51 protein-coding genes (2 of these 51 running past the window's edge) are annotated in these 57,157 nt (G+C 64.7%); 21 read left to right on the top strand and 30 right to left on the bottom strand.

Annotated features, from left to right (window positions below):
• Nucleotides 1-1,125, bottom strand: the 5' portion of a protein-coding gene (locus tag JWS13_RS19785) for an acyl-CoA dehydrogenase family protein (RefSeq protein WP_206007130.1). 33 nt of this gene lie to the left of the window's left edge; only the first 1,125 of its 1,158 coding nucleotides appear in the window; it begins with the start codon at nt 1,123-1,125; its stop codon lies beyond the left edge, outside the window.
• Nucleotides 1,126-1,177: 52 nt separating this feature from the next.
• Nucleotides 1,178-1,594, bottom strand: a complete 417-nt coding sequence (locus JWS13_RS19780) for an SRPBCC family protein (RefSeq protein WP_206007129.1) — start codon at nt 1,592-1,594, stop codon at nt 1,178-1,180.
• 225 nt (nt 1,595-1,819) lie between these two features.
• Between JWS13_RS19780 and JWS13_RS19775 the strand changes: the two genes are divergently transcribed.
• The 4 genes from JWS13_RS19775 to JWS13_RS19760 all read left to right on the top strand — a co-directional run bounded on the left by JWS13_RS19775 (nt 1,820) and on the right by JWS13_RS19760 (nt 5,947).
• Complete coding sequence (locus JWS13_RS19775) at nt 1,820-2,569, top strand: SDR family NAD(P)-dependent oxidoreductase (protein ID WP_206007128.1); 750 nt, start codon at nt 1,820-1,822, stop codon at nt 2,567-2,569.
• 11 nt (nt 2,570-2,580) lie between these two features.
• Nucleotides 2,581-3,369: an amidohydrolase family protein gene (locus tag JWS13_RS19770; RefSeq protein ID WP_206007127.1), complete on the top strand. Its 789-nt coding sequence runs from the start codon at nt 2,581-2,583 to the stop codon at nt 3,367-3,369.
• 303 nt (nt 3,370-3,672) lie between these two features.
• Nucleotides 3,673-4,869 carry a cytochrome P450 gene (locus JWS13_RS19765; protein WP_160100651.1) on the top strand — a complete coding sequence of 399 codons (1,197 nt, stop codon included), beginning with the start codon at nt 3,673-3,675 and terminating at the stop codon, nt 4,867-4,869.
• A 46-nt stretch (nt 4,870-4,915) separates the two neighbouring features.
• A complete protein-coding gene (locus JWS13_RS19760; protein WP_206007126.1) occupies nt 4,916-5,947 on the top strand; it encodes an NAD(P)-dependent alcohol dehydrogenase in 1,032 nt (343 codons plus the stop codon).
• A 171-nt stretch (nt 5,948-6,118) separates the two neighbouring features.
• On the opposite strand, the gene JWS13_RS19755 is transcribed toward JWS13_RS19760, so the two are convergent.
• The 5 genes from JWS13_RS19755 to JWS13_RS19735 form a co-directional block, all read right to left on the bottom strand.
• Nucleotides 6,119-6,475 (bottom strand): Rieske (2Fe-2S) protein, encoded by a 357-nt coding sequence (locus JWS13_RS19755; RefSeq protein ID WP_206007125.1) that lies wholly within the window; start codon nt 6,473-6,475, stop codon nt 6,119-6,121.
• 61 nt (nt 6,476-6,536) lie between these two features.
• On the bottom strand, nt 6,537-7,709 hold the full coding sequence (locus tag JWS13_RS19750) for a thiolase family protein (protein WP_206007124.1): 1,173 nt from the start codon (nt 7,707-7,709) through the stop codon (nt 6,537-6,539).
• Nucleotides 7,706-8,884, bottom strand: coding sequence for an acyl-CoA dehydrogenase family protein (locus JWS13_RS19745; protein ID WP_206007123.1), 1,179 nt, complete (start codon nt 8,882-8,884; stop codon nt 7,706-7,708). Before JWS13_RS19745 ends, JWS13_RS19750 begins: the two co-directional genes overlap by 4 nt.
• Before the next feature lie 79 nt (nt 8,885-8,963).
• Nucleotides 8,964-9,968 (bottom strand): PDR/VanB family oxidoreductase, encoded by a 1,005-nt coding sequence (locus JWS13_RS19740; RefSeq protein ID WP_241032249.1) that lies wholly within the window; start codon nt 9,966-9,968, stop codon nt 8,964-8,966.
• The gene (locus tag JWS13_RS19735) at nt 9,952-11,085 is read right to left on the bottom strand and encodes an amidohydrolase family protein (protein ID WP_206007122.1); all 1,134 of its coding nucleotides are present in this window, start codon (nt 11,083-11,085) and stop codon (nt 9,952-9,954) included. The genes JWS13_RS19740 and JWS13_RS19735 overlap by 17 nt, the downstream gene beginning before the upstream one ends.
• Nucleotides 11,086-11,299: 214 nt before the next feature.
• Here JWS13_RS19735 and JWS13_RS19730 point away from each other — a divergent pair, with 214 nt between their 5' ends.
• Nucleotides 11,300-12,787 (top strand): aldehyde dehydrogenase family protein, encoded by a 1,488-nt coding sequence (locus tag JWS13_RS19730; RefSeq protein WP_206007121.1) that lies wholly within the window; start codon nt 11,300-11,302, stop codon nt 12,785-12,787.
• A gap of 78 nt (nt 12,788-12,865) precedes the next feature.
• Here JWS13_RS19730 and JWS13_RS19725 read toward each other — a convergent pair whose 3' ends face one another.
• The 3 genes from JWS13_RS19725 to JWS13_RS19715 form a co-directional block, all read right to left on the bottom strand.
• Complete coding sequence (locus tag JWS13_RS19725) at nt 12,866-13,657, bottom strand: FadR/GntR family transcriptional regulator (protein ID WP_206007120.1); 792 nt, start codon at nt 13,655-13,657, stop codon at nt 12,866-12,868.
• A 61-nt stretch (nt 13,658-13,718) separates the two neighbouring features.
• Complete coding sequence (locus JWS13_RS19720; protein ID WP_206007119.1) at nt 13,719-14,504, bottom strand: crotonase/enoyl-CoA hydratase family protein; 786 nt, start codon at nt 14,502-14,504, stop codon at nt 13,719-13,721.
• Entirely contained in the window at nt 14,501-15,265 is a 765-nt protein-coding gene (locus JWS13_RS19715) for an SDR family NAD(P)-dependent oxidoreductase (RefSeq protein WP_206007118.1), read from the bottom strand. Before JWS13_RS19715 ends, JWS13_RS19720 begins: the two co-directional genes overlap by 4 nt.
• A 263-nt stretch (nt 15,266-15,528) precedes the next feature.
• Between JWS13_RS19715 and JWS13_RS19710 the strand changes: the two genes are divergently transcribed.
• From JWS13_RS19710 to JWS13_RS19685, 6 genes are all read left to right on the top strand, one after another.
• Nucleotides 15,529-16,392 carry a hypothetical protein gene (locus JWS13_RS19710; protein WP_206007117.1) on the top strand — a complete coding sequence of 288 codons (864 nt, stop codon included), beginning with the start codon at nt 15,529-15,531 and terminating at the stop codon, nt 16,390-16,392.
• Nucleotides 16,392-16,817 (top strand): Zn-ribbon domain-containing OB-fold protein, encoded by a 426-nt coding sequence (locus JWS13_RS19705; RefSeq protein ID WP_206007116.1) that lies wholly within the window; start codon nt 16,392-16,394, stop codon nt 16,815-16,817. Before JWS13_RS19710 ends, JWS13_RS19705 begins: the two co-directional genes overlap by 1 nt.
• Nucleotides 16,814-18,355 carry a class I adenylate-forming enzyme family protein gene (locus tag JWS13_RS19700; RefSeq protein ID WP_206007115.1) on the top strand — a complete coding sequence of 514 codons (1,542 nt, stop codon included), beginning with the start codon at nt 16,814-16,816 and terminating at the stop codon, nt 18,353-18,355. Before JWS13_RS19705 ends, JWS13_RS19700 begins: the two co-directional genes overlap by 4 nt.
• Complete coding sequence (locus JWS13_RS19695) at nt 18,352-19,527, top strand: thiolase family protein (protein WP_206007114.1); 1,176 nt, start codon at nt 18,352-18,354, stop codon at nt 19,525-19,527. Before JWS13_RS19700 ends, JWS13_RS19695 begins: the two co-directional genes overlap by 4 nt.
• Nucleotides 19,528-19,571: 44 nt before the next feature.
• Nucleotides 19,572-20,354, top strand: coding sequence for an enoyl-CoA hydratase/isomerase family protein (locus JWS13_RS19690; protein WP_206007113.1), 783 nt, complete (start codon nt 19,572-19,574; stop codon nt 20,352-20,354).
• Between the two features lie 65 nt (nt 20,355-20,419).
• Nucleotides 20,420-21,730: an MFS transporter gene (locus JWS13_RS19685; protein WP_259375229.1), complete on the top strand. Its 1,311-nt coding sequence runs from the start codon at nt 20,420-20,422 to the stop codon at nt 21,728-21,730.
• A 454-nt stretch (nt 21,731-22,184) separates the two neighbouring features.
• Here the strand turns inward: JWS13_RS19685 and JWS13_RS19680 are convergent, their stop codons facing one another.
• Nucleotides 22,185-24,422, bottom strand: a complete 2,238-nt coding sequence (locus JWS13_RS19680) for an ATP-binding protein (protein WP_241032248.1) — start codon at nt 24,420-24,422, stop codon at nt 22,185-22,187.
• Nucleotides 24,423-25,025: 603 nt separating this feature from the next.
• Between JWS13_RS19680 and JWS13_RS19675 the strand changes: the two genes are divergently transcribed.
• The 4 genes from JWS13_RS19675 to JWS13_RS19660 all read left to right on the top strand — a co-directional run bounded on the left by JWS13_RS19675 (nt 25,026) and on the right by JWS13_RS19660 (nt 30,147).
• Nucleotides 25,026-25,442 carry a PEP-utilizing enzyme gene (locus JWS13_RS19675; protein ID WP_206007110.1) on the top strand — a complete coding sequence of 139 codons (417 nt, stop codon included), beginning with the start codon at nt 25,026-25,028 and terminating at the stop codon, nt 25,440-25,442.
• A gap of 43 nt (nt 25,443-25,485) precedes the next feature.
• Entirely contained in the window at nt 25,486-26,922 is a 1,437-nt protein-coding gene (locus tag JWS13_RS19670) for a hypothetical protein (RefSeq protein ID WP_206007109.1), read from the top strand.
• An 82-nt stretch (nt 26,923-27,004) separates the two neighbouring features.
• Nucleotides 27,005-27,625: a hypothetical protein gene (locus JWS13_RS19665; protein WP_206007108.1), complete on the top strand. Its 621-nt coding sequence runs from the start codon at nt 27,005-27,007 to the stop codon at nt 27,623-27,625.
• Between the two features lie 14 nt (nt 27,626-27,639).
• Nucleotides 27,640-30,147 carry a pyruvate, phosphate dikinase gene (locus JWS13_RS19660; protein WP_206007107.1) on the top strand — a complete coding sequence of 836 codons (2,508 nt, stop codon included), beginning with the start codon at nt 27,640-27,642 and terminating at the stop codon, nt 30,145-30,147.
• A gap of 111 nt (nt 30,148-30,258) precedes the next feature.
• Here JWS13_RS19660 and JWS13_RS19655 read toward each other — a convergent pair whose 3' ends face one another.
• The 8 genes from JWS13_RS19655 to JWS13_RS19620 all read right to left on the bottom strand — a co-directional run bounded on the left by JWS13_RS19655 (nt 30,259) and on the right by JWS13_RS19620 (nt 38,461).
• Nucleotides 30,259-32,484 (bottom strand): helix-turn-helix domain-containing protein, encoded by a 2,226-nt coding sequence (locus JWS13_RS19655; RefSeq protein WP_206007106.1) that lies wholly within the window; start codon nt 32,482-32,484, stop codon nt 30,259-30,261.
• A gap of 27 nt (nt 32,485-32,511) precedes the next feature.
• Nucleotides 32,512-33,549 carry an alcohol dehydrogenase catalytic domain-containing protein gene (locus tag JWS13_RS19650; RefSeq protein ID WP_206007105.1) on the bottom strand — a complete coding sequence of 346 codons (1,038 nt, stop codon included), beginning with the start codon at nt 33,547-33,549 and terminating at the stop codon, nt 32,512-32,514.
• Nucleotides 33,546-34,886 carry a malate dehydrogenase gene (locus tag JWS13_RS19645; protein WP_206007104.1) on the bottom strand — a complete coding sequence of 447 codons (1,341 nt, stop codon included), beginning with the start codon at nt 34,884-34,886 and terminating at the stop codon, nt 33,546-33,548. Before JWS13_RS19645 ends, JWS13_RS19650 begins: the two co-directional genes overlap by 4 nt.
• Complete coding sequence (locus tag JWS13_RS19640; protein ID WP_206007103.1) at nt 34,883-35,518, bottom strand: hypothetical protein; 636 nt, start codon at nt 35,516-35,518, stop codon at nt 34,883-34,885. Before JWS13_RS19640 ends, JWS13_RS19645 begins: the two co-directional genes overlap by 4 nt.
• Nucleotides 35,515-36,324 carry an ethanolamine utilization protein EutJ gene (gene eutJ, locus JWS13_RS19635; protein WP_206007102.1) on the bottom strand — a complete coding sequence of 270 codons (810 nt, stop codon included), beginning with the start codon at nt 36,322-36,324 and terminating at the stop codon, nt 35,515-35,517. The genes JWS13_RS19640 and eutJ overlap by 4 nt, the downstream gene beginning before the upstream one ends.
• A complete protein-coding gene (locus tag JWS13_RS19630; protein WP_206007101.1) occupies nt 36,324-37,700 on the bottom strand; it encodes an aldehyde dehydrogenase family protein in 1,377 nt (458 codons plus the stop codon). The genes eutJ and JWS13_RS19630 overlap by 1 nt, the downstream gene beginning before the upstream one ends.
• Nucleotides 37,701-37,775: 75 nt before the next feature.
• The gene (locus JWS13_RS19625; protein ID WP_052032891.1) at nt 37,776-38,099 is read right to left on the bottom strand and encodes a BMC domain-containing protein; all 324 of its coding nucleotides are present in this window, start codon (nt 38,097-38,099) and stop codon (nt 37,776-37,778) included.
• A gap of 71 nt (nt 38,100-38,170) precedes the next feature.
• On the bottom strand, nt 38,171-38,461 hold the full coding sequence (locus JWS13_RS19620) for a EutN/CcmL family microcompartment protein (protein ID WP_206007100.1): 291 nt from the start codon (nt 38,459-38,461) through the stop codon (nt 38,171-38,173).
• 258 nt (nt 38,462-38,719) lie between these two features.
• On the opposite strand from JWS13_RS19620, the gene JWS13_RS19615 reads away from it, so the two are divergent.
• From JWS13_RS19615 to JWS13_RS19600, 4 genes are read left to right on the top strand one after another with little or no spacing between them, the layout of a single operon-like run.
• Nucleotides 38,720-39,715, top strand: coding sequence for a DUF7064 domain-containing protein (locus tag JWS13_RS19615; RefSeq protein ID WP_206007099.1), 996 nt, complete (start codon nt 38,720-38,722; stop codon nt 39,713-39,715).
• Nucleotides 39,716-39,744: 29 nt separating this feature from the next.
• On the top strand, nt 39,745-40,674 hold the full coding sequence (locus JWS13_RS19610) for an HAD family hydrolase (protein WP_206007098.1): 930 nt from the start codon (nt 39,745-39,747) through the stop codon (nt 40,672-40,674).
• Entirely contained in the window at nt 40,671-41,480 is an 810-nt protein-coding gene (gene surE, locus JWS13_RS19605; protein WP_206007097.1) for a 5'/3'-nucleotidase SurE, read from the top strand. Before JWS13_RS19610 ends, surE begins: the two co-directional genes overlap by 4 nt.
• Before the next feature lie 50 nt (nt 41,481-41,530).
• A complete protein-coding gene (locus tag JWS13_RS19600) occupies nt 41,531-41,818 on the top strand; it encodes a BMC domain-containing protein (RefSeq protein ID WP_206007096.1) in 288 nt (95 codons plus the stop codon).
• An 18-nt stretch (nt 41,819-41,836) separates the two neighbouring features.
• On the opposite strand, the gene JWS13_RS19595 is transcribed toward JWS13_RS19600, so the two are convergent.
• The 6 genes from JWS13_RS19595 to JWS13_RS19570 all read right to left on the bottom strand — a co-directional run bounded on the left by JWS13_RS19595 (nt 41,837) and on the right by JWS13_RS19570 (nt 48,172).
• Nucleotides 41,837-42,808: an NADPH:quinone oxidoreductase family protein gene (locus JWS13_RS19595; RefSeq protein WP_206007095.1), complete on the bottom strand. Its 972-nt coding sequence runs from the start codon at nt 42,806-42,808 to the stop codon at nt 41,837-41,839.
• Between the two features lie 40 nt (nt 42,809-42,848).
• Nucleotides 42,849-43,319: a MaoC family dehydratase gene (locus JWS13_RS19590; protein WP_206007094.1), complete on the bottom strand. Its 471-nt coding sequence runs from the start codon at nt 43,317-43,319 to the stop codon at nt 42,849-42,851.
• 64 nt (nt 43,320-43,383) lie between these two features.
• Nucleotides 43,384-44,634, bottom strand: coding sequence for an acyl-CoA dehydrogenase family protein (locus JWS13_RS19585; protein ID WP_206007093.1), 1,251 nt, complete (start codon nt 44,632-44,634; stop codon nt 43,384-43,386).
• A 43-nt stretch (nt 44,635-44,677) separates the two neighbouring features.
• A complete protein-coding gene (locus JWS13_RS19580) occupies nt 44,678-45,772 on the bottom strand; it encodes a phosphotransferase family protein (protein ID WP_206007092.1) in 1,095 nt (364 codons plus the stop codon).
• On the bottom strand, nt 45,769-46,440 hold the full coding sequence (locus JWS13_RS19575; protein ID WP_241032246.1) for a TetR/AcrR family transcriptional regulator: 672 nt from the start codon (nt 46,438-46,440) through the stop codon (nt 45,769-45,771). The genes JWS13_RS19580 and JWS13_RS19575 overlap by 4 nt, the downstream gene beginning before the upstream one ends.
• A gap of 67 nt (nt 46,441-46,507) precedes the next feature.
• Complete coding sequence (locus JWS13_RS19570) at nt 46,508-48,172, bottom strand: class I adenylate-forming enzyme family protein (protein WP_206007091.1); 1,665 nt, start codon at nt 48,170-48,172, stop codon at nt 46,508-46,510.
• A 257-nt stretch (nt 48,173-48,429) separates the two neighbouring features.
• Between JWS13_RS19570 and JWS13_RS19565 the strand changes: the two genes are divergently transcribed.
• Nucleotides 48,430-49,737: an MFS transporter gene (locus JWS13_RS19565; RefSeq protein WP_206007090.1), complete on the top strand. Its 1,308-nt coding sequence runs from the start codon at nt 48,430-48,432 to the stop codon at nt 49,735-49,737.
• 75 nt (nt 49,738-49,812) lie between these two features.
• Here JWS13_RS19565 and JWS13_RS19560 read toward each other — a convergent pair whose 3' ends face one another.
• Entirely contained in the window at nt 49,813-50,829 is a 1,017-nt protein-coding gene (locus tag JWS13_RS19560) for a PDR/VanB family oxidoreductase (RefSeq protein ID WP_206007089.1), read from the bottom strand.
• 75 nt (nt 50,830-50,904) lie between these two features.
• The gene (locus JWS13_RS19555; protein ID WP_259375228.1) at nt 50,905-51,735 is read right to left on the bottom strand and encodes an SDR family oxidoreductase; all 831 of its coding nucleotides are present in this window, start codon (nt 51,733-51,735) and stop codon (nt 50,905-50,907) included.
• A gap of 319 nt (nt 51,736-52,054) precedes the next feature.
• Between JWS13_RS19555 and JWS13_RS19550 the strand changes: the two genes are divergently transcribed.
• On the top strand, nt 52,055-53,308 hold the full coding sequence (locus JWS13_RS19550; protein ID WP_206007087.1) for a PucR family transcriptional regulator: 1,254 nt from the start codon (nt 52,055-52,057) through the stop codon (nt 53,306-53,308).
• A gap of 11 nt (nt 53,309-53,319) precedes the next feature.
• On the opposite strand, the gene JWS13_RS19545 is transcribed toward JWS13_RS19550, so the two are convergent.
• The 3 genes in view from JWS13_RS19545 to JWS13_RS19535 are tightly spaced (at most 60 nt apart) and all read right to left on the bottom strand, a layout consistent with a single transcriptional unit that may run on beyond the window.
• Nucleotides 53,320-54,816, bottom strand: coding sequence for an aldehyde dehydrogenase family protein (locus tag JWS13_RS19545; protein ID WP_206007086.1), 1,497 nt, complete (start codon nt 54,814-54,816; stop codon nt 53,320-53,322).
• 48 nt (nt 54,817-54,864) lie between these two features.
• A complete protein-coding gene (locus tag JWS13_RS19540) occupies nt 54,865-55,680 on the bottom strand; it encodes an alpha/beta fold hydrolase (RefSeq protein ID WP_206007085.1) in 816 nt (271 codons plus the stop codon).
• 60 nt (nt 55,681-55,740) lie between these two features.
• On the bottom strand, nt 55,741-57,157 hold the 3' portion of the coding sequence (locus tag JWS13_RS19535; protein ID WP_206007084.1) for an acetoacetate--CoA ligase. The gene runs 590 nt beyond the window's last position; the window shows 1,417 of its 2,007 coding nt (coding positions 591-2,007); its start codon lies off the right edge, out of view; the stop codon is at nt 55,741-55,743.

Raw genomic sequence — 57,157 nt, 5'->3', positions numbered from 1 at the left:
CTCGAGGATTTCATTGGTGCCGCCCCGCAGGGTGAAGCCGGGTCGTTGGACGATCGCTTGGTCGACGAGGCCGGTGAAGAGGTCGGCGTCGAGGCCGCGGGCGTCGCGATTCATGAGGACATCCGCGTAGTCGGCGATGTCGCCTTCGGTGGCGGTGCCCAGCAGTTTGACGGCGGCGGCCGCGCTGTCTGCGGGCTCGCCGCGGTGCAGGGCGCCCGCGACGGCGGAGGACATCTGGTGCAGTCCTGCAATTCGGGCAGTGAGGCGACCCAGGTCGCCGTCGCCCCGAATTCGTTCGGTGCGGACCTGTTCCACCGTTTCGGCGAGTAGGGCGAAGGTCGACAGAAAGCGTTCCGGACCGCTGCGCTCGTAGGCGAGTTCGGACGTCACTTGCCGCCAGCCGTCACCGATCCGGCCGAGTACCATCTCGTCGGGAACGAAAACATCCTCGAGTATCACCTCGTTGAAGTGATGGCTTCCCCCCATCGAGATGATCGGCCTGATGTCGACTCCCGGTGACCTCAGCTCGATGATGAGTTGGCTGAGGCCGGCGTGCCGGGCGTCCGGGTCCTTCGGTGATGTCCGGACGAGAGCGATGAACGCGTCCGCGCGGTGAGCGCCGGACGTCCACACCTTGGTTCCGGTGACTCTCCAGCCGCCCTCGACACGAACGGCTTTCGTGCGAACGCTCGCCAGATCCGATCCGGAGTCGGGTTCACTCATGCCGATGCCGAAGAAGCACTCGCCCCTCGTGATGGCAGGGAGGAACCGGTGCTTCTGCTGTTCGGTGCCGAATTTCAACAGTGATGGAGCGATCTGCCGGTCCGCGATCCAGTGGGCCGCGACCGGGGCGCCTGCGGCCAGAAGTTCCTCGGTCACGGCGAATCGCTCCAGGTGCGACCGTCCGTGTCCCCCGTATTCGGTGGGAATGGCCATGCCGATCCATCCGCGTTCGGCCAGCAAGCGCGTGAACGCGGGGTTCCACCCGGTGAGCCAGGTGTCGACTCCCGGTGTGAATACTGCGTCGTCGAGACACTCGCGGAGGAAGCCACGCACCTCGGCGCGAAGCGCATCGTATTCGCTCGGATCGTCGACGGCGGGCGGGATCAGTCGAGTCTTGCTCACCGGGAGCTCCTTCCAGAACAGGCGCGACGCACACGGCGCCGGACCGGCGACGTCACGACGGACTCGCTGCCACCAGCGCGGCGAGACTGGTCAAGCCTGCCTGGTACATGCCGCTCACTGCTTGGGCCAGCTCGGCACCTTGCGCGTCGTCGACGGCTGCGAACTGCGCGGACCACACGATCCTCGATCCGCCGTCGGCCGTGGAGTGCACCGCGAACCGTGAGGACATCGCATCGAGTACGAGCGGGCCGTCCACGTAGTCGTAGGTGTAGTAGCGTTCCGCGTCATCGTGCTCGGTGATTCGTTCCCGCGCCTGTCCGGCTCCGGTGAGTTCGACGTGGCGCACATCGCCGTCCATCCATGACTTCCCTACGGCGGGAGACCACTCGGCGATCGAGGCGGGGGCGCCACACAGCTTCCAGATGTCCCCGGCGGGCGCAGGGGAAAGGGTGGTCTCCTCGACAGTCATCGGGACACTCATAGGTTCCTTGCCTTTCGTGAGGTGTGGTGGGTGTCATCGGCCGCCGAATCGTGGCGCCTCTCGCCGGGTCGAAGTGGGTCTGGCGCCGGCACCGCTTGACGTTTAATATGGCAAATATAATTATAATTTCGTTGCCTGGCAAGGGCACGGCGACGGTGCTTCCCGTACATGTGGTTGCGCCGAGGCACTTCAGCACCGAAAGGGATGGGATCAATGGACCTCCAGCTTCGCGGAAAGGTCGCGATCGTGACGGGCGCAAGCCGTGGACTAGGTTGGGCGGCGGCCGAAGCCCTGATACAGGAAGGCGCGTCCGTCCTGTTGGTTGCACGTACGCGGGAGGCGCTGGAAGACCTGCACGGTCGTTACCCTGACCGCACCGCGGTGCAGACCTGCGACATGCGCGACATGGATGCGGTGGCGGCTCTCGCCGACACTGCGGTCGAGGTGTTCGGTCGCCTCGACATCGTCGTCAACAACGCCGGTATCGCCCCGGCCGGGCGTTTCGACGAGCAGCCTCAGAAGCTGTGGGACGAGGTCTTCGACGTCAACGTGCGCGCGCCCGCAGTGTTGACCCGTGCGGCGGCACAGCACCTGCTCCCGCAGGGGTCCGGCAAGATCATCAACATCGCGAGCACGTCCGGGCTCAAGGGAAAGCCGACGTTGGTGGCGTACTCGTCGTCCAAGGGCGCGCTCGTGCAATTCACCAAAGCGCTCGCAGGCGAGTGGGCAAAGAAAGGCATCCAGGTCAACGCCATCGCCCCCGGTGCTTTCACCACGGACGCGCAGAGTGCTGTCACCGACTCGCCGGACGTGCTCGCGAAGCGACTGAGGAAGATCCCTGCCGGCCGTATGGGCGACCCCGCGGAGTTCGGTCCGCTGGTGGCATACCTGGCGTCCCCATTGTCCGATTTCGTTACCGGTTCGGTCGCCGTCATCGACGGCGGCGAGGTCAGCCGGCTCTGAGAGGTTTCCCCATGATCATCGACGCACATACGCACATGTGGCCGGACGCGGTCGCCAAACGCGCCCTCGCCGGATCGGTACCGGATCTCGAACGTCGCGGTGACGGCACCGCGAGCGGCCTCAAGGAATCCATGGCCGCAGCCGGGATCGACCGCTCGGTCTGCTTGGCCGTCGCGAACGACGGCGCGGCCGTGGACAAAGCCAACAAGTTCTCCGGATCACTCGATCCCGACTACTTCATCGGAGTCGGGTCCGTTCATCCCGAGCTGTCGGCGGAAGAGAACGTCGAGAGCCTTCGCCGGCACGGTCTGAAGGGAGTGAAAATCCACCCCTTCTTCCAGAAGTACGCTCTCGACGACCCGCGCATGGACCGACTGTTCGACGCCATGCAAGGGGAGTTCGCAGTCATCATTCACATCGGTTCCATCTCCACTGCCAGTTCGGAAGGTGTCTGTAGCCCATCGATGCTGGCAGAACTGATCCGCAAATTCCCCAGGCTCGACGTCATCGCCTGCCACTTCGGCGGCTACCGTCAGTTCCAGGCGGCGGTCGACACGGTCGTCGGACTGCCGGTCTACCTGGACACCTCGTGGCCGCCGAGCCTTGCCGAGCTCAACCCCGCCGACGTACGGAAGGCGATCGAGGCGCATGGTCCCGAGCGGATCATCTTCGCCTCGGACTGGCCGATGGCGGATCAGGGGCGGGAGATCCAGGCCGTGCGTGAGCTGGGTCTACCCGACAGCGACGTCGACAACATCCTCGGGCTCAATTTGGCGCGGTTGTTGAAAATTTCATCCTGATCGGCACCAAGGCCGAATCGCGATCTTCGGTCCGGGACACGACTCGTGTCTCGGACCGAAGCCGTCTGGCAGAGCGGCAAATCGACTTCCAGTCGGTTCCTTAGGAGTGGTGCTGTCCAGCCGCGGGGTGCGAAAGCACGTTCCCCGCTGAGGATTCCAATATTTGTTTCCTTCGAAATGCGCTCCGACCTTGCGCAGATAACATGATTATGGTTACGTTATTTCAGTACGTGTTGTGCGTCACAGAACGAACCGTCCGAGCACGACTCACAAGAGTCTGCCGGTCCTGATTTGGAGGTTATGGTGACAACCGCCACCGGTTTCGATCCGCTCGACTACCTGGTTCAGCAGAACCCTTACCCCTTCTACAAGGAACTTCGCCAGAACGCGCCGGTGCAGTATCTCGAGTCGGTCGGCGCGTGGGGAATCTTCCGGTACGCCGATGTGGAGAGCACCTTCAAGCATCCGGAAACATTCTCCGCCAAGGATTTCACCACGAGCGCATTCGGTGAGTTCGATCCCGTCCCCGAGGTGAAGTCCATCATCGCCACGGACCCGCCGGAGCATTCACGCATCCGCCGCCTGGCCAACGCCGGCTTCCGGCCGGGTGCCATCAAGTCCATGGAGCCGAAGGTCGATGCCGTGGTCAACAGGTTGCTCGACAACCTGGAGAACAAGCGTTCGGAATTCGATCTGGTGTCGGATTTCGCCGCCTACGTCCCGGTCAACGTCACCGCGGACCTGCTCGGCGTCGAGGACCCGGACGTGCGGGAGGACTTCAAGCGCTGGACGATGGATCTGTTGAAGTCGCCCAGCCGCGGAGTTCTTCCCCAGGACGAGCTCGACCAGATCAGCAAGAGCGTCGCCGAACTCCGTGCCTACTTCACCGAGCAGATCGAATACCGTCGAACCCATCCAGGGACCGATCTGGTCTCGGATCTTGTTCGCGCCGAGGAAGAAAGCCAGACCCTCACCGCCACCGAAATCTTGAGTCTGGTCGCGTTGATGCAGTTCGGCGGCTCCGAGACGCCGTCCCACCTGATCAGCTCGACGATCTACAACCTGTTCACGCACCCGGACATCCTGGCCGAGGTGCGGCGCGATCCGACCCGGGCTCTGGCAGCCGTCCAGGAGACGCTGCGTCAGAACTCGCCCGTGCAGATGGTCTTCCAGACCTCCACGCGCGACGTCGAGGTCGCCGGCGTCACGATCCCGGCGGAATCCATGGTGTTCGCGTACCTCGCGTCGGCCAACCACGACGACACGGTGTTCGACGAGCCGGAGCGGTTCATCCTCGACCGGCCCAACCTCAACAAGCATCTGTCCTTCGCCACCGGCGCGCACCACTGCATCGGTGCACCGCTCGGCCGCATGATGTGCGCGAAGGCCGTCAGCGGACTGCTGACACGCTTCCCCGATCTGCAGCCGCTGGAGTCGGATCCCGAGTGGATGCCGTCCTACTGGGTGCGGGGTCTGGCCCGGTACCGGTTCACTGCCTGAATGTCGACGGTTGCCGCAACAAACACCATACGAAGGAAGGATTCCCATGCGCGCTGCTCGACTGCCGTCCACCGGCTCTGATCTCGTCGTCGAGGAGATCCCGGACCCCACGCCGGGGCCGGGGCAGGTCGTGGTGAAAATCGCGGCGTCCGGTGTGTGCCACTCGGACGTCACTATCCAGAACGCCGGACCCGGAATGCCCTCCGTGCCGTATTTTCCATGGACACTCGGGCACGAAAATACCGGATACGTGCATGCGCTCGGCGACGGCGTGACCGACTTCGAGGTGGGGGATGCCGTAGCGGTATGGCCGGGGTGGGGTGATGGCACCTGCCGCGTGTGCAGGGCCGGTCATGAGCACATCTGCCCGAACGTCAGCTATGTCGGCGTGACCCAGCCGGGAGGGTGGGCGGACTACCTACTCGTTCCTGCCGCCCGGCACCTCGTTCCGCTCGGAGACCTGGACCCCGTGGAGGCGGCGCCGTTGACCGACGCCGGACTGACCGCCTACGGGGCGGTCTCCAAGGTCCTGGACAGACTGATCGAATCCGATCGAAGCGTGGCCGTGATCGGGGCCGGGGGACTGGGTCAGTTCGCGATCAAATACTTGTCGGCTCTCACGTCGGCACGGATTGTCGCTGTGGACATCGACGCAGGCAAACGCGAACACGCTCTCACGATCGGGGCTTCCATGGCGGTGGATTCCACATCCGACGATGCTGTCGGCCAGCTGTTGAACGTGTCCGGTGACGGCCTCGGTGTCGACGCGGTCATCGACTTCGTCGGAGTGGACAGCACGCTCGCCCTCGCTGCCGGCGTCACCGCGCCCTGCGGTGCGATCGTCCTGGTCGGAATCGGCGGCGGCACTCTGCCCTTCGGCTACACGAACCCGAACCAGCAAGTGCAGGTGGGTACGAGCTCGCTCGGGTCGCGTGCCGACTTGGCTTCGGTCATCAGCCTGTGGAAGGAACACGGAATCAACGCCGACGCCACGCGCTACAGTCTCGACGACGTCAACCAGGCGCTTCAGGATCTTGCCGAACACAAGATCGCGGAACGCGGGGTCCTCGTCATGTGAGCCTTCCGGCGAGGCATCTGCTCCTCGTCACCGGCGGCCCTGGTTCGATCTCGCGCAGAGATCGAACCAGGGCCGTTTCGATTCCCATTCGAGATGTGTGGAGAAATCACAAAGCGATCCGGGCCGGTTGTCACCGGCCCGGATCGCATGTGCCCGAATGTTCCTGCTGGGTCAGACGTAGAGCGCCACTTCTTCACCCTCGATGTCGATGTTGTAGACGCGGGCGCGCAGTTTGAGCTTTGGGGCGATGACCGACTTGCCGTCGGACAGGTTGAATTCGTAACCGTGCCAAGGACACCGCACGACCTCACCGTCACGTCCCCATTCGTAGACGTCGGGTGCACTTTCGAGCATCATGCCGGTGGGAGGGAGTGTGCACAGCGAGGCGCCCTTGTGGGGGCATGCGTTGCGCATCGCGTGGAAGGCGCCGCCGACGTTGAAGACGGCGATCTCCACGCCGTCGATGTCGACGACGCGGCGGGTCTCGTCGGGAAATTCGTCCAGTTTGCCGATCACGTGGCGTGTCATTGTGGTGCTCCAGTTGTGCGATGAGACCGTTTCCGTCGGAGGGAACGGTGGGGGTGGTGGGTCAGATCCGTTCGATCAATGTGGCGGTGCCGAGGCCTCCGCCGCAGCACATCGTGACGAGGCCGAAGCGGGTGTCGGTGTTTTCCAACCGGTTGACGATCGTGGTGAGTAGCCGGGCCCCGGTGGTGCCCAACGGGTGCCCGATCGCGATGGCACCGCCCCAGGAGTTGACGCGGTCCATGTCGGGCTGGAATTCGCGCTGCCAGGCGAGCACGACGGAGGCGAACGCCTCGTTGATCTCGATGGCGTCGATGTCGCGGATGCTCAGGTTGTTACGTTCGAGGATACGTGTGGTCGCAGGGATGGGGCCGGTCAGCATATCGACCGGGTCGACCCCGAGAACTACCTGGTCCACCACGCGTGCGCGCGGCCGGAGTCCGTTTTCCTGCGCGAACCGGGCGCTGGTGAGCAGGACGGCGGCGGCTCCGTCGGAGATCTGAGACGAGTTGCCGGCGGTTACTTTTCCGTCGTCCGCGAAGACCGGTTTCAGGGCTGCCAGCGACTCCGCTGTCGCCTCCGGCCGGATGCCCTGGTCGGCGTCGACCTTGGTGCCGTCGACCTCGATCGGATGGATCTCCCGGGCCAGGTGTCCGTCCCGGACAGCCGCGGCGGCGCGTTGATGGGACCGGGCGGAAAACTCGTCCATTTCGGCGCGACTGATCTGATAGCGATCGGCCAGCCGCTCGGCGGCTATGCCTTGCGACACCAACGGGTAACGTGACGTCAGTTCCTCGGTGAACGCTTGTCCCCACTGCTCCTGCGAACCGTGGTGGACGCGGAAACCGTTGCGGCCCATGTGCTCGATCCCGGCGGCGATCACGGCACGATCGATGCCGGCCGTGATGGAGGACGCCGCGAAGTGGGCTGCTTGCTGGCTGGAGCCGCACCGGATGTCCACCGTCGTTGCGCCCGTCGTGGCCGGAAGGCCTTTCTGCAACCAGGCGGTGCGGGCAATTCCGGAGGACTGTTGCGCGATCTGGTTGGCGCATCCGGTGATGACGTTGTCTACGGTGGCCGGATCGATGCCCGCTCGTTGCAGGACACCTTCGTAGCACTGTCCGAGCAGGTCGGCGGGGTGCACGTCCCGGAGAACGCCCTTCTCGGCGTGCCCGCGGCCGACCGGTGACCGGACCGCGTCGATGATGACGGCCTGATGCGCGGTGTCGGTGCTCATCGTCGGGCTCCTTCCGGGGTCGTCGCTGCCTGGGCGGCTCCGTCGGCGAGGACGTTGTTCACGAGCGTCTTGGAAATGCCGAGGCGGAGGATTTCCGAGGAGCCCTCGTAGATCCGCATGGGGCGGGCCTGGCGGTAGAGTCGCTCGAGCTTGGAGTCGCGAACGAGCCCGAAGCGGCCGGAGATCTGCACGGCGCGGTCGGTGATGCGGCCGGCTGTCTCACTGGCGACCAGTTTCGCCATGGAGCTGAAGTGCAGAGATGCCGCCGGGTCTGCCCGCGCCATGTCGGCGGCCTTGTAGGTCAGGAGGCGGGCCGCTTCGAGTTCGGCCCAGGACGCGCCGAGCATGTCGGCGACTGCCCCGAGCTTGGCGAGCGGGCGCCCGAACTGCACTCGTGTCCCCGCGTGCCGGGCCGCCTCGTCCAGCGCCGACTGAGCGAGGCCGATCGATGCTCCCGCGACCGAGACGCGGAACACCGCCAGGGTGGCGAGCACGTGCTCGAGACCTTTGCCGATTTCGCCGATGCGGTTGTCCTCGTTCACCTCGACGTCGTCGAACGTGAGCTCGGCCAGGATATGGGGAGCAATGATCTCCGGGGTGGGTGTGATCGTCAGGCCCGATGCGTCCGCCGGGACGAGGAACAGGCTCAGGCCCTGGTCCTCCCGGGCCAGCACGCAGTAGAAGCCGGCCGCGCCGCCGTTGGAGATGAAGGACTTGTTGCCGTTCAGCACCAGGCGTTCACCGTCCCGGTGAACCTCGGTGACGATGTTCTTCAAATCCGAGCCGGCGTCCTGCTCCGTCAGCCCGAGTCCGGCGAGGACCTCGCCGGACGCGACCTTGGGCAGCCACTCGTCGCGGAGCTTGTCGCTACCGGCCCGAGCCAGTCCGAAGCTGCCGATACCCTGCAGCGCGAAGAGCGAGTCCAGGTGCGCCGAGGTACCCATCAGAACCTCCCGCACGACGCACACCGCAAGCGGGTCGACGGTCTCGAACCGCCCTCCCCACCTGGCCGGCACAGTCAGGTCGTACAGGCTGCTGGCAGTCAGCACCTTCCGCATGCCCTCGTGCACAGTGCTCATCGCGTCGGCCTCGACGGCGAATGGTTCGGCCGCGGCCGCGACCGCGGCCGCTTCGTCGCGAATAGCGAGGTACTTCTGATCCAGTTCAAAGGCCATTAGTTTTCCTTGTCCAGCCGGGCATTGTCGACTCCGAATCCGGGACGTTCAGAGCCCACTGATTGCCGTGCAACGATTTTCACAGGTCCAACTTGAGGAATTTGCTCTTGGCGCGTGAGACGCAGATCATCATGCACTCGCCGCTCTCGCGCTCACTTTCGGTGAGCACCACGTCGTGATGCTCCGGAGTGCCCTCGAGCACCATCACTTCGCAGGTTCCGCAGGTGCCTTCCTCACACGAGGCATCCACCTCGACACCGGCTTCGGTCAACACCTCGAGGATGCTCTTGTCGGACGGTACCGTCAGCGTCATCCCCGATTGGGCCAGTTCGACCTCGATTGGACTGGCATCCGCCAGGTCCGGCAGATCGGCGCGGAACCGTTCCACGTGTAGCGCATCCACAGGCCAGGTCGATTCGCAGTGGTTCTCGATCGCGGCCAGCAGCGGCTCGGGACCGCAACAGTAGACCGCGGCCCCGGGCCCGGGGTCGGCCAGTTCGGTTGCCAGGTCCAGCAGCCCGTGGGTGTCCTGCGGGTGGAGGCGGACCTTGTCGCCGAAGCGCGCCAGTTCGTTCTGGAAGGCCATCGATTCGAGTGAGCGCCCGCCGTACAGGAGCGTCCAGGGGGTGCCGGATGCCTCCGCAGCACCGATCATGGGCAGCATCGGGGTGATGCCGATGCCGCCGGCCACGAACTTGTATTCGGTCGCGGCCTCGATCGGGAAGTTGTTGCGCGGGCCCCGGCACTGCATCTTCGCTCCCGTGGACAGTTCCTCGTGGATATAGGAGGATCCTCCCCGGCTGTTCGGTTCACGCAGCACCGCAACGGTCCAGGTCTGACGATCGGCCGGATCTCCGCACAGTGAGTACTGCCGGGACAGCCCGTTGTCGAGGTTCATCTCGACGTGTGCGCCTGGAGCCCACGAGGGCAGCAGCGCACCATCATTCGCCCGAAGTTCCAACGCCACGATGTCCGGCGTCAGCATCCGTCGGTTGTGCACGACGAGGTCGAGATCGACTTCGTCGTCGTTTGCAGTCAGCAGCAGATTCATGACCGTGGGATCCCAATCAGTTGATGCGGTCACCGTAAAACTCCCGTGGATTGTCGAACATGATCCGGCGCTGGAGTTCCTCCGGCAGGCCGGCGAGGGCGTTGGTGGGGTCGTTGTAGTTCCAGTGCGGGTAGTCGGAGCTGAACATGAGCACCTTCTCCGCGTTGATCATGTCCATCAGCGAGGTCAGGTGCTCGCGCTTGGGCGGTTCGACGAACGGCTGTGTGGTGAACCGCATGTTCTCGTTGAGGTAGTCGCTCGGGTGCCGCTTGACCCAGGGGATCTCGTCGCGCAGCCCGTGCCAGTCGGCGTCGAGCTTCCAGGCGAGCTCCGCGATCCACGCGATTCCGCCTTCCGCGATGACCACCTTCAGCTCCGGGAAGCGTTCGAAGACACCGTGGCACAGCAGGCTCGCGGTGTTCGCCTGATGAATCTGGCCGAGCAGGGCGTGCCATTCGATGTAGTACGTCGGAGTGCCTGCCATCCTGGGGGCGCGCGCGTAGACGTTCTCGGTGCCACTGGGGTGCACACAGATGGGGAGCCCGTGGCGCTGCGCGGCCTCGTAGATCGGGTAGTAATGCTTCTCGCCCATGAGGATTTCGTGCAGCGGCATGAAGATCTCGACGATTCCGGGGCGATCGGCCATCCGGTCGATCTCCTTGACGGCGAGCTCGGGATCCTGGGGGGCGATGACGAGGCCGCCGCGGTACCGCTGGTCGAACTGGAGCCACCGCTCGCACATCCAGTCGTTGTACGCCGACGCGATGGTGGCTGCGACCTGCGGGTCGGGCATGGCGCCCAGTCCGAGCAGGTGTCCGGCCAGCAGAATCGCGCGGTCGATGCCGGCTCCGTCGAGTAGCTGCGCGGCGGTGAAGGCAGGATCGGTTGCCGGGGACATGCCGGGGCGGGCGGTGTCGGCGCGCATCCCCCCGGAGGAGTTGATGTACAGGTAGTCCAACGGCAGGTGGAACTGAGATGCAACGGTGTGGCCGCCGCCCAATCCGCTGCCGATGCGCTTCTGCCACGCCGTGCTCATGTAGGGCACGAGAGTCGCGAGCCCGTTCTCCATGTAGGGATGGACGTCTGAGTCGATGATCGCCAACGATTGCTTCTTTTCGGTGGTCTGAGCTTCTGCATACGCGGTGGTCATGGGCACATTCCTTGGTTGACGGTGCGGGATTAAATAGGATTATGTTATCTACCTTACAGACCGCCCTTGGGGTTGTCGAGATCTGAGTCACAGGCTCGCCGTCCGGCCACACGGCGTCGTCATTGACTTCTAAAACATATCTATGTTAGATACGTTATAGTGTTATTCCGATCACAGGGATGCACTTCATCTCACGCGAATCCGAGAGGTTCTGATGACAACAATCGCGACCACCGACGAGCTCGACGTCACCATTCCCGAACTCGACAAGGTGTTCATCGCCGGTGAGTGGGTCACACCCACTGGCGCCGGCACCATCGACGTGGTCATGCCCTCGACCGAACGGGTCGTGGCCACGGTTCCCTCGCCCACCACGGCGGACGCGGACGCCGCCGTCGCGGCGGCGCGGGCGGCGTTCGATCAGGGTCCCTGGCCGAGCATGCCCGTCGAGGAGCGGGCACGAATCTGCCGCAGCTTCGCCGACGAGCTCGAAGCCCGGTTGGACGCGCTGAATCATGCCTGGATGATCGAGTCCGGATACACCCGCGCGCACGGCGAGATGATCAATTCGGGTGCCGGCAGTGCGATCTGGGGTCATGCGATCGACATCGCGCCTACCCTTCCGTGGGAAGAGATCCGCACCAACGCCACCAGTGAGGTGCTGGTCCAGCATCAACCGATCGGAACGGTCCTGGCGATCCTGACCTACAACGGACCGGTGCCGCTGATGGGCATGAAAGTAATCCCGGCACTGCTCGCCGGGTGTCCCGTGATCGTGAAATTCGCTCCCGAATCGCAGCTGACTTCCCGCCTGATCATGGATGCCGCCAAGGCGGCCGGGTTCCCGGCCGGAGTCATCAGCGGTCTCGCTGCGGAGCTCGAGACCAGCAAGCATCTCGTGCAGCACCCGGGAATCGACATGGTCCACATGACCGGGGGCACTGCAGTGGCCAAGGAAGTGGTCGAGCAGACCTCGCAACGCCTGGCCCGAACCGCCCTCGAACTCGGCGGGAAGTCGCCGGCCATCATTGCCGACGACGTCGACATCGACGAGGTGCTGGCGACCCTCGTCCCCGGCGCCACCGGCGGCTGTGGGCAGGTGTGCGTTGCGCTGTCGCGAATTCTTGTCTCCCGCAAGCGTTACGACGAAGTCGTTGCCAAGCTCGCCGCGGCGTTCGATGCCATCAAGGTCGGCGATCCCTTCGACCCGGACACCGATCTGGGTCCGCTGGCCAACAAACGTTCCGTCGAACGGACCGAACGGATGCTGGCCAAGGCGCTCGAAGAGGGCGCGGTGGTTGCGGCCGGCGGCAAGCGGCCGGACGGTCTCGAACGCGGCTACTACTTCGCGCCGACTCTGCTGCGCGACGTCACCAGCGACATGGAGATCGCCCAGGAAGAGGTCTTCGGCCCGATCACCGTCGTGATCGCCTACGACGACCTCGATGATGCGGTTCGGATCGCGAACGACACCAAATTCGGTCTCGCCGCGTCGGTCTATGCGCAGAACCGGGACACGGCACTCGAAATCGCGAAGCGTATCCGGTCGGGTGGAGTGGCGCTCAATCTCGCGGGTTGCTCGCTCACCGAGCCCTTCGGCGGCGTCAAGCAGTCCGGGTGGGGTCGCGAATGCGGTGCCGAGGGGATCCTCGAGTTCACCGAATTCAAGCAGATCCTGCTCAGTGGGGCCTACTCGGGATAGTGCCGCACGGCCAATGTGGTGGGGAAGTGTCGGTGGACGCTTCCCCACCACTTGGTGTGCCGTGGGGTCGAAGGAAAGTCAGAGGCCGTACATTTCCCACGTTACGACTTGCCGCATGACATTCGGGTACTTCTTCTCGAAGTACGCCGCAGACTCGGACATGTGGCGGCGCATGGCCTCCGCCGCCGCATCGGGCTGACCCACCTCGACTGTTCGGCAGATCAGTTCGTGCACCGCGAGCACCGAGCGGCGAGCATTTCTGGTGTACTGCACGCCCAGTGGCGCGCCGTCGAGAACCCAGTCGAGGGAGTTGGAGATGTACGTGATCAACGGATTGCCGGCGCCGGTGGCGACGAGGATGTGAAACCGGTGATTCTCGTGCAGGAAGGTGGCTTCGTCGTCGATGTCGGCCCGCATGTTGGCCACCGACTCCTGTAGGGCGAGGACCGTCTGCTCGTTCCGGTGTGCCGCGCACAGCGATGCGGCGATGGGCTCGATGTATCCCCGCAACTCGATGACGGAACGAAACGTGGTCTCCGAGAACTGCATCAACAACGCCATGGTGCTTGCGAGATGACGTGAATTGGGTGCAGCGACGACCGGTCCGCCACCCCGTCCGGGACGGATTTCGATCACTCCGAGAAGCTCGAGGATTCGCAGCCCTTCCCGCAGGGTGCTCCGGCCGACACTGTGGGAGGCGCACATGTCGGCTTCCGTGGCCAGCGGATCACCGGGACGAAGCCCGCGGGTCCGAATGTCCTTGGCGATCCGCTGGGCGATCACCTCCGAGCGTTTCGGCGGCATCCGCGGCTCGTAGGCCTGCGGTGTCATGTCGTTCAGGGTGATGCCATTGCCATTCGTTTCCAGCATCCGATGCTCCTTGGGCCTGGTGCCGCTGGTGTAAGTGTGGAGACGGGAGTGTCGAGTGCGGTCAGCAACCGGTCCAGACGGGTTGCCGCTTCTCGGCGAAAGCCGTCGCGCCTTCACGTGCGTCGGCGGAGTGGCGAACCGGGTCGACAATGGCTTCTTGACGCTCGAACGCCTCGTCGATGGCCCAGTTGCCGGACTCGATGATCACCTTCTTCGACGCCTGGACGGCCAGGGGGCCGTTGCCGCTGATCTCCTCCGCGAGGGCGAGTGCAGCATCGAGGGCACGACCGGACGCTGCGGTTCTGTTGATCAGGCCGTGTTCGGCGCACCACGCGGCGGTCAGCCGTCTGCCGGTCAGGACCGCTTCCATTGCCAGGTGATACGGGATGCGCGAGGGCAGTCGCAACAGCCCACCGCCGGCGGCGGTAAGTCCACGCTGCACCTCGGGGAGACCGAACACAGAATCCTCGGCCGCCACGATCAGGTCGCACGACAACGCGATCTCGAATCCACCGCCCACGGCAGCACCCTCGACAGCGGCGATGATCGGCGTGGTCGGCGGCATGCGGACCAGGCCGAAAGGGCCACGCTTCTCGTCGACCGGGCGTTCGCCCGTCGCGCGGAAGGCTTTCAGGTCCATTCCCGCAGAAAAATGACCACCCGCGCCGGTCAGCACGATCACTCGGCAATTCGGATCGTCGTCGAGCGTGTCGAGGGTGCTGCTGATCGCCCGGGCGGTGGCCAGATCGACGGCGTTGCGGGCTTCCGGCCGGTTGATCGTCAGCACAGCCACCCCATTTGCCAGGCGATCGACCGTCAACGATTTCACGGCTTCGGTGGTGCTCATCGCGGCGCCATCCGGATGGCACCGTCGAGTCGAATCGTTTCACCGTTGATCATCGAGTTCTCCATGATGTGGACTGCGAGTTCGCCGAATTCCGCCGGATCGCCGAGACGGCTGGGGTGCGGCACGGACTGTCCGAGCTTGTCGCGCACGTTCTCCGGTAGCCGTGCGAGCAGCGGGGTGTCGAAGATTCCGGGTGCGATCGTCGCGACCCGGATCTGGTGGGTGGCGAGGTCTCGCGCGGCGACGATCGTCATACCGACCACGCCCGCCTTGGACGAGGCGTAAGGAATCTGCCCGACCTGACCTTCCCAGGCCGCGACCGATGCGGTCATCACGATCGCGCCACGATCACCGTCGAGAGGTTCGTTGCTCACCATCCGGGCGGCACTGAGGCGGAGCACGTTATAGGAGCCGATGAGATTGGTCTGGATGACTCCCGCGTAGTTTTCGAGCGGGTTGGGCTGCCCATCCCTGTCCAAGATGCGCATCGTGTGACTGCGTCCGGCGCAGTGGACGACCGCGCGCAGGGGCCCGTGTGATTGCGCGATATCGAGCGCGGCCGACACCGAGTCCTCGTCGGTGACGTCGGCGGGCGCGAAGCTGGCGCCCCCACCGAAGCTCGCTGCCACCGCCTCACCGGCGGAGCTGGGCAGGTCCAGGAGAGTCACGTGCGCTCCCCGTTTGGCCAGTGCACGCGCACTGGCCAGGCCCAGGCCCGACGCCCCTCCCGTGACCAGCGCGGATGTTCCGTCAAGATTCACAAGATTCTCCTTCGTCTGGAAGCCCCGGTCGGCCCTGTTCGACCGAGACGCCGGCTTAATATCATTAATATAAGCATTGTTACCGCCCGCCGTCGAGGCCGCAACCGGCCCAGAGTGTTCGGCCGTTGACGTCCGACCGACGTGATGCGCCAAGGAGGTTGGTTTGGCGGGAGCTCTTCTCAAGCGACTTTAAATATGCTTATGATATCACCACATGTTGTAACAGTTGTGTGATGAATACCGAACTGGCGAGGAGAAGTGACGTGGGAGAAACCCTGCTCGAGCGGGAGAAGGACCATCCCCAGGAAGTTGTCGCGGAGCGCGACGGAAGACGGATCATCATCATGGACTCCGCCCGCTGGGTCGACGAGCGGAACACCGACCGGGACGTTGTCCTGCCGGCGTCGTATATCGGTGTGCTGCCCGCGCGCATGTGTGCGATCCACCGGCCCCGCGGCGTCATCGGGCACGACGCCTGCGTCGGGAAGGACGGGGCCGGGATCGCCGGGCTCTGGTATCTGGAGGCGCTGGGCATCCCCGCCGCCACTGCGGACGGCATGTCCGTGGAAATGGGTAACGGACGCGACCTCTACGACAACGGCCTGATTTCCCATGTGAACTACCACGCCGAAATCCTCGGCGTGTCAGTCGGAATGCCCGTTCGCGAAGCGGCCGAGCTGCTGCGCGACACCGAGCTGGCCGACACCACCGTGGGAAACAAGATCCGGCGCGAGATCGTCGAGGAGTTCGAGGGCCGCCGGACCGTCGTCACCGACTCCATCGTGTGGGCTCTGCCGGAGGACGCCCGCCGCAGCGTCATGGTGACCGCGGGCCACACGGGTCGCAGCGGCGCGAAGTTCCTACTCGAAGCCGACCCGTGGGCCTTCATCTGCCACGACGGTGGCATGTCGAAAAACGACTCCGGCATCGTCGGACTTCGGACCGCCGAGGGCGCCGGACTGGCCGGCGCATGCATCGACGGCCGCACTGCGCCGATCGGTGACGCCTTCCGCGGCTACCAGGAGGGCCTGATCAGCGCCTGTAACGGTCCGGCACGCGACCGCGGCGTCACCATCGGCATGCCCGTTGCTCGAGCCGCTCACCTCCTCCTCGTCGGTGGCGAGTGATGGATTTGCAGCTCGAGCGGCCACTGCCCACCCCGAGCGAGCTGACAGCGCCGTTCTGGGCTGCAGCGCGCGAGCATCGGCTGGTCCGCCCGGTCTGCGACGACTGCACCCGCAGCTTCTTCACACCCCAACTGATCTGCCCCCACTGCCTCGGCGAAAAATGGAGCTACCAGACCAGCACCGGCCGCGGAAGCATCTACAGCAGCACGATCGTGCACCGCCCGCCGTCTCCCGCACTGCCAGCGCCCTACGAGCTCGCCATCGTCGACATCGACGAGGGGTGGCAGTTGCTGACCAACATCGTCACCACCGAGGGCACCCCGACACCAATCGGCACCCGTGTCGAGGTCGCATGGGTCGAGATCGACGAGAACTGGACCTTTCCCGCTTTTCACGCCATTGACACAGAGGACTTGCCGCGATGAACATCGGACTCGCCTTCAGTAGAAACGCCCGCCGAAACCCGCATGCGCTCGCCACCTTCGCGGGCCCCGATTCGCGCACCTGGCAGCAGGTCGACGACCGCGCGTGCCGCCTGGCGAATCTGCTCATCGACCGGTACGGAGTCCAACGCGGCGACCGGGTCGCAGTACTGGTCGCCAACCGAGTGGAAGTCGTGGAACTCGTCGGCGGCTGCGCAAAGGCCGGAGCGGTGTACGTCGGGCTGAACTTCCGCCTCGGCGAGCCCGAATACGACGAGATCTTCGACAACTGCACTCCCAAGGTCATCCTCGCCGACGCCGACCTCGCCCCGATGGCGCGAAAACTGACCGACGGCACCGACGCGGTGGTACTCGATATCGACGATCCCACCCAATACGAGGCGCAGTTGAGCACAGCCTCTCCGGCGGCGCCCGCCACCGAGCGATTGGTGAACTCCGAGGACGAGTTCTGCATCGTGTATTCGAGCGGCACGACGGGCCGACCCAAGGGCATCCTCTTCAGCGTCGGTGCGACCCTCCAGCACGCCGCAGTGGCGGCATCCGAGTACGAGCTGTCCGAGAACACGAGGTGGCTGATCGCCATCCCGCACAACTCCAGCATGCAGATCACCCTTGCACCCTTGGCTCTCCTCGGCGGGGCTATCGGGTTCTCGGATTCCCGGGGATTCAAGCCCGAACGGCTCGTCGAAGAGGTGCGCTCGAACGCCGTGACACACACGTTCCTGGTGCCGACCATGCTGATCCGTCTCCTCGAATCCGGGATCGACCGAGACACGATTCCCAGCCTGCAGACGATCGGGTACGGATCCGCCCCCATAGCCCCCGATCGAGTCGCGGCCCTCGTCGAGCGGTTCGGCCCCATCTTCGTGCAGCTGTACGGGATGGCGGAGATCGCCTCGATCGGCACCATGCTTCGCAAGAGTGACCATGCCGCCGCCGCGGGCGGTCGTCCGGAACTCTTCACCACCTGCGGGAAAGAGTCGATGGCAGTGATGGTGCGCCTGGTCGACGAGACCGGTGCGGACGTTCCCGCGGGAGAACGCGGCGAAATCATTTTCGGCACGCCGTACACGATGATCGGCTACTACCGCGAACCAGAGCGCACCTCGGAGGCACTCATCGACGGCTGGATGCACTCCGGTGACATCGGGCAGTGGACATCCGACGGCTATCTGAAGATCGTGGGCAGGAAGAAGGATCTGATCATCCGTGGTGGGTTCAACATTGCACCCACCGAGATCGAAAACGTGCTGACCCTGCACGAGCAGGTACGCGAGGCAGCCGTCGTCGGCCTCGACGATCCCGAGTGGGGTGAGTCGATCGCCGCGGTCGTCATCGCAAGTGGGGCGCAGGCACCGTCGGTCGACGAACTCACGCAGTGGTGCCGACAGCACGGCCTCCCGAGCATCAAGGTTCCCGCACGGATCGAAGTGTGGCAGGACCTCCCACGCAACGCCGTCGGCAAGATCACCAAGGCGCAGGTGCGCGAAAGGCTGTCCTCCCCGGCGGGTGTCGTATGACCGCGCGCCACCCCTTTCACGACATCGCCGTCGTCGGCGTCGGGATGACCCAGCAGGCCCGACGACTGGAGATGAACTCACTGACCGCAAGTGTGCACGCGGCGAAGGCCGCCCTCGCGGACGCCGGGATCGACCGCACCGACGTCGACGGCATCTGCGCCCGCTGGCCCGGACCCGGCGGCACCGTCTTCCAGCCCGGATCAGCGGACTGGGCGGGACTGCTGGGAATCCCGGTGCGATGGATTGGCGACACCTACCCGCAAGGCGTGCCTGCGGTTCTCGACGCGGCCGCGGCAATCGCAACCGGGCAGTGCCACACGGTGCTGATCACCGGCGGACAGGCGGGCGTGATGAGCGCCGAAGCCGGCCGTGTCGCGTCCTACACCCGTCCGGAAAACGAGTTCGTCGAACCGTTCGGCTCATTCACCACGGCGCAGTTCGCGTTGGTCGCGCAACGGTACCTCCACGAATACCCCCATGCGAGGGACGGTATGGCCCACGTCGCCGCCGCCATCCGCAACACGGGATCGGCCAACCCCGATGCAGTGATGACCGGTCGCGGTCCCTACACCGCCGAGGACGTTCTGGCCGCGCCGAAGGTCGTCGATCCATTCACTCGGCTGGAGGTCTGCCTGGCAAACGAGGGCGCTGCCGCACTGGTCGTCACATCGATGGAGCGCGCCCGCGACCTGCCATCGACTCCGGTCCGCATCCTCGGCGGTGGCGCAGAATGGATGCGCCAGCAATACGTCGACCCGCCCCGCTACGACGACGTCTGGATGATCGGCGCGGACGCGTCGCGTCGCGCCTACGCCACCGCAGGCCTCGAACCCGAGGACCTCGACTTCGTCCAGTTGTACGACGTCAATTCCGCCGAGGTCCTCCGGCAGTACGAGGCGCTCGGATTCTGCAAACAGGGGGACGGTGGACCATTTGCCATGGACACCGGAATCGGGATCGACGGGGGACTGCCCACCTGCACCGACGGCGGCGTCCTCTCGTTCAGTCACATAGGCTGGGGCGCTCCAACATTGAAGATCATCGAAGCTGTCCGGCAAATCCGCGGGGACGGCGGCAACAGGCAGGTACCCGGAGCTCGGACCGGCCTGGTTGCCGGTGCCGGATCCGGGGCCCAGTACTACAACGTCCTCGTCCTCGGCGCAGCGGACTGACCGGGACATCACGGTCACCAGCTACGCACACCGAAGGAATCACCATGGCAGACATCGACTATGCAGTGGCCGACCACATCGCCACCATCACGCTCAACCGGCCGCAACGCAAGAACGCCTTCACATTGGAGATGATCGACACCTGGGCGAATGCGCTAATCGAGGCCGAACACGACCCCAATGTTCGCGTCGTCGTCCTGATCGGCGCTGGTGGGTCATTCTGTTCCGGAGTCGATCTCGCGGTTCTCGACACCATCGAGCCGACACCCCTGGGTGCGAAAAACCTATTGACCAGGCATGTGCACAAGGTCGCGCACGCCGCGGACGCGCTCAACAAGCCGTACCTCGCCGCAGTCTCCGGCGATGCCTTCGGTGCGGGAATGGACATGGCGCTACTCGCCGATATCCGTCTGGCCTCCGAGTCTGCCCGGTTCTCTCAGGCATACATCCGGGTGGGTCTCGTTCCCGGTGACGGGGGATGCTATTTGCTGCCCCGCATCGTCGGCACCGCCACCGCCCTGCAACTGATGTGGACGGGACGCGTTGTCGGGGCTCAGGAAGCGCTCTCGCTCGGACTGGTCAGTGCGGTGCACCCCGACGACGAGTTGGAGAAGGAGGTGCTCGAACTGGCAACCCAGATCGCGCGCCAGCCTCCCGTTGCGGTTCAGATGATCAAGCGCAGCACCAGGCTCGGTGAAAAACATGATCTCAGAACAGCACTCGACCTGATCTCCTCGCATCACGCGGTCGTCATGTCGACCGAGGATTCGCACGAAGCCCGACGCGCCATGGTCGAGAAGCGGCCGGCGCACTACGTCGGCCGCTGAAGCCGGTCTCCGCAGTACATCTGCACGAACACTCACACTGTGAATCCCGAACGAGAGGTTGGACGATGCGTGTCCGAAGCAATGATGCTCCCTCGAGCGCTCAGCGGACCGAGTCGCGAAAGAAGCGCAGAGCGCTGGTCGCGGGCTCGGTCGGAAATACCGTGGAATGGATCGACTGGGCGTTGTACAGCGCGCTGGCACCGATCTTCGCGACGCAGTTCTTCCCGCCCTCAGCGCCCGGATCGGGTTTGCTGGCAACGCTTGCCGTCTTCGCGGTCGGCTTCGTCATGCGGCCTGTCGGTGGTGCCGTGATCGGCGTCTTCACCGATCGTCACGGCCGGAAGAAGGGGCTGACACTGACCATCGTGATGATGGCCGGATGTGCGTTCGTCATCGCACTGTGCCCGACATACGACCAAATCGGTGTGGCGGCACCGATCGTGCTCCTCCTGGCCCGGCTCGTGCAGGGATTCTCGGCCGGCGGTGAGTTCGGATCCTCCTCCGCTCTGCTCGTCGAATCTGCGACGGGTATGCGACGCGCCTTCGCTGGTTCATGGCAACAAGTGTCGGCAGGGCTGGGTGTGTTGATCGCCGCCGTGCTGGCACTGATCCTCACGTCGACGCTCGATCCGGAGGTGATGTCGGCGTGGGGATGGCGGGCCGCGTTCATCGCCGGTGGACTGCTGGGTTTGGTCGGTTTGTGGCTGCGGATCGGGCTCGAGGAGACCGACAGCTTCCGGAACGCGCAAGCCGATGGACGAATCCCGCGAAACCCGATGACCGAAATGTTGCGGAAGCATCCTGGTGCGGCGTTCCGAGTGATCGGAATGGCGGCCGCCGGAGTGCTGATCTACTACATCTGGATCAACTACATGCCCGGGTATGTCAGCGCCGCACTCGGCACGATGTCATTGCAGACGGCGCTCCTGGCGAACACGATTGCGCTGGCGTACTTTCTGTGCCTCCTGCCGTTCGCGGGGATCATCGCCGACCGTGTCGGGCGCAAGCCGGTGATGTTGACGTTCGCGATCGGCTTCCTCCTGTTCGCCTACCCGGCGTTCCGGATGCTCGAGACCGGCGGCTTCTGGACTCTTCTCGCCGTCGAGATCGTAGGCGTCACCTTGTTGGCCGGTTATGCAGGACTCATTGCGACGGTGATGGCCGAACAGTTCCCCGCGGAAGTCCGCACAACAGGTATCGGGTTCCCCTACGCCATCGCAGTCGCTCTCTTCGGTGGGACGGCTCCGTACATCACGACCTGGTTGGCGACCAACGGTCTCCAAGACTGGGTGTGGCTCTATGTCGCGGCAGCGGCCCTCGGAGGAGTGGTCGTGTACGCGCGGATGCCAGAAACTCGTGATCGAGTGCTCGCCTGACCTGAATCGGGATGACGCGCTGATCGGAAAATGGTTGGCATGTCTGGGTTCTCAGGAGCAGAACCTGAGTATCAATTCTTTGACTTCCGGTGGATATCTACGGATTCGGCAGCTGCAGGCGAGGTCGTAGAGCCGCCCCATGTACTCCCTTTTGGAGATTCCGAAGGTGACCAGGATGTCTTCCGCCGGTCCGCCTCCGAATGCGGACCAGCGTCGGAAGAACTGCACCATGAGGTCGTCTTCACGGGTGTCCGTAAGATGTCCTTCGAGTGTTTCCGTCATTGTTGCCCCTACTTCCGACAGCCACGGCGACTACGGCATGAGCTGTGCGCGCCATCGGTCACCACCCTCGGACCGCTGTAGACGACCGTACGACTGTGAACTGTATGGGCGCATTGCGTTGGGAGATAGTGCGCATCCCTATTTTTCACGCCGGCGGATGAGGTGTGCGACGTCATCGTTTGCGCTCTGCCACCCACGCGGCGATCTGGGCACGTGAGGTGAAGTTCAGCTTGGTGAGGATGTGTTCCACGTGCCCCTGCGCTGTGCGGTCGGCGATGACCAGCTTGGCAGCAATGCTCCTGTTGGTGAGGCCTTCGGCGACGAGGTCGGCGACTTGCTTCTCTCGCTTGGTCAGAGTCGGTGCGTCCGAATCGGAGTCGGTCGGGCGCACTGGCATGTCGTCACCGAGGCCGAGTGCTGAAGCTTCCGCGAGGGTCATGCGGCTTCCGGCCCGGAATGCGGCGTCGAAAGTCCCTCCGCACAGCACTCCGCGAGCTTGACGTGCACATTCGTCGTGATAGATATGTAGGCCCGGAATGTGAACAGGTGCACTGCCGACGCTCTGCCAAAGTGCTTCGGCTGCACCCATGAGCTGTGCGGCGCGCTCGGCTCGGTCGTCCTTCGCTGCGATCCAAGCCAGGGCCTCGAGACACCATGCTGTACTGAGCGGATCGTCCACGACGCGGGCCGACAGCAGCCCTTGATCGAGGAGCCCCTTCGCTCGGTCGCTGTTGCCGAGGTGCCACACTTGCAGTCCCAGGACCCAGAAGGATCGGGCCCGGTAGACGGATTCTCCGAGTTCGGTACTGAAGGCGAGTGCCTCTTCGTTACTGGCGATCGCACGTGCAGTGTCGCCCAGGAGCCCGCTGGCGAGTCCAAGTCCCTGGAGGCTCACGATCCGGAGATAGGGCAGTTGATGGTCGGGTAGAAGGACGAGAGCTTCGGCCAGCGATGTCGCAGCCGAACCTATTTCGCCCGCGTAGAGCGAGTGCATTCCTTGCGCGTGGCACAGCCGTGCCTGACTGATCTCGTCGTCGTCGGCTCGATCGGTCGATACGACCGCTTCCGTCAGCAGTTGTGCTCCGGCCTCGAGGTCGCCCTGACGGTCAGCGAGCACACTCTGAGCACACAAGGCCTTCACACGGTCGGCGGGGTGGCGCCCGTCGTCGGTGGTCAACGCGAGGTCGAGCCATCGTCGCCCCTCGCTGAGCAGACCGCGCGAGAACCAGAAGGGGTAGAGCGATGCGGCAAAGTCGATCGAATCTGATTCGCTCTGTGAGATGCGGAATTGCAGTGCCTCGCGGAGGTTTGGTTGTTCGCGATCCAGCCGGGCGATCCACGTCAGCTGATGTGGGCTGATCCATTCGGACTCCGCCCGGCGTGCCAACTTCCGGTACCAGTCGCTGTGCCGATGTCGAAGCGCGGTGACGTCTTCGTTGTCGTGCAGCATTTCTCGGCCGTACTCGCGCAATGTTTCAAGCAGGCGGAAGCGGACGGTAGGACCATCCCCCTCACGAATCAGGACCGACTTGTCGACGAGGGATGCGACGGTATCCAGCACGCTCCCGGGGGCGAGCGCGTCGGAGCAGATGGCCTCGGCGGCCTCCAATTCGAAGCTTCCGGCGAACACTGACAGGTGTGACCAGAGCAGGCGCTCCTGCGAGGTGCAGAGGTCGTGGGTCCAATCGATACAGAGTCGGAGGGACTGCTGGCGGGGCGGTGCGCATCGGCGGCCTCGGGTGAGCAACTCGTAGCGGTTCACCAGTTTGTCGTGCATCTGGTCGATCGAGATCGCGCGTAGTCGGACGGCGGACAGTTCGATCGCGAGTGGCAACCCGTCGAGTTGATTGCAGATGCGAGCGATCTGCCCCCAATTGTCCTCTGTGAGTCTGAATCCGGGAACCGCGGTGGCCGCACGGTCAACGAAGAGCGTCACGGCGTCGTATCGGCTCATCGACTGCATCGACAGTGGTGTGTGCGAGTCGGGGATGCTGAGGGGTGGTATCCGCTGGACTGTTTCACCGCCGATCCGCAGGGGTTCGCGGCTGGTCGCAAGTATGTGCAGTTCGGGGCAGGACTCGAGTAAGGCCCGGGCGACGTCGGCGGCGGCCTCGACGACATGTTCGCAGTTGTCGAGCACGATCATGCACTTGCGCGACTGGAGATGTTCGATGATGCCGTGGAGTCCCTGTGCATCGGCTCGTTGGTGGATTCCGAGAGTGGAAGCCACGGTGTCGACGAGAAGGTCTGCGTCGGCGACTTCGCCGAGTTCGACCAGCCAGACGCCGTCGGCAAATGCTCGACGAGCTTCGGCGGCGATCCTGAGTGCGAGGCGTGTCTTTCCGACCCCGCCGATTCCTGCCAGGGTGACCAGCCGCGAATTTGCGAGGAGGCGCTTCGTAGTGGCCACGTCATGTCTGCGTCCGACGAAGGTCGTCAGGTCGGAGGGCAGGTTGCCTGCCGGCCGGGGGCGATGAGTGTCCGTGGACAGCTCACCCGGTGTGGTTCGAATGCAGGTTTCCATGCCATGACCAGCTTCTACGGGGTCGTCGAGGAATCGAGCGATGTACCGGCCACAATGCTCCGGTTCCCGGAGCGCGGCCAGTCCGTCAGGGGATAGAACACGGCGAGGGTTTGCTCTCCAGGAGATGACGACCCCGTCACCATGCGGACGGTAGAACGGTCACCGTCCTCACGTCGCCGGTATGCAACCCGGCGATACCCCTCGAGGGCGTCCTCGGAGAAACGGCGGAAACGAAACGTGTCATCGGTGCCCACTCGGACGTCGCGCTCGTTCGCGGTCGGAGGACGGTCTCACACGCTGCGACTGCGGGATATCGACGTGGAAGCTGCACAGGAGGACATTGTCTGTAAGGGATAGTGCGAGCGGTAAACACTATCTGCGAAGACCGTGCGGACGTCACACCGCCACCTGCAGTGTGATAGGTGCAACACGAGAAGTTGAATGTGTTCGAGGCAATACACCTCGATACGATGAACATGAGGAGTATCAATGCAGGTTGTAGCCGAAGGATTCAACGCCTTCGAGACCCAGAAGACCCCGCAGGGTGAAGTCAAGTACCTGGGCTCGCCCCAAGACGTGATCGATGTCGTGCAGTCGGGCAAGTTGCAGGAATACATCTTGCTCGTGCGCGGTGGCACGACGACCTTCCTCACGCCGGCGTTGACCATGGGTGCACTCGGCGTCATCACCATGTCGGGCGCTCCCGAGTCCCACCTCGGCATCCTCTCCCGCGAGTTCCAGATCCCCTGCGTGATGACTGCGTACCTGACCGAAAGCGATTCTCGCTACGTCGTCGGTAACACCGACGACTCGCACTTCGACGAGATCGCGCAAAGCCTGATCGGGAAGACCGTTCAGCTGAACTGTGACGACGCAGAGGTAGGACGTGTCAGCCTCATCGGCTGACCCCCTTCCGGCCACACTCCCATCGGCAGAGAGGTCCACCCACATGAGCATCGAAATGACACCCGGTCTCCGTTCCACCTACAAGCAGCGCTACGAGCCCGTCGACGACGGTCTCCGGTTCCAGGAATTGGTCTTCGAAGGCAACTTCGTCGGACAGGAACCGATGCGTGACGGCATCCTCGGCGACAAGGTGCAGAAGCAGCGCGCCAAGAGCAAGGTCCTCGAGAAGGTCACCAAGGACGACGTCCTGGCCGACCAGTTCACCCTCGACGAACTGAACGACCTCAACAACTACCTGGCCTGGAACATCTGGGATGTGCTGGTCATGCGTGCCACCGAGGGCGTCTCGGGGATGATCCCCCGTCAGGAATACGAGATCCTCGCGTTCATGCACCAGTTCTACCGCTGGCCCGAGATCCTGCGCATGACCACCGACGAGGTCGGTTCGCAGGGCATCCTCGACATCGGTGCCTCGGCCAGGCGGGAGATCGGCACCAAGGTCAACGCAGTGCACGACTGGTCGATCGGTGCCGTCGGCTTCGGCATGGGCCGCTGCGGTCTGCTCGCGCTCGAGGCGATCGGGCCCGACGACTACATCGAGGAGAGCAACGAACTCCTCAAGTTCATGCAGCGGATCGAGTTCGGCAAGCGCCAGGATGGTTACATCCTCAACTCGCAGGACCGCTACCGTTGCCAGATCCACGAGCCGGATTTCCTGCAGGGAATCATCGACCAGATCGAAGACCTCGAGCCGGAAAGCCCCAGGCACAATTCCTTCACCCGCTTCAACGCGGCCGCCGAATTGCTGTCCTTCCTCGACCACATGGACTGCCGCCTCGGCCTCGGCGACACCGGGCCGTACGAGTTGCCGAACGGCAACCTGCTGATCCTGCGCGACCTGTTCGTGAACGAGCCGATCTTCCACTGGAGCGATGTCTGCGACGACGCGAAGCTCCCGCACGCCTACACGGTTGCCATTGTCATCGACCCCGAGAAGATGGGGCTACAGGAGATTCGGGTCAACGACATCTCCACCACCTTCACCCGGCCGAAGAACTACATTCCCGCCATCGTCGGCGGTGCAGTGTTCGCCCGAGAGAAGCACGACACCCCGATGTCCGAGGTCCGCACCATCGCGATCGACGACCTGGGCGCCGAGCTCCCGAGGATTCAGGACGCCACGCTCAAGATGTACCGCAAGGTCTCTCGCATGTGCCGGCGGGACCTCATCTGGGCCGGTCAGTACGTGTACTACGTGGACATGATCCTTCCGTACCTGCGCAAGGCAGGAACTTACGAAAAGGCCTGCAACGAGTACCAGTTGTGGGAAATCGATCAGCGCGTCTCGAACTACTACTACGACATCAACAAGCGTGGCTTCGCGCAGGAAGTCGTTCCGCAGAAGATCTTCTCCGGGCAGGGCTACCTCCCGTTCGGGGAAGGCGCCGATCTGCGCCGGTCGAAGTACCGCTGGCTGTAAGCACACCGACCAGACACGGGGGCGACGGACGGCGCAGATGCCTGCCCGCCGTCGCCCCCATTCGATCATTGGGAATGACCACATGACACAAACACTGCTCGACAAACGTCTCTACGACGTTCTCAACGCCGTGGCACTGAAGAAGATGGCGACCGCGGCGGCCGTTTCCGAGATCGTCGACCTGGGCACCGATCAGGTGCGTGAGATCTTCGCCGAACTCGCCCACAGCGATCTCCTGGCCCTGATGGGTGAGACCGCACTACCCACAGACGCCTCGGGACCTGTGTTGGTCGATTCGGCCGCTGCGATCTACGGTCCGATCCGCGATGATCCGTCGGTATTGCAGGTCGCCGACAAATTCGAGGACGTCAACTCCCGCTTTCTGCGCACGATGTCCGCGTGGCAGCAAATCGAGGTCGGAGGCCGCAAGCTTGCGAACGACCACAGCGATTCTGCGTACGACGCCAAAGTGATTTCCACGATCGAGCGCCTCGTGTCCCGGCTGGAGGGTCTGCTCGAAGCGCTCAGCGAGAAGGACGCTCGGTTCCGTACCTATGTCGGCCGATTCGAGCGGTCTCTGGAAAAGGTCGATGCCGGCGACATCGCCTTCGTGTCCGATCCGACGAAGGACTCCGTGCACAACGTCTGGTTCGAATTCCACGAAGACTTGCTGCGCACGCTCGGTCGCGCGCGTAAGGAGTGAACAAGGTGAGCTCTGTGACTGTTACGACCGAAATGACTCGCGCTTTCGGCGAACCGGGGACGATCGACCGGAATATACTGGGCGGCAAGGGTTACGGCCTCGTCGAAATGACTCAGGAAGGCCTGAACGTGCCGGCTGGGTACGTCATCTCCACGTCGGCCTGTCACGAATATCTCGAACACGGCGCGATGACGCCGGAACTGGTCGACGAAATCCACGTTCGGTTGAGCGAACTCGAAGCCACGGCAGGTAAGACGTTCGGCGGTGGGCCCTTTCCGCTGCTGCTGTCGGTTCGCTCGGGTGCGCCGGTGTCCATGCCGGGGATGATGGACACCGTACTGAACCTCGGCCTCGGGCGGGACGCAGCGATCGCGCTCGCCGACGTCACCGGTGATACTCGCTTCATGGCGGACGTGCTGTTCCGCTTCCACGGCATGTACGCCGAAACCGTTCTCGGTGCACTCGAAACGCCGGATCGTGAGGATCTCGACTCCCTGATCGACGGGGTCACCGCCACCTCGCAGCCGGGGCCGGTGTACGACAAGGTGTGGGAGCACTGCCAGGCGCTTCTGCGTGACGAACTCGACGAAGAAGTCCCCGACGATCCGCGTGCTCAGCTCGTCGGCGCGGTCGAGGCCGTCTTCCGATCGTGGAACACCCGGCGTGCCGTGAAGTACCGCGAAGTTCACAAGATCCCGAACGATCTCGGCACCGCGGTGGTCGTGCAGTCGATGGTTTTCGGCAACCTCGACCTCGACTCGGGATCGGGTGTCGTTTTCACCCGCAACCCGGTCACCGGGGAACCCGGACTGTTCGGAGAGTTCCTCGCCGCCAGCCAGGGCGAGGACGTAGTCGCAGGCACCCGCACGCCGGACCCGGTCACAGCCCTCCGCGATCGACTGCCGCACGTCTACACCGAGCTCGAGAGCACCTGCGCCGAGCTCGAGAGTCGACGTGGTGACGTCCTCGACATCGAGTTCACCGTCGAACGGGGCATCTTGTACATGCTGCAGGTGCGAAGCGCCAAGCGGACGGCGCAGGCCGCGATCCGCATCGCGGCGGACCTTCTGTCCGAGCGGGTCGTCACCACCGCCGGAGCGCTGTCGACGGTGTCGCTGGACCAGATCCGGCAGGTGCAGCGTCCAGGATTCGACCCGGACGACTATGCGCGGGCCCGAGACGACGGACGCGTGCTCGCCACCGGTGTCGGTGCGGCGCCGGGGCATGTGGTCGGTGCGTTGTACTTCGATTCCGATGCCGCGCAGGAGGCGGTCAAGGAAGGTGTGACGGTCATCCTCGCTCGGCCGGTCACCAGCCCGACCGACTTGCACGGGATGATCGCGGCGGACGGCATCCTCACCGCCACCGGTGGCTCGACCAGTCACGCCGCGGTGGTTGCCCGTGCGCTCGGAACGACCTGTGTAGTCGGGTGCGGCGCCTTGGACATCGACCCGGCCGCAGGGACGATGCAGGTGGCCGGACAGACACTGGTCACCGGTGACGTCGTCTCGTTGGACGGAACCACCGGCGAGGTGATCCTCGGTGAGATCGCACTGAGCGAACCCGCCGCCGAAGACGAGCGGTTGACCGGCCTGCTCGAACTGGCACGCGAACGGTCCGGCGCGCAGATCTTCGCCCGATCGACGACACCTGAGCAGGCAGGGCAGGCGCCTGCGCGTGGCGCCGCCGGGCTGGTCGCCGGTATCGACGACGTCCTCGCCACAACCGGTCACCTCGACGGCATCGTCACGACCCTGCGTGAGGGGGAGATCAGCGACGCCAGCGCCGCCCTCGAACGTGCGGTCGCGACCGAGTTCGGGAAGCTGTTCGCCGAGTCGACGGTCACCGAGTTCGGGGTCCGGGCGATCGACTTCCACGCCGACGAATCCAGCGAACTGCTCCGTACCGCCGAACTCTTCATCGCGCATCCGGAACTGGCCTTGCCGTTGGGTTCGGAGGAGATTCTCGGCGCGCAGCTACGCGGGATCGCCGCGGCCCTGCAGGAGGTGACGACGGACCTGACGGTGCACTTCACGGTCCGCAAGATCTCCGACAGCAGGGAGATTGCCGCGCTACGCAAGCTCCGCGACACCCTTCCCGGTGCCGCGCGAGTCGAGGTCGGGGCCTACCTGACCAGCCCCCGTGGTGTCGCGTCGATCGACGACATCACCACTCACTGCGACGTCGTGTGGATCGAGCTTCGAGTTCTGCAGGCGGCGGTCGCCGGCATCTCGGCGCGACACCTGCTGACGAGTGAACCACTCGATTCGTACCTTCGCCGGGGGCTGACCACCGTGGACCCGCGTGTCGAGATCGACGACCAGGTCGGCGGCCTGGTGGACACCGTCGCCGACGTCCTCGCCCGGGATCCCGGCCGGAGGATCGGGATCCGGCTCACGGGCCCGGTTTCCGTGGAACTGCTCAGCTCACTGCAGCAGCGAGGGTTTGTGCGGTTCGCCGTCGACGGCGACGAAGTGCGGCCGTCGATCCTGGCGCTGGGGCAACGCGAGCACCAACCGTAGGGCGCACGCATTCGGAAGGGTGGTGTGCGGCGGGTTTTGATCGGAACCCGCCGCACACCACCCTTTTTCGCGTAGATTGCAGAAAGGGCGGCGCGGTACGCGCGCCGCCTCCTAGACGCCGAAGGTCGGCGAATCGCCGTCGAGGTCGCTGACCGCGCGAGTGACCTGCAGTAACCGCAGCGCCAGATCCGCCCTCATCCGATCCGAATGCCGGGACAGATCCAAGTTCGTGAGCTTACGGATCAGGTCGAGGCGATATGCCAGTGTCTTGGGGTGTACGAACAACCGTTCTGCCGCATCCTTCTGCGAGCAGTTCGCGTCGAAGAATGTGCGGAGCGTTTTCAGCAGTGATCCATCGGACTGCTGGTCGTACTCGATCAGCGGCTGGGTCACTTCTTTGATGAAGCCTTGCAGGTCGGGGTTGTCGCTGCTGCCGAGCAGCAATCGGACGATGCCGAGTTCGTCGTACAGCGACACCGTCCCCAGCCGGCGCGAGGCAGCGTGCGCGGTCTTCGCCTCGCCGAACGCGGTCGGGTAGTCGGTGGGATCGCTGCACGCCGAGCTGACACCCCACGAGATCTGCAGATCGGGGTGTGCCTGGGTAGTGATCTTGTGCAGCGCGTCGAGTAGGTCGCGAGAGCGTTCGCGGTCTTTGATCGGGGCCAAGGCCACGACCCAGTTGCCTCGCACGCTGGTCAACGTCAGTGGCGTCGGCTGGGTGCAGCCGCGAATTGCGTTGAGTATGTTTCGGCGCAACGCGTCCGAGGAGGACGTGTTCCAACCCTCCTGGGCCGCGAGGGCGTCCATGTTCTCGAGGACCCCGTAGAAGATGCGGTGGTAGCCACGCAGCCGGATCCCCATCTGGTGGGTGCGGCTGCGGGCGGCCGAACGTTGCTCGGCGGTGCCTTCCATCAGGTCCCACAGGATCTGGTCGAGAGCTTCGGCGCGGGCGGCGCTGGCGGCGCGCTGTTGCAGTTGGGTCAGCGAGCACACCATCGCAGCCTGCCCGCAGGCAACGTCCATCAAGTCGGCGTCCTCGGTTCCGCCCACCAGACACACCGCTCCGTACTGGTTCTCCGCGGCGATCACCGGGTGTGCCCAGATCGTCCGGCCGTCGGATGCGGTCAGCCGGGTGGCCCGGTGTGGGAGGGCGCCGTGGCGTCCCAGGACGTCCCGAAGGAGCATCGCGGTGTCGAGGGTTCGTGGGTAGGTGGCCTCGACTTCCCCGGTGGCAGAGAGGATGGCGACACCACACCCGAGGTCGGTGCCGACGGTGCGGGCCACCGAACTGGTGACTGCGGTGTTCGCAAGCACGATTTCGATCAGGGAGTGCTGCAGGGTGGCGGAGCGGTTGAGCAGGCTCAGTTGCCGTTCGAGGGAGATCCGGGTGGATTCGAGTTCGTCGACGGTGGCTCGCTGGGCGTCGTACAGCCGGCCGTTCTCGATGGCGATGGTAGCCAGGTCCGCCAACGCGACAAGACGGCGGACGTCCCGTTCGGTGAACGAGGAATACCGCCGCCGCCACACTTCGAGGACACCGATCAGGTCGCCGTGCACGACGAGCGGAACGGCCAGAGCGGATCGTGTGGCTTCCTGTTCGGCGAGCGACATGAAATCCGAGCTGATCGTCGAATCTTGCAAGTAGCTGTCGATTTTGGCGACCTTCCCGGTTTCGAAAACCAGGCCTGCAACGCCTTGTCCACGCTTCATCCGCAGCCGTGCCGTGTCGACGACCCGGTGGCCGGCGCAGCTGCGCATCCGCAGTTCGTCGCCTTCTCGCAGGAAAACCCCGCAGATGTCGGATTCGGACATGCGCAGGGTGTGATTGGTGATCGACAGCAACACCTGGTCGAGATCGCGGGCGCTGAGGATCTGGTGGGTGACACCCCGCATGACCTCGGCCTCGTCGACGAGTGCGGCCAGGTCGTCAGACGACGAGGTCGCCCGCGCGGTCAACTCGAGCCAGACGCACACCTGCTGGAGTAGATTTCGATCGAGCGTCGACGCGGTGTGTCCATCGAACGTCGACGAGATGCGCTCATCGAACGGTTCCGCCAGTACGACGGCGAATGCGCCGATGGTGGCGGCGCGAGCACGCAGCACGCCCGCTCCGCATTCGAGCGCGGCAAGCTCGGATTGGTCGGCGCAGTCTTGCGCACCGGCAAGGACGACCCAGTCCAAGTCCTGGCGCTGCAGGACACTGACTCGGGTGTCGCCGCAGGCCTCGACTACAGCCTCAGCTGCGGCGACCGGATTTTCCGGCAGCAGACTTGCCAGTAGTGCGCACAGCCGATCGGCGGAGGACTCCATTCGGTCGCCGTCGGTGGTGCCTGCCACGTCCATACCCGCCTCGCCAGTCCGCCGCTAGGGCATTTCGATGACTGCCTTCAGCGTACGACGCTGAGCCATCGCTTCGTATGCTGCGGGTGCGTCGTCGAGCCCGACCCGTTTGTCGACGATGATCGTCGGGTCGATGGCCCCCGCGGTCACCAATCCGGACAGCTGGTCACGGTCTCGAATCGCGTTGCCGATCGCAAATCGCAGGGTCAGTTCCTCGGCGAACGCCTTGGCTACCGGGAGGGGCCAGGTCGGCTGCTGGTGGACGCCGACCGAGACGACGGTGCCGCGGCGGCGGACCAGGCCGAATGCGGTGTCGAGCCCCCGCGGGCCGCCGACCGCCTCGATGACGACGTCGGCGCCACGGCCGTCGGTGACCGCATCGACGAGCCTCCGGGCGTCGTCCGGAGCAGCGACGAGGGCACCGTGCTCGTGTGCGATGGTGCGGCGGTTCTCGACCGGCTCGACCAGGACTACCGGGCCGGCCGAGCAAGCCTGAGCGGCGAGGCTGGCCATCTGCCCGACCGGACCACCGCCGATGACCGCGACAGTGTCCCCCGGTGAAATCTGGCAGCGCTGCACGGCTGCGTACCCGGTCGCCAAGATGTCCCCGAAGAACAGCGCGCTGTCGTAGGACACTCCGTCTGCGATCGGGTGTAGGACGACATCGGCGTGAGGGACGCGCACGATCTCGGCCTGAGCACCGTCGAGCGCCGGACCGAAGGCGGCGCCGGTACCGAAGAACTGACGCTCTCCGCACTCCCAGTGGTTTCCGCTCCGGCACCACCAGCAATGCCCGCATGCGGTGAAGTCTGCGCCGCTGACCCGGTCTCCGGGGGTGAAGGTGCGCACCGCGGTGCCGACCTCGAGGATCGTCCCGGCGAACTCGTGGCCGAGGACCGCACCGCGGCTCATCCCGTCGGGGTGGCCGATGGTGTGCAGGTCCGTCCCGCAGATTGCGGCGCGGTGCACCCTGACCAATGCATCGGTGGGGTCGAGGAGGGAAGGGTCGGACACCTGGGCGACCTCGACGCGTCCGGTATCGGCGAACACCACGGCCTTCATGAGGCGGCGGTCACTTGCTGGAGATCCGCGACGCGTTCGGAGATCCGCGTGGCAGCGGTCCGTACCGCGGCGAGCTCGTCCTCGGCGAGCGGAAGCTCGACGATCTCACGGAGTCCACCGCGGCCCAATTTGGCAGGCAATCCGACATAGCCCTCGCGGATGCCGTATTCGCCGCGAGCGTGGACCGTGGCTGCGATGACCTCGCCGGAATCGGTGGCCATGGCCAGGACCATCCGGGCGGCCGAGGCACCGGGGGCGAAGAACGCGCTCCCGGACTTGAGTAGACCCACGACCTCGGCACCGGAATTGCGCGCTCGGTCGACGAGTGCGGTGACCTCGCCCTGCGGAAGTGCCTGATCGATTGCTTTGCCGGCGACTCGGGCCTGAGAGAGCGGGATGACCATCTCGTCACCGTGGCTACCCAGTGCCAGTGCGCTGACGTCGGAGGGTGCGGATCGGGCGGCCAAGCCGGTGAGCGCCTGGAAACGGGAGCTGTCCAATACGCCGGCCATGCCGATCACACGCTCGGCGGGGAGGCCGGAGGCCTGCCACGCGTGGTGGGTCATCTCGTCCAAGGGATTCGTCACGATCAGCAACACGGTGCCGGGGGAGACGGCGGCTGCTTCACGGGCGAGCCCGCCCACGATGCCCGCGTTCACCTCCACCAGATCGGTGCGACTCATGCCGGGCTGACGGGCCCTTCCTGCGGTGATGACGACGTAGTCCGCGACACCGGCGTCGGCCACCTGCGTGACCCCGCGAACCTTGGTGTCGAACCCCAGCAGCGCCGTCGAGTGCGTCAGATCCAATGCGATGCCCGCCGCGAGTCCGTCCGCGATGTCGACGAGTACGACTTCCTCGATGATGTTCGCCTCGGCGAGCTTCATGGCGGTGATCATGCCGACGTGTCCGGCGCCGACGACCACCACGCGGTGAACGGATTTCGTGTTCACCGGCCGAGCCGGGGAGCTTGCGTGCGGATGGCGTAGCACCGCCGGTGCGACGGTGGGGTGCAGAGGCGCGCCCCTCCGATACAACGCTGGGGCGGGCGGCCGCAGCGGCGGGGGCGGCGCCTGAAATCCGTTCGACTGCGGTCGGCGGAATGCGGAATCCACGGCGGGCGCTCGGTGCGCCTGCGCCGGTGCCGGTCCGTTTGGGACCGCCGGAGGTGTCGGGAACCCGTCGGCGGGACGAGACTTTCCGACGACGATGGTGACACCTCGCTCGCGGGCACGCTCACGCGCCAGCGGGGTCACGATGTCCTTCGGTCCCACAATCAGTTCCGCACCCGTCGACTCTGTGGCTGCCTCGACCGCATCGACACCGAAGACGGTCATCGCCGCACCTCCTCGGTTCCTTCGAGGGATTCGAGTGCGGCGACCGCGGCGTCGCGGGCGGTGGCGACTTCACTTTCACTGCCGGCCAGGAACAGCCGTCCGAACCGCCCGACGGCGCGGATCTCGATCACATCGATGTCGGCCGCCTTTTCCGCTTCGTTCGCGGCCAATGACACGTAGGCCGCCGGGGCGACCTCCATGACGAACAGGCTCGAACCGGGCATCAGCAGGGTGCCTTTACGCCACTTGTTGAGCAGCTGTGCCTGGTAGCCGTGCACGTTCGTGATGAACTGCGTCGAGGCCACGACGGGCTTGATGCGGTCGGTTTCCTTCATGCCGAGCGCGTCGAGGAGGGCCTCGCCGGCGGCGAGGACCTCGGCCTGGTGTTCGGAGTGAATTTCCAGCAGGCCGAATTCGCGTTCGATGATCTGCATGGCGGGACGGACACCGGACGACTTCAGGGCGATGTCGGCCGCTCGGAACACCTCGTTACCCGGGGCCATCTCGATAAATAGTTCGGACATGCCGGCGAGGGGCGGATCGCCGGGGCTGGTCGCGGCGATATGGGCCGCGCACTGCGGCTGCATCCGATCGATGAATGCGTACGTCCGGAGTGTTGCCTTGCCTGTCATGACGCGTACCTCGCGATTCCCAATGGTGTGATGAGCAGTGCGTGCGGGTAAGCCCGCACGCTGCGGCCCAGATATTTGCTGATGGTGGTGTCGGCGCCGGGAAGCATCAGCGCGCCGCCGGCGAGATGAAGTTCGAGGTGTTCGGCACCTCGGGTCAGATCACGGATCGAGGAACCGATCCGTTCGATTCCCGGTCGCAGGATCGCAAGATAGTCGTCGGCGCCGGTGCGCTTCAGTTCTTCCGCTTCCGCGACCGTGAGACCTTGGGAGCCGGCCAGGATCAGGTCCAGGTGATGACCGCCGCCGGGGCGGTCGTCGAGCGCTGTGAGCTCTCCGGACTGGAAGACTCCGACTCCGGTCGAGCCTCCACCGACATCGATGACGACACCGTCGGTGACTTCGAGTGTCTTGTTCGCGGCGCTGACCTCGTCGACGAGGGTGACCTCCTCGAAGCCGGCGCCTTCGAGCACGAATCGGCATGCGCGGCTGTCGGCCTCGCCGATGCACGGAGGGAATGCCGTTGCGGCATTGTGTAGTTCGACGCCCAGTTCCTGCTCGGCGGTCGCCTTCAACTTCCTCACCGCCGCGGCGGCGGCGGCGAAGTCGACGACTACTCCGTCACGCACTGCCGCGGTCCGGTCGAAGTCGATCCACACCGGCATGCCTGCGGCATCGACCACGGTGATCACGCAGGTCGCGGTCCCGAGGTCGATGCCGGTGCGCAGATCGCCTTCGTGATCCGTTCGGGCCGAACGGATGCGCTGATGCGCTTCCTCGAGGGTCCGCGCGACCTCTTGCGGTGACATCAGTCGAACACTCCGCGCCAGGGCCTGGCTTCGTGAGCGATCCGTTTGATATTCACCAGGTGCAACGGCGTGACGTTGTCCGAGCAGATCGAGCCACTCCAGGTGCCGGTACCGATCTGGAAGGACGGGTCGACGTTCGTCGAGTAGCCCATGCCGCCGAACAGGGCAGGAGTGTTGACGACGATCCGCCCGGCGGGCAGTTCACCGAACTTGGCAACGACCTTGGGGTCGGATGTGTGAACGGCGACTGTGTGGCCTTCGCCGCCCAGGGCCAGAATCTCGCGGCAGCGCCGCCATCCCGCCTGGTAGTCCGGCTCTCGGTACACGGTCAGCACCGGGCCGAGGATTTCCCGTGACAGCAGGACGTGATCGCCGACCTCGTCGAGTTCCGCGGCGAGAACCTTCGTCGACGACGGGACTGTGAATCCCGACATCTCGGCCAGCCGAATCGCGGATTGGCCGACGGCGTTCGCGCGGAGGCCGCCGCGTTCGTCGAACAGTGTCCGGGTCAGCGCCGCCTGCTGATCCGCGGTCATCCAGGCTGCCCCGGCGCGCCCCAACTCCTGGACCATCCGGTCGGCGACGGGCTCCGCGATCACCACCGATTGTTCGGCCACACAGGCGGTGCCGTTGTCGAAGGCCTTCGACGTCACGATCATCGTCGCGGTTTCGGCCAGGTCGGTGACCGTCGAATCGACAAAGGCGGGAACATTGCCGGCGCCGACCGCGATGGTCGGCTTGCCGCTCGAATACGCCGCTGCGACCATCGCCGGGCCGCCGGTGGCGAGGACCAGTCGTATGTCGCGGTGCCGCATCAGTTCCCGGGTTGCATCCAGGGTCGGCTGTTGCAGACAGGAGATGAGATTCTCCGGGGCACCGGCGCGCACTGCGGCTTCCGCCATGATCTCGGCGGCGCGGGCAGAGCAGCGTGCGGCACGGGGATGGGGAGCGTGGACCACTGCGTTTCCGGCCTTGACTGCTGCCAAGCTCTTGAACAGTACGGTCGCCGTAGGATTCGTGACCGGGATGATCGCCGCGATCACGCCCATCGGGGATCCGACCGCGGTGACCTTGTTCTGCTCGTCGGCCCACAAGACTCCGACGGCTCGGCGTTCGAGCATCCAGTCTGCGACGAACCCGGTGTTGAACCGGTTCTTGATGATCTTGTTCTCGTAGACGCCGTAGCCGGTTTCGTCGACGGCCATTCGGGCGAGCTCTTCGGAGGCGGCGTAGCCGGCCTTCGCCATTGCCCGCACGATTTCGTCGAGCCATTGCTGATCGGCGCCCTCGATGGCGTCGAACGCGTTCTTCGTTGCGGAGACCTGCGCGCGAACGTCCGCCAGCGCAGCCAGGTCCGCGTCAAGCGTTGCTGTCACGGTCATTTACCTTCCATGGCTTGGTGTCCGGGCGTAGCCGCCGGTTACGCCCGGAGCTGTGGTGGTGTGCGTCTCTCACGCGCCCTTGGGGCGGGCGAGGTTCGACAGCACACCCTCGGTCTCGTCGTGGGGGCGGGGGATGACGTGGACGGAGACCACTTCACCCGCCTTGCCGGCGGCGACTGCACCGGCATCGGTGGCAGCCTTGACCGCACCGACGTCGCCGCGCACCATCACGGTGACCAGACCGCCGCCGATTTCGCGGTGCCCGAGAAGCTGCACGTTCGCCGCCTTGACCATGGCGTCGGCGGCCTCGATCGCGCCGACGAGGCCTTTGGTCTCGATGAGGCCGAGCGCGCCTGCGCCACGTGCGGGAAGGGTGTTCTGCGTGGTAGCCATGGTGTTTCCTCCATTGGTGTTGGGACTGGTTGGGTCAGCGGGTGTCGTGCGGGGTACGGGCGTCTGGGTCGTCATTTCGAGTACGTCACCTCGCCGTGGGTGATGACCGTGTCCGCGATCGCGACGATCGCCTGGTCGACCGGGACACCTGCGGTGGCTGCGTCGACGCGGGCTGCACTCCCCGACACGACGAGGACGACTTCTTCCTGTCCGGCGCCGACGAGGTCCACGGCGGCGTACGAGTGTGCCGGCGGCGCATTAGGGGAGGAGTGAATATCCTCGACCACCAGAATCGTCGTGCCTCCGAGTTCGGGGACTTTGGCGGTGGCCACGACCTGGCCGACAACACGTGCGAGTCTCACCGGTGACCGCCTCTACTTGGGTGCCGAAATGAACGGGATCGATGCACTCCCGCTCACCCCAAGTGATCCGGGAGTGCATCGATGAGGACGCTACGGCGACGCACACCTCGGGACCGTTATCTCCCAAGGACAGCGTCTGCCCGGGTAGTTGTCCCCCGTGGATGTGGCGAGGACATCTGCAGTTCGGCAAGGTGTGCAATTGACGACGGCCGCATGCGTAGTGAGTGTGCGGCCACCGCGAGAGCCGAGGAGAACCCGATGATCGAAGACATCGACGCCGATTTCCACACCCCGACCAGTGACGATCCGACCTGGACCGAGACGAACTTCTTCGGCTTCTATGTTCCCGAAGCCGCGTTGAACGTCGGCGTCTACGCCCTGTTCCGCCCGAATGTGGGCGTCGCGATCTCGACCATTGCGATGAACTCGAAGTTCGTGCAGGCGCCGTGGCAGGCCGAGTACTGGGACGCCCAGCATCACCTGCCCATTCCGGAGCCGCGGAATCTGCGCGACTACCGCCTCGCGAACGGTCTGCACGTCGTGTGCAAAGAGCCCAACCGGGTGTGGGACGTCGAGTTCGACAACGGTGACGATGTGTCGCTGGCCTTCCGCTACACCGCGCTCACCGAGGCATTCGACATCCACGATCCCAAGCAGGATCCGATCGTCGCCCAGCAGGCAGACGAGGGCGTATTCGCGTGGGGAGAGGCCTACGCAGGCCACTTCGATCAGACCGGACACTTCGAAGGCGAAGTCAACCTGCGCGGCACCAGATACCCCGTCGACTGTGTGTCGACCATGGACCACAGCTGGGGCCTGCGGTCCGAGCACCAGGGCCACACGATGAGCTGGCTGCACGCACACTTCTCGAAGGACTTCGCCATCCACGGCATCTTCGACTTCGACCCCACCGGCGGTCCCGACGCTCCCACCGAACTGTCACTCCAGCACGGCTACGTCGTAGACAAGGGCGAACTGTACGGCCTGGCCGCGGGACGTGGGCGTACCGTCCGGGAAGGATTCTTCGCCAAGTCCGTCGAGCTCGAGCTCACCGACAGTGAAGGACGCGAATACGACCTCCAAGGGATCGCGCGGACCAGCTTCCCGTGGCAGGCGGGCCCCGGCACCGTCGGGTACAACGTGCTCGCCGAATGGCGGTCGGGTTCGCAGCGCGGCTGGGGGGAGATTCAGGACTTCATCGGCCCCCAGCAGCTGTGCAAGATCTACAGTGCGACACCCTCGGCCGGTCACTGACCATGTGCCGACCGGAGCCGCCTCAGGCGGTGATCTTCGATCTCGACGGCACGCTCGTGCAGACCCGGGAAGCGTCCTGGCGGGTATTCGAGAAGATCAGTGCTGCACATCATCTCGGAATCGAAGATGCCGAACAGTTCTACGAGATGTTCGCGAACAACTTCTTCGTCTCCCTGCGCAGCCTGTGCCGTGACGCAGAGCATGCGCATGCCGTCGAAGCGGACTTCATGCGCAGCCTCGGCTCCGACTACGCCCCCGCGATGATCCCGGGGATGGTCGACATCGTGAAGGCGCTGGTGCCGCACGCGACACTCGCTGTGCTGTCGTCGAACTCTACCGGGGTGATCCGCCGAATCCTGCGCGAGAACTCTCTGGCGTATTGCTTTTCGCACGTCTTCGGCGGTGACGTGGAACCCGACAAATCCAGAGGAATCCAGCGTTTCCTCGACGATGCAGCCCAAGGGACCGGGCGGCGGTGTCAGGCGTTCTACGACGAGTCGGCGATGGGAAGCCCCGTGCCTGCCCAGTCGACGGCCATCATCACCGACACCGTCGGCGACGTCGAGGCGGCCGTGAAATCGGGGATCCGCGCCATCGGCGTCGCCTGGGGAATGCACACCGAGGAACAGTTGCTCGCGGCGGGAGCGGAGTTCGTCGCCATCTGGCCACAGGAAATTCTGGCGCACCTTTTCGGTGCCGTGCCACCGAAATCGAATTCGTGCGCATGTCCGGCCACCCCGGCCCCACCCTCACTTGACGGGTCGTCCTCACGGCCACGCGCGCTCAGGAGGACAGCAGGGGCGAAGGCACTGCAGGCCCGCATGACGTCGTCGAAGCCCTACCCGCAGGAGAGCGCTCCGCCGGAGCCGCCGACCTCCTCCACGGTTGTTCCGCAGCAGGCCCGCGGGGCAGAAACCGACAGCGAACTGCTGCTGGCGGTCACGAGGACGATGCGATGACGAACCGAGCGCATGTACTGGTCACCAACGACGACGGCATCGACGCACCGGGCCTGCTCGCCCTCGCGCACGCCGCATGCGATCGGGGTTTCGACGTGACAGTCGCTGCTCCGCATCGGCAAGCCAGCGGCAGTGCCGGCGGGTTGTCGATGTTCGTCGTCGACGAGAAGATCGACATCACGCACCGTCGTCTTCGCGGTCTTCCGGGAGTCGACGCGTACGCAGTGTCGGCGCACCCCGGGATGATCGCGCTCGCCGCAGTCCTCGGGCGCTTCGGATCGGTGCCGGATCTGGTGCTGTCCGGAATCAACGAGGGCTCGAATCTGGGATCGGCGGTGTTGCACTCCGGTACCGCAGGAGCGGCGATGGTCGCGGGAGCGCACGGCATCACCGCGCTGGCCGCGTCGCTGCATCTCGATTTCGAACTCGAAGGGCCTGCGGTGTCGGATCCGCCACGACACTGGGAGTCCGCCGCCGAGGTGGTGGGGGCGATACTGCCGCAACTCGTCGAAGCGGACCCGGGATCGGTCTTCAATCTCAACGTGCCGAACCTGCCCGCCGCTGACCAACGTGCCCTGGTGTCGGCAGCGTGGACACTTGCGGGGACGGCCCCGACCCTGCTGCCGTTCATCGCGGACTTCGACCGTCGCGCCGCGACACTACCGGTGGCGGAGTTGGTCGAACCCACGATCGATATCGTCGAAGGATCCGATATCGACAAGGTGCGGCTGGGGCATCCCACACTGTCACTGCTCCAGTTCAGCGGCGACTCATCCATCGATTGGGTCAGTCAGGTCCGCCGGTGACGCGAGCACAACCAGCAACACATGCATCTGATGAATATGGAGGATGGACAATGAGTTCCGGTGCAGTTGGATTGATCGAAACGGTCGGCTTGGTCGGTGCGATCGAGGCCGCCGACGCCATGGTGAAGGCGGCCAACGTCGTCCTGGTCGGATACAGGACGCTGCGCAACGGGCAAGTCACCGTCATGGTCCGCGGAGATGTCGGAGCGGTCCAGGCTGCGGTCGATGCTGGGATCGCCGCGGCCCGGAACACCGGTGAGCTGGCCACATCACACGTGATCGCGCGTCCCCACGGCGAAACCGAGGACGTATTGGCGGCAGCATTTTCCGTGATTTGATTCCCGTCCGGACGGAACCTACTCGATGACGACGACAGCCTTCCCACGGATTTCGCCTGCGTCGAGGCTGCGCAGGGCCTGTGGTAGTTCTTCGAATCCGAACCGGGATCCGATGTAGGGCTTTACGGCTCCGTCGGCGATCATCCGGTCGAGTGAGGCAGCTTGCTCGGTCATGAGGTCGTGGTCGAGTTCCAGGAACGCGCCGAATGCGGCCCCTACGACGCCGATGTTGCGTAGGAGCAGGCGGTTGACCTTGAGTTCGGGGATCTTGCCTGCGGCGAATCCGACGACGAGGAGTCGACCTTCGGGTGCGAGGGTGCGGACTGCTTCGTCGAAGATCCAGTCACCGACCGGGTCGAGCACGACGTCGACACCGCGCCCGTCTGTCATTTCTCGGATCGTCCCGGCGAATCCCTTTTCCAGCACGACGGTTTCGGGGGCGCCGGCCGCTGCTGCGGTTTCCGCGCGACTGGGGGAGGAGACGCCGGCGATGACTCGTGCGCCCAGTCCCTTGGCTACCTGGACTGCTGCGGTGCCGATTCCGCCTGCGGCGCCGAGGACCAGTACCGTCTCGCCCGGTTGCACAGCACCGCGCCGGGCGAGTGCGAAGTGCACGGTGTGGTAATTGACGACCATTGCGGCGGCGGATTGGAAGTCGACCGAATCCGGGATCGGAACGACGGAGTTGAGCGGTATGGCGACCTGTTCGGCGAATCCGCCCTGCCAGACGAAGGCCGCGGCCCTGTCTCCGGGATGCCATTTCGTGTGGTTGGGTGCGCTGATGACCGTGCCTGCCACCTCACAACCCGGTACCACCGGGAGTGCAGGCTTGTTTTGGTACTGGCCCTTTGTCATCAGCAGGTCGGGGTAGTTGACTCCCACGGCATGGACGCGGAGCAGGACTTCGTCGTCGTTCGGGTGCGGTGTGTCGATGTTGGTGAGGACGAGGCCGTCCGGGCCGGTGTAGTCCTTCAGTTCGAATGCGCGCATTGTCTCTCCTGCTGCTGCGGCGGAATTGGTGTCCACGTGGTCATTCGGCGTGGGTGGCGTACGCGAGGTAGATCGATTCGCCGATCATGGCCGGTCTGTCCTCGCCGCGAATCTCGACGCGAACGGCGACCTTGTACTGCACCCCGCCGTCGTCGCGGATCTTCGCCTCGGCGAGTTCGGCGGCGAGGCGGATGTGCGAGCCGACGGGCACCGGGTTGGTGAACCGCACCCGATCGATCCCGTAGTTCGTGCCGCGCACCTGGTCGGTGACCTGGATGAGTTGCTCGAGCATGCGGGGCAGCAACGACAACGTGAGGTAGCCGTGGGCGATGGTGGTCCCGAACGGGCCGACTGCAGCCCGCTCCGGGTCGACGTGGATCCACTGGTGGTCGTCGGTGGCATCGGCGAACTGGTTCACACGATGCTGCTCGATGCCGACCCACTCGGTGACCCCGAGGGTGCGTGGACCGAGCTCTGCGAGGCCTGCGACTGTCGTTTGGAGCGCTGTCATGGCCGATCCTTCCTGGTTGGTGCCGGGAACCGGCGACTGGCGGGCCGGTTCCCGGCAACGTCGTTCAGTGTTTACGCAGCTCGGCCTTGGCGATGGTGCGCAGGTGAACCTCGTCGGGGCCGTCGAACAGGCGCATCGCTCGATGCCACCCGTACATGGCGGCGAGGGGAACGTCGTCGCTGACACCGGCGCCGCCGTGCACTTGAATTGCCCGGTCGATGACGTCGAGTGCGACTCGCGGCACGGACACCTTCGCTGCGGAGACGTACGGTGCTGCGGCCTTGTTTCCGTGCTCGTCGATGGTCTTGGCCGCGAACTGGCACAGCAGACGGGCCTGGTCGATCGCGATGCGTGACTCGGCGATCTGCTGCTGGACGACACCCTGGTCGGCGAGGGGTTTGCCGAATGCGATCCGCGACTTCGCGCGCGCTGCCATCAGGGCGAGGGCGCGCTCGGACGCACCGAGGGCGCGCATGCAGTGGTGGATGCGCCCCGGGCCGAGGCGAGCCTGCGCGACGGCGAATCCTGCACCTTCCCCGCCGAGGAGGTTGCCGACTGGGACGCGCACGTTGTCGTACACCACCTCGCAGTGACCGTGCTGATCGTATCGGCCGAAAACCGGGACGTCTCGCACGATGGTCACGCCGGGGGTGTCCACCGGGACGAGCACCATCGACTGCTGGCGGTGCGGTTCCGCAGTGGGATTGGTCTTTCCCATCACGATCAGGAACTTGCAGCGCGGGTCCGCGGCGCCGCTCGTCCACCACTTGCGCCCGTTGATGACGTAGTCGTCGCCGTCGCGCTCGATGCGGGTTTCGATGTTGGTGGCGTCGGAACTGGCAACTGCGACTTCGGTCATGGAGAACGCCGAGCGGATCTCACCGTCCAGCAGTGGCCGCAGCCACTGCTCCTTCTGGAGGTCGGTACCGAAGAGGTGCAGCAGTTCCATGTTTCCGGTGTCGGGCGCCTGCCCGTTGGTTGCCTCGGGCGCCAGGTGCAGGCTCCAGCCGGTGATCTCGGCCAGTCCGGCATAGTCCAGTTGGCTGATACCGGATTCCGCCGGGAGGAAGAGGTTCCACAGGCCGCGGGCACGGGCGTGTTTCTTCAGGTCCTCGACCACGGGCGGGACGGTGTGATCGTCGGGGCCGGCGTTCTTGCGGTACGTCTCGTATGCGTGCTCGGCGGGGAAGACGTGTTCGTGCATGAAGTCGACCAGCGTCTCGCGAAGTTCGAGTGCACGTTCGGAGGGACGCAGATCGAGGGAGGCGCGATCGGTCTCGGGCGGGAGTGTGGGCGTAGGGATATCGGCGGTCATGGGGTTCCTCACGAGGATGCGGTGGTGATCAATGGCAGTTCGGTCAGCCGGCAAGTCCGGGGACCGAAGAGTGTGAAGCCCGGTCGAGGGCGCGATTCAACAGTGGCCCGACCATGTCTCCGATGCCGGTGAAGTCGTCACCGGCCGTGTGGCCCTGTGTATGCCGGGCGTGAATCCCTTCCAGGATCACGGCGATCTTGAAATCCGCGAATACCAGATACCAGTCGATGTCGGGTACATCGATACCGCGTGCCTGCACGTAAGCGTGCACCAGCTCGTCCCGGGAGGGGAACCCGGGCAGTGCGGTGGCGCCGGCGGTGATCGGATTGTGGAATTCACCCTGCTGATCCCAGAACGAGCACAGAATGCCGAGGTCGGTGAGAGTGTCTCCGAGCGTTGACATTTCCCAGTCCAGTACACCCAGAATGTGAGTCGGGTCGTCGGCGGCGACCATGAGGTTGTCGATCTTGAAGTCGCCGTGAACGATGCCGGGGTAGCGGCTTTCCGGGACCGACGCTGCGAGCCGGGCCTGCAGCTCGTCCACTTCTGGGCGCGGCGCTGTCGCGGACGATTCCCACTGCCGTTGCCACCGCCGGAGCTGCCGTTCGAGGTATCCGTCGGGTCGTCCCCAGTCGTCGAGTCCGACGTCTGCGGGGTCGACCTCGTGGAGTGCCGCCAGGGTCTGCACCATCGTTTCGGCGAGTGCGGCGCGCTGTGTCGGCGTGAGCCGGCCGGTGTCCTCTGCGGTGCGCAGGGTGATGCCGTCGAGTTTGTCCATGACATAGAAGGGGGCACCGATCAGGGCGGTGTCCTCACACAATCCGACGGTGCGGGGAACGGGGACGGCACTGCCGTACAGCGCTGTGAGCGCGCGGTATTCGCGGCTCATGTCGTGGGCCGTCGGCAGAACATGACCCACCGGAGGTCGGCGGAGGATCCACGCCCGGTCCCCGTCGCTCAGTTCGTAGGTGGGGTTGGATCGTCCGCCGGCGATCAGTCGAGTCCGGAGTTCCTCTCCCACGGGTCGTGTTTCCGCGTCCGCGAGCCACTCCCGTATTCGACCGGCGCCGAGCCCGTCTCCCGAGTCGGCGGACGACCCATACTCTTGTCGTGTGTGCACGTCTGCGGTCGGATTCATGTGTGCTCGGCCTTTCCGCATCTGGCGTTGGCAATCGGTGAGTTGAGACGGGCCACTGATGCGGCCGCTGGCGCCACCCTGGCATTTTCCGGTGTGGTGGTCCCCACGGTTCCCAGCGCCAGGACGGCATACCGGTGAGCCATCTCCTCAGGGGTCAGGTCACCGCCGGGCCGGTACCAGGATGCGATCGAGTACCCCATGTTGATGATGGCCCGGGCGGCCTCGCGGGGAAATGGCGTGGTGAAGGCGCCCTCGGCGACCCCTCGGTCGATGATGTCGCGGAACATCTGTTCCTGCTGGTCGCGTAACGCAACGACGATGCGATGGCCCATGTCGTCGAGACTGCGGATCTCCGATGCACCGATCAGCGCTTCGGAGCGGTTGGTGGTGTGGAAGAGCACCCAGGCCCGCACCAGGGCTTCGAGTTGTTCGGCCGGCGAGTTCCCGGCCCGGATCACCGCCGCATTCGTCAGCGAAATGACCTCCTGAAGCACCGCTTCCATGATGTGTTGCAGGATGTGCTGCTTGGACGGGAAGTGGTGGTAGATCGACGCCGGAGTGATTCCGGCGTCGCGGGCAATGTCGCGGATCGACGTTCCGTGGTATCCGCGGTGCTGAAAATTCTCCACGGCCGAGGCGATGATGGTCTGACTTCCGGTGCCGGTCACCGCCCCGAGGTTACGGGGATGTCGGTTGGTGGTCGTCCGGCCTCTGCCACCGATGTCCGACATGACCTCAGACATGGCGCAGCTCCCGTCTCAGCAGTTTTCCACTCGCGTTCTTGGGAAGTTCCTCGAGAATGACGACCTCCCGCGGGTACTTGTATGCCGCCATGCGGTCCCGGCAGAAGTCGATGAGTTGCTCCGGACGGGCGGCGGCGCCTGGGACCAGGGAAACGAACGCCTTGACCGTCTCACCCCGATACTCGTCCGGCACACCCACGACGGACGCCTCCCGGACCGCCGGATGCTGGTAGAGAACGTCTTCGACGTCGCGCGGGAAGATCTTGTACCCACCGGCGTTGATCAGGTCCTTGAGCCGGTCGACGACGAACAGCCAGCCGTCCTCGGTCATCTTGCCGATGTCCCCGGTATGCAGCCAACCGTCCCGGATGGCGTGGGCGGACTCCTCCGGCAGTTGCCAGTAACCGGGCACCACCATCGGGCCGGACACGACGATCTCGCCGGCCTCTCCCGGTCCCAGGTCGCGTCCGTCGCCGACATCGACGATCCGCACACGCGCGCCGGGAACGGGAACTCCCACTGCCAGAGCACCGGATTCGGGATCGGTAGGCGGGTCGACATCGAGGGGGCCGAGATGCGTCGGTGATGTCGTCTCGGTCATGCCGTAGGCGCCCCGCAACGTCCAGCCGGTGGCGGCGTGGACGCGGTCGACGAGTGCCTGGCCCACTGCCGCACCTCCCGAGGGGGTCTTGGTCAGCGACGACACGTCGACATCGGCCAGCGCGGGATGGTTACTGAGCGCGATGAACGCGGTGCTTGCCCCGATCATGAAGGTGCCGCGCCAGCGATCGATCGCGCGCAGGGTCTCCTCCGCATCGAACCGGTGCATCAGCACGATCGGGGCACCGCTGACGATATGGACGCCGAGGCCGGCGATGAGACCGGTGATGTGGAATACCGGTGCGAGGCCGACGATCACGTCGCGTCCTGGACGCAGGTCCCACCAGGAGGCGTACACGGTGGAGCTGTGCATCATGGCGCTCTGCAGGTTCATCGCCCCCTTCTGCCGCCCGGTGGTGCCCGACGTGTAGGTCAGAGCACCGATATCCCCCGCGTACGGCATCGACGACGTCGAAGCACGGCCGTCGTACTCGACCACCAACGTGCGCCAATCCAGTGCGTCGGAGAAGGATTGGCGCGCGGGAATGTGGGCCGCCAAGGACGGTGACACGGTGGCGTCGGGGGTCATGTCGAGCGGGTGCGTGGTGACTACCGTGCCCACTGCGGTGTCGCCGACGATGTCTTGCGCGACCTGCGCGTAGAGGCTGTCCAGGCACACGAGCACCCGGGCGCCCGAGTCGGTGAGGATGTGCAGAAGTTCCTTCGCGCGAAGCATTGGATTGACCGCAACAGGTACGGCACCGGACTTCCACGCTGCGAGCATCGACACCAGCCACTGGGGGTCGTTCTGCAGATAGATCGCGACCCGATCGCCCGTCTGCAACCCGTTGTCCTGGAGCGCGGCAGCCAGCGCGTCGGCGGTGCGATCGATGTCGGCGAAGGTCAGGGTGGCATCGAAATAGTGGACCGCGGCAGCGTCTGGCCTGGTATGGACGTGCTCGTTCCATGCTTGCAACATGGTCGGGAGCGACGCGGTCAGCTGCGCTGACACCCCTGCGGGGTAATTCCTCGTCCAGGGCCCTGCAACAGCGTCCATTTCTCACAGCTCCTTCTTCGGATCCACCCGAACTCACCCGATGCACACGCCGCGCCGGCGATCGCCGAACGCCGCATCAGGATTAATGTGAGGCCGATCCTGTCAACCGATCGATCGTTTGTCAATGGCGGGATTATGTCGCATTTCGTCCGCAAAATACCTAGTCAAATGGCATGAGCGAGAATCGACTGTTGACAAACGATCGTTCGGCAAACACTATGTGCATGATCTAGGTCACAGAACAGGAGTCTGAGTACATGACCGCACAAAGCATGGGTGTCCGGCCATCCGACGGGACGGATCGCGACCACAGGCGGGCACGCAGAGCCGCCCTCGCCGGTGGTGTCGGAACATTGATCGAGTACTACGATTTCAGCCTCTACGGCTACATGGCGGTCGTCATCGCGCCGCTGTTCTTCCCGAGCGAAGATCCGGTTACGTCCCTGCTGTCCGCATTGGCGGTCTTCGGCACCGCATACCTGGTCCGGCCGCTCGGTGGCATCGTGTTCGGCCACATCGGCGACCGTTTCGGCCGTAAGAAAGCGCTCATGGCGACGCTGGTCTGCATGGGCATCGGCAGCACCCTGATGGGTCTACTGCCGACCCCCGCGCAGATCGGGATCTGGGCGACGGTTCTCCTCGTTGTCGTGCGCCTCTTGCAGGGCTTCTCCGCGGGCGGTGAGGTGGGTGGATCGGCCACTTTCATCTCGGAATCGGCGCCCCCCAACCGCAAGGCAACCTATGGTGCGTTCACCCCGTTGGGGTCGACGGGAGGGTTTGCTCTGGCCGCCGCCGTTGCGGGTGTGGTCACAGCACTCACCACCGACGCACAGATGGAAACGTGGGGATGGCGAGTTCCGTTCCTCCTTGCCCTTCCTCTCACTCTGTTCTGCCTGTGGGCGCGCACGCGCGTCTCGGAAACCCACGACGTGACGAAGAAGGAGGAGGCGTCGCACTCGCCGGTCGGGTTCGTCTTCCGCAAGCAGCCGAGAGCGCTTCTCCAGGCCACAGCCATCAGTGCGGCAGTGAACGGCACTGCCTACATCGGCCTGACCTACATGTCGATTCACCTGTCGAAGCAACTCGGCTACGACGCCTCGCCCGTTCTGTGGGTCGCCACCATTGCAATTGGAATCGCGGCACTGGCGATGCCTCTCGGTGGACTGCTCGGCGACAAGATCGGTCTGACCCGGATGATGGCACTGGGGTTCGTCGGCTTCATCGTACTGACCTACCCGATGATGGGGATCATGGAGACGAGTCTGTTCGTCGCGGCGATCGGCTTCGTGGTGATCATGATGAATTCCGTTGCCACGCAGGTAGGGGCGTACACGCTTCTCCCTCAGCTGTTCGACCGGACATCCCGATACACCGGTGTCGCGATGGGATGGAACCTCGGAGTCATCATCGCCGGCGGCACAGCCCCATTCTTCGCCGTGTGGCTCGTTGAAAGAACCGGCAACAACCTCGCACCGTCGTTCTTCGTCATCGCGTTGGCGCTGGTCGGATTGATCGCTGTGCTGACAATTCGCAATCGGCACATCGGCGCCGAAGAGCAGTCCTGAACGACGAGCCTCGTTCACGGTGTCCGGCGCTGTCTGAATCTTCAGCGCCGGACACCGGTGTACAGGTCACGCCCTCTACAGATCGAGGACCAGTCGAGGGGTGCAGGCGCGCGAAACGCAGATCATCATGCAGTCGTTGGCGCGCCGCTCGTCGTCGTTGAGAACTGTGTCGCGGTGGTCGGGTTCGCCGTCCAGCACCGGTGTCTCACAGGTGCCGCAGGTGCCTTCGCCGCACGACACCTGCACGGCGACTCCTGCGTCCTCGACCACGTCGAGGATCGAGCGATCCGGAGGGATGACGAAGGTCTGGTCGCTTTGTGTGAGGTAGACCTCGAACGCGGCGTCCTCTGCGGAGTCGGCAATCGGTTTCGCATTGAAGCGTTCGACGTGGAGTGAGTGTGACGGCCACTGTTCGCAGCGGTCCTCGACGGCGGCCAGAAGGGGTTCGGGCCCGCAGCAGAAGACTTTGGTGTTCGTCAGCGGCGTTCCGAGTAGACCATCCAGATCGAGAAGGCCGCGTTCGTCCTGCGGCCAGATCGTCACCCGGTTGCCGTAGCGCTCGAGTTCGTCGACGAACGCCATCGACGCGCGGCGGTTGCCTCCGTAGGCAAGCTGCCATTCCGCCCCCGCCGCCTCGGCGGCGGCGATCATGGGAAGGATCGGGGTGATGCCGATTCCGCCGGCGACGAAAAGGTAGCGCGGCGATTCCGCCAGAGGAAAGTGGTTCCGCGGACCTCGCACGCGAATGGTGTCGCCGACCTGAAGGTCGTCGTGAACGTACCGTGATCCGCCCCGGCCGTTCGAATTGCGCAGAACGCCAACCCTCCAGGAATCACGGTTCTCGACCTCACTGCACAGTGAGTACTGCCGGGTCGGCGCGTCCCCGAGTACCAGGTCGATATGCGCTCCCGGCGTCCAGCGTGGCAACGGTCCGCCGTCGGGGTCGCGCAGCGTCAGTGCGACCACATCTTCGGCGGCGGTGACCTTTTCGGAGACCACGAGGTCGATCTCGAAGTCGGTGGTCGGTGCGGCACCATCCAGCGAAATGAATTGCGTTGTTTCAAAGGAAGTCTGCTGCCGAACAATGGTCATGTGAAGCTCCTCGGGCATCCGGGCATTACTGCGGAACGATGGGAGGGTGCGACGTCCCTGCGAGGTCGAATAGACCTACCGTCGTGGGTCTACGAAGATGTCGAGTTCCGGTTCTCCGCCGCCGCCGTAACGCGACAGGTCCGTGATTCCGTTCTGTTCCAGAACATCTGCGTCGATCAGCGTCTGGCCTGTGCGCTCACATGGCGGGCGAGACAGAACGGCGACGGCTGCGTCGGCCATGATCTCCGGACTTCTCGATCGGGAGGCCAACTCCTCGTCACCGATGACGTTCACGACCGCAGCCGTCGAGATCATGGTTTGAGGCCATAGGCAGTTTGCGGCAATCTCGGAGTCCGCGTACTCGGCGGAGAACCCGAGAGTCAGCAGTGTCATTCCGTACTTCGACAACATGTACGCCGGGTGCGCTCCCAGCCATCGTGGTGACAGGTTGAGCGGCGGAGACAGACTCAGAATATGGGCGTGATCGGACTTTCTGAGGAACGGTAGGCACGCTTGGGTGAGCAGGAACGTTCCGCGGCTGTTGATCGACTGCATCAGATCGAACTTCTTGACCGGAAGTTCTTCGGTACCCAGGAGCGAGATGGCACTCGCGTTGTTGATGCAGATGTCGACTCCGCCGAACGTGTCGGCAGCAGTCGTTACCGCCCGCTCGATATCCTCTTCGCGTCGAACGTCCCCGATGACCGCAGCCGCGGAACCACCGGCCGCCTCGATTGCTTCGACCGCGGTGTGCACGGTGCCCGGTAGTCGCGGATCGGGTGTGTCCGTCTTGGCGAGAATGACGGCATTCGCTCCCTCGCGTGCTGCCGCCACCAGGATGGCAAGGCCGATTCCGCGGCTGCCTCCAGACATGACGATGGTCCGTCCATCAAGCGCTTTTCCCACGCTGTCCCTCTTCGTTGGTTGTCAGGCGCACGCGATGTCTGCACATGTCGGAGCCAGTGCGCAAGCCCGCGGGGACCTCGCAGCGTGCGCGGATGCGAGGATCCAGTGAGGCCAGTCTGCCGCGATTGTGGCCTGAATTACTTCACGGTTGATGCGAGGTCCGGGGCTCCGAAATGACGCCTTGCGTGATGGCGACTTTCACGGTGACAGGATGGATGGCCGCAGCGCGGCAGCCCCGAATCCGGCTACCGGATACCGGTGGCTCGATCGGCCGGGGTAATCTTCGACCGATATCGGTTGGCGCAGGTAGGTGAGGTAATTGAACGGAATCCCGACTCCGAACCCGGTACCTCAATGGTTGCGCGCACGGCTCTCGGAGTGGGATCTCGACGCTCTGATCGAGCGAATCGCCAGCGTGGACACGGACGGGGCGTTCCCGAACCGGCGGGGTGACGATCATTTTCTGGAGTTACTCCGGGCCAGCATCCTCGAGAACATGCGTAACATGCAGAGCTACTTGCTCGGCACTGTCGAACTGGGTGCGTTCGAACTGCGGGAGCCCGCAGTGTTCGCACGCAAACAAGCAGAGATCGGGATCGCCCAGAGCGCACTCCAGCACTCGTACCGCCTGGGCATACAGGTTGCGGTCGACCACTGGGGCTCCATTGTCATCGACGAGGGCGCGCGGCAGGAGCTCCCTGCTTCCACGGTGAGCGCCGATCTGCTGTCCAGCGTGATGAGAATGCTCGCCTACTCCGACCATGTCCAGGGACTGGTAGCGGCCGAATTTGCGGAACAAGAGGCTGAACTGCGCCGGACCGGGCAGCAACTCCGCGAGCAGGTTGTCCTCGATCTACTGCACAGGACGGACTCGGTCCGGTCGTCGGACCTTCTGTCGATCATCGGTTACGACCTGTCGCATGCTCATGTGGCAGTCGAGATCAGTGAGGTGGCGCCGGCCGAGGCAACTCGAATCGTTCAGGACCTACGGCAGCTGTCGGGGGCAGTCGGTGTGTTGTCTCTCCACGTGGGGGTCGCTCAGACGATCTTCTGGCTGGGACGACCCCGCGCGTGGCCCACTGCCGCCGTCGAGTCGATCCTCGACGAGGTACGGCGCCGCAAGTTGACCGTGTCGGTGACCAGCGCCGCTGTGGGTGTGAACGGACTACGTCAGACGCACGGCGCACTGGGTGAGATGGCGAAGCTTCGTGTCGATGGAACTGCGATCGGCCCGGTCCTGTACTACCCGGACGTGCGGCTCGAAGTACTGCTGCTCCAGGACTCTGCCGCTGCTCGGCGGTTCGTCGAGGACGAGCTGGGCCAATTGGCCGAGGCCAGTCCAGTGGCCGAGCGGATCAGGCAGACCGTGGCCGCCTCCTACACGTACGGAAGCCACGTCCAGACGGCGATCGCTCTGGACGTGCACGAGCACACGGTCCGCAACAGGCTCCGGCGCGCCGAGGAGATCCTCGGTCATTCCCTGGCCGACCGCCGGACAGAGCTGCAAATCGCACTCCGGCTGAGAGAGACGATGGGCAGAACTCCGAAGGAATCCGAGACCGGGGGCAACTGACACCGGCCGGTTTACGACGCCTGGATCCGAGCCTGAATCTCCTCGTAGGCGCCGCCGATGAGCTCACGGATCACGTCCGCTTCGGCTTCGCCTGCCGGTGGGATGAACGGCGCAGCGAACCCGTGCGCCGCATTGCTCACCGTGATCGTCCGCTTGTGGCTGAAGGTGTCGAATCCGACCTTGCCGGAGTAGGCACCCATTCCGCTACGTCCGATGCCGCCGGACGGTGCGCCGACAACGCGCCAGTGCACAGCCAGATCGTTCCGCGTCACCCCGCCGGAGTTCGTCCGCAACAGGAACTCCCTGAATTCAGGGCTGTCGGAACCGAACCAGTACGCTGCCAACGGGCTCGGCTTTGAAGTGATGTAGGAAATTGCTTCTGACAGTTCGTCATAGGGGTAGACGACCACTACTGGTCCGAAGATTTCTTCGGACGCAATCTTCATATCTGACGTCACGCCGAGCAGCATGGTGGGCGGAATGCGCCGTCGCGAGCGGCTCGGCAGAGCCGCCAGTTCGCCGGGCGGCGCGATGGTGACGACCCGCGCCCCCTTTGCCGCTGCATCCTCGATCAGCCCCATGACTCGGTCGAAGTTGCGGTCGTTGATGATCGACACGACAGCAGGGTTGTCCACATAGGTCGGGAAGTGCGTTCGCACCGACTGCTCGTAGGCCGAGACGAAATGGTCGAGTTCTGCTCGTGGCACGAACACGTAGTCGGGGCACAGGCAGATCTGACCGCCGTTGAGTAGCCGGACACCCGATATGCGTTCGGCCGCAAGTGCGATGTCGGCATCCGGCCCGAGGACGACCGGGTTCTTTCCGCCCAGTTCGAGAGTGAGTGGCACCAGGTTTCTGCCGGCCGCTTCCGCGACGACGGCTCCGACGGCGGGCGAGCCGGTGAAGATGATGTGATCGAAGGGCAGGTCCGAGAACGATGATGCGGTCCTCACGTCGCCCCGGACGACGGCGACCTCTTCGGGGTCCATGCGAACCGCGATGGCTCTGGCGAATACGTCTGCGGTCCGGTCAGGGATGTCCGAGAACTTGATCATCACGCGGTTTCCGGCAGCTAGTGCTTCGATAGCGGGGAGGGCCACCAACTGGACAGGAAAGTTCCACGGCCCGATGACGCCGACGACGCCTTTGGGGCGAGTCTGAATGAAGGTGGGTGTGCCGGCCTCCTCCGATCCAGGGACTATTTCGTCCTGCATCCAGAGTGCGATGTTCTTGCGAATCAGCTTGACGCTGGAGACCACCCCGAGGATGTCCGTGCCGAGATTGGCGACCCGGGGTCGGCTGCCGAAGTCGGCATCGAGCGCCTCGGACAGCTCGTCGGCGAATTCGAGAATGCAAGCGGCAAATCGATCGATGCGGTCGAGGCGCACGTCGGCGCTCGGTGGTCCTTCGGCCAGGTACGCCGCGCGCTGGGTGTCGAGAAGCTCACGCAGGACGGCAGCCGGGGGATCGGTCTGGACGGGATCTGCAGCAGCGTGGGTGGCAGTCATCGGGTATGGGTCCTTTCGTCTGTGAAACCGGCTTATTCGAAACGCATTTCAGTTCGCGATGCGATCCGCAAGATCGATGACCGACTTCGTGAACCTGTCCGGCTGGTCGACACTGACGAAATGACCTGCACCCGGGACCGTGTGAATCGACGCTTGCCTGCCGAGCACCTGCTCGACCGCGCCGGCATTCGCGATTGTCGGGCCGGCATCGCCGAACAGTGCGACGACGGGGACCTCGAGGGATTCGAGGGCCGTCATGATGTCGAACCGCCGGATTGCCCACATGACTCCCATCATCGACCGCGAGCCGGCCTTGTTGCGATCGATGTTCCAGCGCTGGGCGACATCGTCACCGACCGGTCGCGCGAGTCGTGCCTGCACCTGGTCGAAAGACATCGACGGGACGCCGAAGAGTGCCTCCACCGTGTCCCAGTTCCTTGCGAACCACTCGGCGCCGCCGGTCTGAAACTCTGCCAGCACCAGTCCGGCGAGTTGTTCGGGCCGGCGTGATGCGAGCGAGACGGCGATGAAGGCACCGACTGAGCACCCGGCGACGAGCGGTCGTCGAATCCCCAGTTCGGTGATGAGTTCACTGACGGCGTCGGCGTAGCTGTCGATGGACGTGTCCCACGAAACGGGGGACGAATCGCCCTGGCCGGGCATGTCCCACGCAATGACGTCGAAACGTTCGGCCAGCGGCTGCAGCGACATCTCGAACTCGTGCCACGACAGCCCATTGCTGTGCAACAGCACGAGCGGCGGCCCCTCGCCGCCTCTCCGGAAATGTACGTCGCCCAGGGAGGTCTTGACGAAATGGTCTGTAAATGAGCTGGGTTCACTGATGTTCGTGCTATGTGCAGCCATGGTTGATCGGACTCCGTGTTCTTTGTTCGGGCGTTATTGTGTGTCGCCTGTTGTCGATCGTCAGCGGTTGTTCGGAACGCGACGGAGCGCGGTGAACCGTGCGAGCGCCGCCCAGTCGTCGACCGCCTCACGGCTGACGACATCCGCTGGATCGGCGCCCTGGAGGATTCGCTTGATCGGTATCTCGAGCATCTTTCCCGTCTTGGTGTGGGGGAGAGCGTCGACCGCGACGATGTCATCGGGTACGTGCCGCCGCGACAGCCGTGATCCGATCTGCTCCACGAGACGATCCCGAATGCTCTCCGTGAGAATCTCACCGGGTCGCAGAACGACGAAGAGCGGCATCCAGTACCCGCCGCCGGGTTCCTCGATTCCCAGAGCCATCGCCTCGAGGACCTCGGGGAGTCGCTCCGCAGCGTGGTTGATCTCGGCGCTTCCCAGTCGGACCCCGCCGCGGTTGAGTGTTGCGTCGGATCTCCCGTGCACCGTCATCGAGAGGTCGTCCGACCAGATCGTCACCCAGTCACCGTGCCGCCAGACGCCGGGGTACGTGCTGAAGTAGCTGTCCCGGAGCCGCTCTCCACCGGGATCGTTCCAGAACCGCAAAGGCATGGATGGCATCGGTCGGGTGATCACCAGTTCACCCACGGTGTCACGAACCGGCTTCCCGTCGTGCGACCACGAATCGAGCGCGACACCGAGAACGGGTGCCGAGATCCGGCCCGCGCGCACGGACAGTGTCGGTGCACCGCCTGCGAATGCGCCGACCACGTCGGTTCCGCCGGTACTCGACACGAGCGGTATGTGCTCACCCACAGCGGCCGATGCCCAGCCGTATACCGACTCGGCCAGCGGGGCTCCCGTGGACCCGACCGTTCTCAGCGCTGAGAGGCCATAAGTGGCACGAGGGGTCAGCCCCTGCGTCTCGCTGAGTCCGAGATACCCTGCGCTGGCGCCGAACAGCGTGGCGCCGGTGTCCTCGGTGACCTGCCAGAGCCGGTCGGCCTCGGGGTAGGTTGCATCACCGGCGTACGTGATGAGGCAGGCGCCGAGGAGAAGCGTTGAAACGTTCAGGTTCCACAGCATCCAGGTCGGTGTGGTGTACCAGAACCAGCGATCGCGCGGACCGGTGTCGAACTGGAGACCCAATTGTGCGATGTGAGCGAGCAGAACTCCACCATGGCCGTGAACGATGCCCTTGGGTTTTCCGGTGGTGCCGGAAGTGAACACCACCCACAGCGGGTGATCGAACGGCACCTGTGCCGTAGACAGTTCTGATTCACCTGCCGTCGCGTCGAGCCATGAAATCTCTCTCAGATCTCGGGGTTCGCGGGGAGCGAGACCCAACGTGGGAACCGTCACCACGGCGCGCAACGTCGGCAGCAGGCCGACCAGAGTCGATACCTCGGCGCGCCGGTCGTAGCGCTGGCCGCGGTGCTCGTAACCGTCCGCCGTCACCAGGACGACCGGTCCGAGT

Origin of the sequence: Rhodococcus pseudokoreensis (assembly GCF_017068395.1) — a bacterium.
Classification (GTDB): domain Bacteria; phylum Actinomycetota; class Actinomycetes; order Mycobacteriales; family Mycobacteriaceae; genus Rhodococcus_F; species Rhodococcus_F pseudokoreensis.
The sequence above is the reverse complement of the archived record's forward strand: the minus strand, read 5'-3'. Positions and strand labels throughout refer to the sequence as shown.

What these genes read in the sequence shown, in the direction of transcription:
- JWS13_RS19780 (WP_206007129.1), bottom strand. Translation starts at nt 1,594, where the DNA reads ATGACTGTCGAGGAGACCACCCTTTCCCCTGCGCCCGCCGGGGACATC.
- JWS13_RS19775 (WP_206007128.1), top strand. Translation starts at nt 1,820, where the DNA reads ATGGACCTCCAGCTTCGCGGAAAGGTCGCGATCGTGACGGGCGCAAGC.
- JWS13_RS19770 (WP_206007127.1), top strand. Translation starts at nt 2,581, where the DNA reads ATGATCATCGACGCACATACGCACATGTGGCCGGACGCGGTCGCCAAA.
- JWS13_RS19760 (WP_206007126.1), top strand. Translation starts at nt 4,916, where the DNA reads ATGCGCGCTGCTCGACTGCCGTCCACCGGCTCTGATCTCGTCGTCGAG.
- JWS13_RS19755 (WP_206007125.1), bottom strand. Translation starts at nt 6,475, where the DNA reads ATGACACGCCACGTGATCGGCAAACTGGACGAATTTCCCGACGAGACC.
- JWS13_RS19750 (WP_206007124.1), bottom strand. Translation starts at nt 7,709, where the DNA reads ATGAGCACCGACACCGCGCATCAGGCCGTCATCATCGACGCGGTCCGG.
- JWS13_RS19745 (WP_206007123.1), bottom strand. Translation starts at nt 8,884, where the DNA reads ATGGCCTTTGAACTGGATCAGAAGTACCTCGCTATTCGCGACGAAGCG.
- JWS13_RS19735 (WP_206007122.1), bottom strand. Translation starts at nt 11,085, where the DNA reads ATGACCACCGCGTATGCAGAAGCTCAGACCACCGAAAAGAAGCAATCG.
- JWS13_RS19730 (WP_206007121.1), top strand. Translation starts at nt 11,300, where the DNA reads ATGACAACAATCGCGACCACCGACGAGCTCGACGTCACCATTCCCGAA.
- JWS13_RS19725 (WP_206007120.1), bottom strand. Translation starts at nt 13,657, where the DNA reads ATGCTGGAAACGAATGGCAATGGCATCACCCTGAACGACATGACACCG.
- JWS13_RS19720 (WP_206007119.1), bottom strand. Translation starts at nt 14,504, where the DNA reads ATGAGCACCACCGAAGCCGTGAAATCGTTGACGGTCGATCGCCTGGCA.
- JWS13_RS19705 (WP_206007116.1), top strand. Translation starts at nt 16,392, where the DNA reads ATGGATTTGCAGCTCGAGCGGCCACTGCCCACCCCGAGCGAGCTGACA.
- JWS13_RS19700 (WP_206007115.1), top strand. Translation starts at nt 16,814, where the DNA reads ATGAACATCGGACTCGCCTTCAGTAGAAACGCCCGCCGAAACCCGCAT.
- JWS13_RS19695 (WP_206007114.1), top strand. Translation starts at nt 18,352, where the DNA reads ATGACCGCGCGCCACCCCTTTCACGACATCGCCGTCGTCGGCGTCGGG.
- JWS13_RS19690 (WP_206007113.1), top strand. Translation starts at nt 19,572, where the DNA reads ATGGCAGACATCGACTATGCAGTGGCCGACCACATCGCCACCATCACG.
- JWS13_RS19685 (WP_259375229.1), top strand. Translation starts at nt 20,420, where the DNA reads ATGCGTGTCCGAAGCAATGATGCTCCCTCGAGCGCTCAGCGGACCGAG.
- JWS13_RS19675 (WP_206007110.1), top strand. Translation starts at nt 25,026, where the DNA reads ATGCAGGTTGTAGCCGAAGGATTCAACGCCTTCGAGACCCAGAAGACC.
- JWS13_RS19670 (WP_206007109.1), top strand. Translation starts at nt 25,486, where the DNA reads ATGAGCATCGAAATGACACCCGGTCTCCGTTCCACCTACAAGCAGCGC.
- JWS13_RS19665 (WP_206007108.1), top strand. Translation starts at nt 27,005, where the DNA reads ATGACACAAACACTGCTCGACAAACGTCTCTACGACGTTCTCAACGCC.
- JWS13_RS19650 (WP_206007105.1), bottom strand. Translation starts at nt 33,549, where the DNA reads ATGAAGGCCGTGGTGTTCGCCGATACCGGACGCGTCGAGGTCGCCCAG.
- JWS13_RS19645 (WP_206007104.1), bottom strand. Translation starts at nt 34,886, where the DNA reads ATGACCGTCTTCGGTGTCGATGCGGTCGAGGCAGCCACAGAGTCGACG.
- JWS13_RS19640 (WP_206007103.1), bottom strand. Translation starts at nt 35,518, where the DNA reads ATGACAGGCAAGGCAACACTCCGGACGTACGCATTCATCGATCGGATG.
- eutJ (WP_206007102.1), bottom strand. Translation starts at nt 36,324, where the DNA reads ATGTCACCGCAAGAGGTCGCGCGGACCCTCGAGGAAGCGCATCAGCGC.
- JWS13_RS19625 (WP_052032891.1), bottom strand. Translation starts at nt 38,099, where the DNA reads ATGGCTACCACGCAGAACACCCTTCCCGCACGTGGCGCAGGCGCGCTC.
- JWS13_RS19615 (WP_206007099.1), top strand. Translation starts at nt 38,720, where the DNA reads ATGATCGAAGACATCGACGCCGATTTCCACACCCCGACCAGTGACGAT.
- surE (WP_206007097.1), top strand. Translation starts at nt 40,671, where the DNA reads ATGACGAACCGAGCGCATGTACTGGTCACCAACGACGACGGCATCGAC.
- JWS13_RS19600 (WP_206007096.1), top strand. Translation starts at nt 41,531, where the DNA reads ATGAGTTCCGGTGCAGTTGGATTGATCGAAACGGTCGGCTTGGTCGGT.
- JWS13_RS19595 (WP_206007095.1), bottom strand. Translation starts at nt 42,808, where the DNA reads ATGCGCGCATTCGAACTGAAGGACTACACCGGCCCGGACGGCCTCGTC.
- JWS13_RS19590 (WP_206007094.1), bottom strand. Translation starts at nt 43,319, where the DNA reads ATGACAGCGCTCCAAACGACAGTCGCAGGCCTCGCAGAGCTCGGTCCA.
- JWS13_RS19585 (WP_206007093.1), bottom strand. Translation starts at nt 44,634, where the DNA reads ATGACCGCCGATATCCCTACGCCCACACTCCCGCCCGAGACCGATCGC.
- JWS13_RS19580 (WP_206007092.1), bottom strand. Translation starts at nt 45,772, where the DNA reads ATGAATCCGACCGCAGACGTGCACACACGACAAGAGTATGGGTCGTCC.
- JWS13_RS19570 (WP_206007091.1), bottom strand. Translation starts at nt 48,172, where the DNA reads ATGGACGCTGTTGCAGGGCCCTGGACGAGGAATTACCCCGCAGGGGTG.
- JWS13_RS19565 (WP_206007090.1), top strand. Translation starts at nt 48,430, where the DNA reads ATGACCGCACAAAGCATGGGTGTCCGGCCATCCGACGGGACGGATCGC.
- JWS13_RS19560 (WP_206007089.1), bottom strand. Translation starts at nt 50,829, where the DNA reads ATGACCATTGTTCGGCAGCAGACTTCCTTTGAAACAACGCAATTCATT.
- JWS13_RS19545 (WP_206007086.1), bottom strand. Translation starts at nt 54,816, where the DNA reads ATGACTGCCACCCACGCTGCTGCAGATCCCGTCCAGACCGATCCCCCG.
- JWS13_RS19540 (WP_206007085.1), bottom strand. Translation starts at nt 55,680, where the DNA reads ATGGCTGCACATAGCACGAACATCAGTGAACCCAGCTCATTTACAGAC.